The sequence below is a fragment of the Celeribacter halophilus genome, from assembly GCF_900114135.1.
Classification (GTDB): Bacteria; Pseudomonadota; Alphaproteobacteria; order Rhodobacterales; family Rhodobacteraceae; genus Celeribacter; species Celeribacter halophilus.
In genome coordinates this window covers 170,024-227,694 of record NZ_FORY01000002.1, presented here as the reverse complement: position 1 = coordinate 227,694, position 57,671 = coordinate 170,024, and the positions used below count along the sequence as shown (strand labels likewise).

Annotated in this window: 52 protein-coding genes (1 of these 52 cut by a window edge); 18 read left to right on the top strand and 34 right to left on the bottom strand. The window is 58.9% G+C overall.

Translation table 11 applies throughout. The features are described from left to right. Positions 1-18 precede the first annotated feature (18 nt). The 4 genes from BM152_RS02795 to BM152_RS02780 all read left to right on the top strand — a co-directional run bounded on the left by BM152_RS02795 (position 19) and on the right by BM152_RS02780 (position 2,322). Complete coding sequence (locus BM152_RS02795; protein WP_066606238.1) at positions 19-345, top strand: ElaB/YgaM/YqjD family protein; 327 nt, start codon at positions 19-21, stop codon at positions 343-345. An 8-nt stretch (positions 346-353) separates the two neighbouring features. Next, positions 354-713, top strand: coding sequence for a phage holin family protein (locus BM152_RS02790; RefSeq protein ID WP_066606236.1), 360 nt, complete (start codon positions 354-356; stop codon positions 711-713). 271 nt (positions 714-984) lie between these two features. Beyond that, positions 985-1,809, top strand: coding sequence for a universal stress protein (locus tag BM152_RS02785; protein WP_066606234.1), 825 nt, complete (start codon positions 985-987; stop codon positions 1,807-1,809). A gap of 309 nt (positions 1,810-2,118) precedes the next feature. Beyond that, complete coding sequence (locus BM152_RS02780) at positions 2,119-2,322, top strand: hypothetical protein (protein WP_066606232.1); 204 nt, start codon at positions 2,119-2,121, stop codon at positions 2,320-2,322. 27 nt (positions 2,323-2,349) lie between these two features. On the opposite strand, the gene aroB is transcribed toward BM152_RS02780, so the two are convergent. Together aroB and BM152_RS02770 are read right to left on the bottom strand one after the other, a co-directional pair. Continuing rightward, a complete protein-coding gene (gene aroB / locus BM152_RS02775) occupies positions 2,350-3,459 on the bottom strand; it encodes a 3-dehydroquinate synthase (protein WP_066606229.1) in 1,110 nt (369 codons plus the stop codon). Then, positions 3,456-4,052, bottom strand: coding sequence for a shikimate kinase (locus BM152_RS02770; RefSeq protein ID WP_231730557.1), 597 nt, complete (start codon positions 4,050-4,052; stop codon positions 3,456-3,458). The genes aroB and BM152_RS02770 overlap by 4 nt, the downstream gene beginning before the upstream one ends. A 184-nt stretch (positions 4,053-4,236) precedes the next feature. Here BM152_RS02770 and BM152_RS02765 point away from each other — a divergent pair, with 184 nt between their 5' ends. From BM152_RS02765 to BM152_RS02755, 3 genes are read left to right on the top strand one after another with little or no spacing between them, the layout of a single operon-like run. Further along, positions 4,237-4,425, top strand: a complete 189-nt coding sequence (locus tag BM152_RS02765; RefSeq protein ID WP_066606224.1) for a hypothetical protein — start codon at positions 4,237-4,239, stop codon at positions 4,423-4,425. Further along, the gene (locus BM152_RS02760; RefSeq protein WP_066606221.1) at positions 4,422-5,996 is read left to right on the top strand and encodes a hypothetical protein; all 1,575 of its coding nucleotides are present in this window, start codon (positions 4,422-4,424) and stop codon (positions 5,994-5,996) included. The genes BM152_RS02765 and BM152_RS02760 overlap by 4 nt, the downstream gene beginning before the upstream one ends. Beyond that, positions 5,993-6,925: a site-specific tyrosine recombinase XerD gene (locus BM152_RS02755; RefSeq protein WP_066606220.1), complete on the top strand. Its 933-nt coding sequence runs from the start codon at positions 5,993-5,995 to the stop codon at positions 6,923-6,925. The genes BM152_RS02760 and BM152_RS02755 overlap by 4 nt, the downstream gene beginning before the upstream one ends. 27 nt (positions 6,926-6,952) lie before the next feature. Here BM152_RS02755 and BM152_RS02750 read toward each other — a convergent pair whose 3' ends face one another. Continuing rightward, positions 6,953-7,762 (bottom strand): transglutaminase-like domain-containing protein, encoded by an 810-nt coding sequence (locus tag BM152_RS02750; protein WP_066606512.1) that lies wholly within the window; start codon positions 7,760-7,762, stop codon positions 6,953-6,955. Positions 7,763-7,780: 18 nt separating this feature from the next. After that, positions 7,781-7,975 carry a hypothetical protein gene (locus BM152_RS02745; protein WP_066606219.1) on the bottom strand — a complete coding sequence of 65 codons (195 nt, stop codon included), beginning with the start codon at positions 7,973-7,975 and terminating at the stop codon, positions 7,781-7,783. A gap of 309 nt (positions 7,976-8,284) precedes the next feature. Here BM152_RS02745 and BM152_RS02740 point away from each other — a divergent pair, with 309 nt between their 5' ends. Further along, positions 8,285-9,610 (top strand): HlyC/CorC family transporter, encoded by a 1,326-nt coding sequence (locus BM152_RS02740; RefSeq protein ID WP_066606218.1) that lies wholly within the window; start codon positions 8,285-8,287, stop codon positions 9,608-9,610. Beyond that, positions 9,610-10,401: a 23S rRNA (adenine(2030)-N(6))-methyltransferase RlmJ gene (locus tag BM152_RS02735; RefSeq protein WP_066606212.1), complete on the top strand. Its 792-nt coding sequence runs from the start codon at positions 9,610-9,612 to the stop codon at positions 10,399-10,401. Before BM152_RS02740 ends, BM152_RS02735 begins: the two co-directional genes overlap by 1 nt. A 19-nt stretch (positions 10,402-10,420) precedes the next feature. Here the strand turns inward: BM152_RS02735 and BM152_RS02730 are convergent, their stop codons facing one another. Further along, a complete protein-coding gene (locus tag BM152_RS02730) occupies positions 10,421-11,989 on the bottom strand; it encodes a helicase HerA-like domain-containing protein (RefSeq protein ID WP_066606206.1) in 1,569 nt (522 codons plus the stop codon). Positions 11,990-12,721: 732 nt separating this feature from the next. Between BM152_RS02730 and BM152_RS02725 the strand changes: the two genes are divergently transcribed. Beyond that, entirely contained in the window at positions 12,722-13,369 is a 648-nt protein-coding gene (locus tag BM152_RS02725) for an invasion associated locus B family protein (RefSeq protein WP_082715424.1), read from the top strand. A 96-nt stretch (positions 13,370-13,465) separates the two neighbouring features. Here BM152_RS02725 and BM152_RS02720 read toward each other — a convergent pair whose 3' ends face one another. The 4 genes from BM152_RS02720 to BM152_RS02705 form a co-directional block, all read right to left on the bottom strand. Then, positions 13,466-14,677 (bottom strand): beta-ketoacyl-[acyl-carrier-protein] synthase family protein, encoded by a 1,212-nt coding sequence (locus BM152_RS02720; RefSeq protein WP_066606199.1) that lies wholly within the window; start codon positions 14,675-14,677, stop codon positions 13,466-13,468. Then, positions 14,674-14,937, bottom strand: a complete 264-nt coding sequence (locus BM152_RS02715; RefSeq protein ID WP_066606198.1) for an acyl carrier protein — start codon at positions 14,935-14,937, stop codon at positions 14,674-14,676. The genes BM152_RS02720 and BM152_RS02715 overlap by 4 nt, the downstream gene beginning before the upstream one ends. A gap of 220 nt (positions 14,938-15,157) precedes the next feature. Continuing rightward, entirely contained in the window at positions 15,158-16,219 is a 1,062-nt protein-coding gene (gene lpxD, locus BM152_RS02710) for a UDP-3-O-(3-hydroxymyristoyl)glucosamine N-acyltransferase (protein ID WP_066606196.1), read from the bottom strand. 131 nt (positions 16,220-16,350) lie between these two features. Beyond that, entirely contained in the window at positions 16,351-17,997 is a 1,647-nt protein-coding gene (locus BM152_RS02705) for a L,D-transpeptidase family protein (RefSeq protein WP_066606193.1), read from the bottom strand. A gap of 657 nt (positions 17,998-18,654) precedes the next feature. On the opposite strand from BM152_RS02705, the gene mepK reads away from it, so the two are divergent. Further along, positions 18,655-19,224 (top strand): peptidoglycan L,D-endopeptidase MepK, encoded by a 570-nt coding sequence (gene mepK, locus BM152_RS02700; RefSeq protein WP_066606186.1) that lies wholly within the window; start codon positions 18,655-18,657, stop codon positions 19,222-19,224. Positions 19,225-19,296: 72 nt separating this feature from the next. Here mepK and BM152_RS02695 read toward each other — a convergent pair whose 3' ends face one another. The 4 genes from BM152_RS02695 to xylB all read right to left on the bottom strand — a co-directional run bounded on the left by BM152_RS02695 (position 19,297) and on the right by xylB (position 23,961). Beyond that, positions 19,297-19,485: a hypothetical protein gene (locus BM152_RS02695; RefSeq protein ID WP_066606183.1), complete on the bottom strand. Its 189-nt coding sequence runs from the start codon at positions 19,483-19,485 to the stop codon at positions 19,297-19,299. A gap of 215 nt (positions 19,486-19,700) precedes the next feature. Continuing rightward, positions 19,701-21,395 carry an adenine deaminase gene (gene ade, locus BM152_RS02690; protein WP_066606509.1) on the bottom strand — a complete coding sequence of 565 codons (1,695 nt, stop codon included), beginning with the start codon at positions 21,393-21,395 and terminating at the stop codon, positions 19,701-19,703. 9 nt (positions 21,396-21,404) lie between these two features. Further along, positions 21,405-22,385 carry an NAD(P)-dependent oxidoreductase gene (locus BM152_RS02685; protein ID WP_066606180.1) on the bottom strand — a complete coding sequence of 327 codons (981 nt, stop codon included), beginning with the start codon at positions 22,383-22,385 and terminating at the stop codon, positions 21,405-21,407. Between the two features lie 136 nt (positions 22,386-22,521). Beyond that, positions 22,522-23,961: a xylulokinase gene (gene xylB / locus BM152_RS02680; protein WP_066606177.1), complete on the bottom strand. Its 1,440-nt coding sequence runs from the start codon at positions 23,959-23,961 to the stop codon at positions 22,522-22,524. Positions 23,962-24,193: 232 nt separating this feature from the next. Here xylB and BM152_RS02675 point away from each other — a divergent pair, with 232 nt between their 5' ends. After that, the gene (locus BM152_RS02675) at positions 24,194-25,708 is read left to right on the top strand and encodes a CRTAC1 family protein (protein WP_066606175.1); all 1,515 of its coding nucleotides are present in this window, start codon (positions 24,194-24,196) and stop codon (positions 25,706-25,708) included. 37 nt (positions 25,709-25,745) lie between these two features. Here BM152_RS02675 and BM152_RS02670 read toward each other — a convergent pair whose 3' ends face one another. Together BM152_RS02670 and mgrA are read right to left on the bottom strand one after the other, a co-directional pair. Further along, positions 25,746-26,588, bottom strand: coding sequence for a TolB family protein (locus BM152_RS02670; protein ID WP_066606173.1), 843 nt, complete (start codon positions 26,586-26,588; stop codon positions 25,746-25,748). 69 nt (positions 26,589-26,657) lie between these two features. Next, the gene (gene mgrA / locus BM152_RS02665) at positions 26,658-27,698 is read right to left on the bottom strand and encodes an L-glyceraldehyde 3-phosphate reductase (RefSeq protein ID WP_066606171.1); all 1,041 of its coding nucleotides are present in this window, start codon (positions 27,696-27,698) and stop codon (positions 26,658-26,660) included. A 267-nt stretch (positions 27,699-27,965) separates the two neighbouring features. Here mgrA and BM152_RS02660 point away from each other — a divergent pair, with 267 nt between their 5' ends. Both BM152_RS02660 and BM152_RS02655 read left to right on the top strand, forming a co-directional pair. Further along, positions 27,966-28,505 carry a TRAP transporter small permease gene (locus BM152_RS02660; RefSeq protein ID WP_158527937.1) on the top strand — a complete coding sequence of 180 codons (540 nt, stop codon included), beginning with the start codon at positions 27,966-27,968 and terminating at the stop codon, positions 28,503-28,505. Continuing rightward, the gene (locus BM152_RS02655) at positions 28,502-29,824 is read left to right on the top strand and encodes a TRAP transporter large permease (RefSeq protein WP_066606166.1); all 1,323 of its coding nucleotides are present in this window, start codon (positions 28,502-28,504) and stop codon (positions 29,822-29,824) included. Before BM152_RS02660 ends, BM152_RS02655 begins: the two co-directional genes overlap by 4 nt. A gap of 60 nt (positions 29,825-29,884) precedes the next feature. Here the strand turns inward: BM152_RS02655 and BM152_RS02650 are convergent, their stop codons facing one another. The 8 genes from BM152_RS02650 to BM152_RS02615 all read right to left on the bottom strand — a co-directional run bounded on the left by BM152_RS02650 (position 29,885) and on the right by BM152_RS02615 (position 39,744). Then, positions 29,885-31,681, bottom strand: coding sequence for a SulP family inorganic anion transporter (locus BM152_RS02650; protein WP_082715420.1), 1,797 nt, complete (start codon positions 31,679-31,681; stop codon positions 29,885-29,887). A gap of 70 nt (positions 31,682-31,751) precedes the next feature. Beyond that, entirely contained in the window at positions 31,752-33,428 is a 1,677-nt protein-coding gene (locus BM152_RS02645) for a bifunctional protein tyrosine phosphatase family protein/NAD(P)/FAD-dependent oxidoreductase (RefSeq protein ID WP_066606163.1), read from the bottom strand. Between the two features lie 86 nt (positions 33,429-33,514). After that, positions 33,515-33,928, bottom strand: coding sequence for a protein tyrosine phosphatase family protein (locus tag BM152_RS02640; RefSeq protein WP_066606160.1), 414 nt, complete (start codon positions 33,926-33,928; stop codon positions 33,515-33,517). Positions 33,929-33,975: 47 nt separating this feature from the next. Beyond that, positions 33,976-34,866 (bottom strand): MBL fold metallo-hydrolase, encoded by an 891-nt coding sequence (locus BM152_RS02635; protein WP_066606157.1) that lies wholly within the window; start codon positions 34,864-34,866, stop codon positions 33,976-33,978. A 26-nt stretch (positions 34,867-34,892) separates the two neighbouring features. Continuing rightward, positions 34,893-35,336 carry a DUF6691 family protein gene (locus tag BM152_RS02630; RefSeq protein WP_066606155.1) on the bottom strand — a complete coding sequence of 148 codons (444 nt, stop codon included), beginning with the start codon at positions 35,334-35,336 and terminating at the stop codon, positions 34,893-34,895. Position 35,337: 1 nt separating this feature from the next. Beyond that, on the bottom strand, positions 35,338-35,787 hold the full coding sequence (locus BM152_RS02625; protein WP_066606152.1) for a YeeE/YedE family protein: 450 nt from the start codon (positions 35,785-35,787) through the stop codon (positions 35,338-35,340). Between the two features lie 238 nt (positions 35,788-36,025). Next, positions 36,026-37,147, bottom strand: a complete 1,122-nt coding sequence (prfB, locus tag BM152_RS02620; RefSeq protein WP_066606149.1) for a peptide chain release factor 2 — start codon at positions 37,145-37,147, stop codon at positions 36,026-36,028. Positions 37,148-37,236: 89 nt separating this feature from the next. Continuing rightward, a complete protein-coding gene (locus BM152_RS02615; protein ID WP_066606499.1) occupies positions 37,237-39,744 on the bottom strand; it encodes a penicillin-binding protein 1A in 2,508 nt (835 codons plus the stop codon). A 180-nt stretch (positions 39,745-39,924) separates the two neighbouring features. Here BM152_RS02615 and BM152_RS02610 point away from each other — a divergent pair, with 180 nt between their 5' ends. Next, the gene (locus BM152_RS02610; protein ID WP_074913932.1) at positions 39,925-40,554 is read left to right on the top strand and encodes a class I SAM-dependent DNA methyltransferase; all 630 of its coding nucleotides are present in this window, start codon (positions 39,925-39,927) and stop codon (positions 40,552-40,554) included. 182 nt (positions 40,555-40,736) lie between these two features. Further along, positions 40,737-41,402 (top strand): ZinT family metal-binding protein, encoded by a 666-nt coding sequence (locus BM152_RS02605; protein ID WP_066606144.1) that lies wholly within the window; start codon positions 40,737-40,739, stop codon positions 41,400-41,402. Positions 41,403-41,447: 45 nt separating this feature from the next. On the opposite strand, the gene BM152_RS02600 is transcribed toward BM152_RS02605, so the two are convergent. Together BM152_RS02600 and BM152_RS02595 are read right to left on the bottom strand one after the other, a co-directional pair. After that, positions 41,448-42,671 carry an N-acetylmuramoyl-L-alanine amidase gene (locus BM152_RS02600; RefSeq protein ID WP_066606142.1) on the bottom strand — a complete coding sequence of 408 codons (1,224 nt, stop codon included), beginning with the start codon at positions 42,669-42,671 and terminating at the stop codon, positions 41,448-41,450. A 173-nt stretch (positions 42,672-42,844) separates the two neighbouring features. Next, positions 42,845-43,984: a pyridoxal phosphate-dependent aminotransferase gene (locus BM152_RS02595; RefSeq protein WP_066606497.1), complete on the bottom strand. Its 1,140-nt coding sequence runs from the start codon at positions 43,982-43,984 to the stop codon at positions 42,845-42,847. A 186-nt stretch (positions 43,985-44,170) separates the two neighbouring features. On the opposite strand from BM152_RS02595, the gene BM152_RS02590 reads away from it, so the two are divergent. Then, positions 44,171-44,941, top strand: a complete 771-nt coding sequence (locus BM152_RS02590) for a DsbA family protein (protein ID WP_066606135.1) — start codon at positions 44,171-44,173, stop codon at positions 44,939-44,941. 147 nt (positions 44,942-45,088) lie between these two features. Here the strand turns inward: BM152_RS02590 and ispG are convergent, their stop codons facing one another. The 3 genes from ispG to hemA all read right to left on the bottom strand — a co-directional run bounded on the left by ispG (position 45,089) and on the right by hemA (position 48,980). Continuing rightward, the gene (gene ispG, locus BM152_RS02585; protein ID WP_066606132.1) at positions 45,089-46,216 is read right to left on the bottom strand and encodes a flavodoxin-dependent (E)-4-hydroxy-3-methylbut-2-enyl-diphosphate synthase; all 1,128 of its coding nucleotides are present in this window, start codon (positions 46,214-46,216) and stop codon (positions 45,089-45,091) included. 202 nt (positions 46,217-46,418) lie between these two features. Continuing rightward, entirely contained in the window at positions 46,419-47,624 is a 1,206-nt protein-coding gene (locus BM152_RS02580; protein ID WP_066606130.1) for a helix-turn-helix domain-containing protein, read from the bottom strand. Positions 47,625-47,750: 126 nt separating this feature from the next. Beyond that, a complete protein-coding gene (gene hemA, locus BM152_RS02575; protein WP_066606493.1) occupies positions 47,751-48,980 on the bottom strand; it encodes a 5-aminolevulinate synthase in 1,230 nt (409 codons plus the stop codon). A gap of 263 nt (positions 48,981-49,243) precedes the next feature. On the opposite strand from hemA, the gene BM152_RS02570 reads away from it, so the two are divergent. Beyond that, positions 49,244-50,641: a dipeptidase gene (locus tag BM152_RS02570; protein ID WP_066606128.1), complete on the top strand. Its 1,398-nt coding sequence runs from the start codon at positions 49,244-49,246 to the stop codon at positions 50,639-50,641. A 341-nt stretch (positions 50,642-50,982) separates the two neighbouring features. On the opposite strand, the gene BM152_RS02565 is transcribed toward BM152_RS02570, so the two are convergent. From BM152_RS02565 to BM152_RS02540, 6 genes are all read right to left on the bottom strand, one after another. Continuing rightward, on the bottom strand, positions 50,983-51,516 hold the full coding sequence (locus BM152_RS02565; RefSeq protein WP_066606126.1) for a chemotaxis protein CheD: 534 nt from the start codon (positions 51,514-51,516) through the stop codon (positions 50,983-50,985). Then, the gene (locus BM152_RS02560; RefSeq protein WP_074913931.1) at positions 51,513-52,547 is read right to left on the bottom strand and encodes a protein-glutamate methylesterase/protein-glutamine glutaminase; all 1,035 of its coding nucleotides are present in this window, start codon (positions 52,545-52,547) and stop codon (positions 51,513-51,515) included. The genes BM152_RS02565 and BM152_RS02560 overlap by 4 nt, the downstream gene beginning before the upstream one ends. 56 nt (positions 52,548-52,603) lie before the next feature. Beyond that, a complete protein-coding gene (locus BM152_RS02555) occupies positions 52,604-54,631 on the bottom strand; it encodes a methyl-accepting chemotaxis protein (protein WP_066606124.1) in 2,028 nt (675 codons plus the stop codon). A 280-nt stretch (positions 54,632-54,911) separates the two neighbouring features. Then, positions 54,912-55,397 carry a 30S ribosomal protein S9 gene (gene rpsI, locus BM152_RS02550; RefSeq protein WP_066606122.1) on the bottom strand — a complete coding sequence of 162 codons (486 nt, stop codon included), beginning with the start codon at positions 55,395-55,397 and terminating at the stop codon, positions 54,912-54,914. 2 nt (positions 55,398-55,399) lie between these two features. Continuing rightward, a complete protein-coding gene (rplM, locus tag BM152_RS02545) occupies positions 55,400-55,864 on the bottom strand; it encodes a 50S ribosomal protein L13 (protein ID WP_066606116.1) in 465 nt (154 codons plus the stop codon). A gap of 215 nt (positions 55,865-56,079) precedes the next feature. After that, positions 56,080-57,671: the 3' portion of a TonB-dependent receptor domain-containing protein gene (locus BM152_RS02540; protein ID WP_066606114.1), read on the bottom strand. Its footprint extends 478 nt past the window's final position; the window shows 1,592 of its 2,070 coding nt (coding positions 479-2,070); its start codon lies beyond the right edge, outside the window; it ends in the stop codon at positions 56,080-56,082.

Sequence of the window (57,671 nt, the reverse complement as noted above, 5' to 3'; positions counted from 1 at the left end):
CAATAAAGGAGAACCATCATGGCACGTGCTCAAACCAATGGCACCACGCAAGAGACCTCCGCCGAACTCTCGGCACAGATCGAAACCCTCAAAGCCGATGTGGCCGAGCTGACCAGCACGCTGGCGGACTACGGACGCGCCCGTAAGGATCTGCTTGAACACAGCGCCGAGGAGAGCTTCGACGCGGCCAAACAAAAAGGCGTGGAAACCGCGCAGCAGGCTCGTCAACAAGCACGCGACGCCTATGCAGGTGCCGAAAAGACGGTGCGCGCCAACCCCACCGCATCTGTCGGTATCGCGGCCGGTGTCGGCTTTCTCGCCGGCCTTCTGGCCACCCGCCGGTGAGTCGCGCCATGTTCAGCGCGATGCAATCACATCTGGCTCGGGGCGCACGTCGTGCGGCCTGGGCCACCGCCGGTGGCGGCCTGCTTGCCGTGGGCACGGCGTTTCTCACCGTCGCGGCATGGCTGGTGCTCACCGAGACTCGCGACGCGCAGTTTGCCGCTCTGGTGATCGGGCTGTTCTATGTCGGGGCCGGCCTCGTCGCTCTGGCGCTCGGAACCAAGCGCACCTCCAAGCCCCCGACCACCGCCGCTGCGCCACTCACGCCGCAAGACGGGCAACAAGATGTGTTCGAGCGCATCGCTGCGGCCTTTGGCGAAGGGTTTCAGACAGGCAAAGCCATGAAACGCGCGTCCTCGCGCGCGCCTTGAAAGGTGGCGCTCGCGCTTTTCTTTGTTACTGCCAGTGCCTTCCCCGCGTGCCATCCTACGTCCCGATCCCGAATATCGAGACATGACATAGACGACCAACACCTCCGCCAACCTCCTCCCTGAAAAAAACGCATTTTTCTGCGGCTTTTCTGCATATCACCCCTCAAAACCCCCCACCAACATTCCTATGTCGAAGGTAAGCCTGCACGGCAACGGCGATACAGCACTGGCCAGAGCGGGGGACATTAGATTTGAGCGGAGGAAATTCTTGATGAAAAAAATTCTTGTTGCCAGCGACATGACATCGCGGTCTGACCGGGCTATGGAACGCGCCGTGCAACTTGCAACCCAGCACGGGGCCAAACTGATTGTCACGCATGTGATTGACGATGATCTGCCTAGTCAGGTGGTCGCCCAGATGCGTCAGACGGCAGAAGAAACCCTTGGGGCTATTCTCTCCTTCGACCATGCGCCGAAAGACGCGGAAGTCCGCATTGAAACCGGCGAAACGGTCGAAACAATTTCCGAAACAGCCAATGAGATTGACGCAGATCTCGTTATTCTGGGTATGCACAAACCGCGCCTGTTCTGGGATATGTTCTCCGGCACCACAATGGAACGTCTGGTACGCGCGCAGAGCCGTCCGGTGCTTCTGGTCCGCGACCCTGTGACCGGCCCGTATAAATCGGTGCTTTGCGGGATCGACCTCTCGCCCTCCTGCCTTGCGGCGGGCAAAGCCGCGCTGGAGATCGTACCCGAGGCGAAGTTCGCCACATTCCATGCGGTCCATATCCCCTACCGCGGGATGCTCGCCCCCGAAGCCAGCGAGAAACAGCTCGCGCCTTTCGTCAAGGATGCCAATGCAGAGCTGGACAAATGGTGGGAAAGCTCGGCCATCCCCAAAGGCCTGCCCAAACCGACGGTCACGCCCTCCAGCGTCCAGGACGCCTTCCAAGGGGCTATGGAAGAGTCCGAAGCCGATCTCTTTGCTCTGGGCGCACACGGGCGGATGCCACTGTCCCCGACCCTCTTGGGCGGGTTCACCGAATACCAGATCCGCAACCCGCGCACTGACCTTCTGATCGTGCGCGACTGATCCGCGACCCGATCACAAGACCCGTCCTCACGCACCGGCACCGCCGGACTACGGGCGGGTCTTTTTTTTGCAAAATTCGAACGTCAGGGCGTAAAAATCGCTTTTGGCATGGATTGCGCCCCCTGTTCGGCGTAGAGGTGGGTCACGGGTTCTGGTTATTTCGCACGGGGCGCATGCTCCCTTGGCGATGTCCTGCGATCAGAGGCCGCGAACATACGTCGCCTGCCTTCTCTGATCCCACGGACACGGAAAAAGGCACGCAAGGATCACAGCGCGCTTTACCCCCGTGCCTTCTAAGGATCACATCAGATGAAAACAGTTCCCAAACCGACCACGGATGACGCGCTTATTCAGGCCTTTCTCGACAAGGGCGGCAAGGTCAAAAAGGGCGAAACCAAGCCCCAGCCCCATGACCTCGGCCTGAGCAAGAATGTCTGGGGCAACAAGCTCACCAAAGAAGAAAAAGCCGCCCGCGACGCGGTGGATGTCGAGACCGCAAAACTCAAGAAATGAGCCCGCGCGCACGTCAAAGATGCGCCATCACAGCGCGTCTTTGAGCACCTGCAGCACCGCCTCGCGCGACACATCGGCGGTCACGAAAGCCGACCCGATGCCGCGCGCCAGAATAAAGCGCAACTGGCCGTCGACGACCTTTTTGTCCTGCGCCATAAGATCGACCAGAGCCTCGGCGGATGGAAGGTCGCCCTCGATATCCGAGAGGTCGCATTTCATCCCCATCGTCTTGAGATGTGCCCGCACGCGGCTCGGCGCTTCTTGCGAACACAGGCCAAGACGGGACGACAGTTCAAACGCCAGAGCGCAACCGATCGCCACGCCTTCTCCGTGCAGCAAACGGTCGCCATAGCCGGTCGCCGCCTCCAGCGCGTGACAGAAGGTATGGCCGAGGTTGAGCAGCGCACGGTCGCCCTGCTCCGTCTCGTCCCGCTCGACAATGTCGGCCTTCATCTGCACAGACCGCCGCACCGCTTCGGCACGCAGGGCCATATCCCCTGCCGCCAGCGCGAGGCCGTTCTCTTCGAGCCATTCAAAGAACGCCTCATCACCCAGAAGCCCGTATTTCTGCACCTCTCCATACCCCGCAAGGAAATCGCGCGGGGTCAATGTGCCGAGAATGGAAATGTCGGCCAGCACCAGAGAGGGCTGATGGAACGCGCCGATCAGGTTCTTGCCCTGCGGCGCATTGATCCCCGTCTTGCCGCCCACAGAACTGTCCACCTGCGCCAGCAGCGTGGTGGGGATTTGCACGAACCGCACCCCGCGCCGCAGCACGGAAGCGGCAAATCCGGCCAGATCACCGATCACACCGCCGCCGAAGGCCACAACGATGTCCTTGCGCTCGCATTTCTCCTCCAAAAACCACTCGACCGCGCGGGTGAACTGCGGCCACGCCTTGGTGCTTTCTCCTGCCGGCAGAGCCAGAGCGACCATCTCGATCTCTTGCGCCGCCAGCCCCGCACGCAGGGTATCAAGATGCAGCCCTGCCACGGTCTCGTCGGTCAGCACGAAAACCTTTTTCTTCGTGCCCAGAAGCGGCGCGATATGTGCACCGGCCTGCGCCACCAGACCCTCGCCGATCCGCACATCATAGGCGCGATCCCCCAAAGGCACATGGACGGTTACATAGCTCATTGATCTTCCTCCAGAATACCACCGTGGGCGGACAGCGCCTCGACCACTTTTCCTGCCATTGCTTCAATCGACAGTTTGGGGGCCGCTGTGACCACGATACCGGCCTGCGCATAAAACGGTTCGCGCTCGGCCACCAACGCCTTGAGCGTCTCGTATGGGTTGTCGGTGCGCAGCAAAGGCCGCGTGTTCTTGTGTCTTACACGGCTCCACAACAGATCGAGATCGGCCTTCAGCCACACGGCCACACCTTTCTCGGCAATCATGTCACGATTGGTCTGCGACAGGAACGCCCCGCCGCCCGTGGAGAGAATCGCGCGCTCGTTCTCCAGCAGCCGCCCGATCACTTCGGTCTCGCGGCTGCGAAAGAACGCTTCGCCATGTTCGGCGAAAATCTCGGCAATGCTCCTGTCGGCGGCTTTGACAATCTCCGCATCCGAATCCAGAAACGGCACCCCAAGTCGGGCCGCCAGCGCCTTGCCCACAGCGGTTTTCCCTGCGCCCATCATACCGACCAGCGCCACGGTTTTCTTCAATCCCCGCGCGTTACGCCGCGTGCTGCCTCCGTCTTCGCCCTGTGCCATTGTCCTCGCCATCACCGGCCCATCCCGCGCATTTCCGATCCTGCCACCGCCTCATGATCCGCCTAACGATCCCGAAGCGCGGCAAAATCCTGCCTATCAAAATTTCGTTCCTTCAATGGCGTGATCTTACAAAAAATGCCATATATAAAACCAAGAAAACCGAACACAGGCGGAAAAACCGCGAAAAACCACTTGTGTGACCGGATATAAAACAGCCCGTGACGGGCGTGATTGGAGGCAGTCCACCTTGCGTAAATTCCTGTTTCGACTACTTGCCATCCTTATCCTTCTGGGCCTGATCGGCTTTGTCGGATTTGCCTATGTCGGCGACTTGTCGCCCGAGCGCACAGAGCAGACGATTCCCACGGAGATCGAACTGAAGTGATCGCAGTCAGGCTCTTCTCGCGGCGTGTTCCTGCCGTTCTCGGCACAATGTTGCTCGTGACCCAGCCGGTTTGGGCGCAGACCAATGACACTGGGGACAAGCCCCTTTCCGCCATCGACTGGCTTTCTGACACGTTGGACGCGCCGCGCCCGGCGAGCCCTCCTGCACCCAGTGACATTGCCGAGAGCGCCCTGCCCGAAAATGTGACCGTTCTGCCGCTGGATGCGCCGGACCCGGATGCGGCAGGTTTGTTGCCCAGCTCGGTCACCGGCCTGCCGCGTGCGCTCTGGGGCGGCTCCACCGCCAGCGACATTGCACGCCGTATCAGCACCATCGCGACGCGGCCCGACCTGCTACCGGCCTCGCGGCGTCTGCTCAACACGCTGGTTCTGGCCGAACTGGATCCGCCTGTGCTGTCCGATCGCGACGGGCGACTGTTTCTTGCCCGTGTGGACGCGCTTTTGACACAAGGGCTTCTGGAAGAAGCCGATGCGCTGATGGAACTGGCGGGGCTGAACTCACCGGAAATTTTCCGCCGCTCCTTTGACACCAAACTGCTTCTGGGCACAGAGGACGACGCCTGTGACCGTCTCACCCACACGCCCGGCCTGTCGCCCACCTTGCAGGCGCGTATCTTCTGCCTTGCCCGCAGCGGCGACTGGGATGCCGCCGCACTGACACTGGAGACCGGTGAAGCGCTGGGGCTTATTCGCGAGAGCCAAGGCGAGCTTCTGGCCCGTTTTCTCGACCCCGAGATTTTCGAAGGCGACCCGCCCCTGCCGCTGCCCGACAATCCGACGCCGCTGACCTTCCGCCTGATGGAGGCCATTGGTGAGCCGCTGCCCACAAGTTCGCTGCCTCTGGCCTTTGCCCAAAGCGATCTGCGGGCCAGTTCCGGCTGGAAGGCCCGCGCCACGGCGGCCGAACGTCTGGCCCGCGTCGGAGCACTGTCGCCCAACCGCTGGCTCGGCATCTGGTCCGAACATCTTCCGGCAGCCTCCGGCGGCATCTGGGACCGGATCGACGCCTTGCAGAATTTCGAGACGTCTCTAGCGACCAACGACCCCGAAGCTGTAGCCAAGACCCTGCCGCCCGTCTGGGACACAATGCGGGCGTCGGGGTTGCAGACCGTTTTTGCCGAACTCTACGCCACCCCGCTCTCCAGCCTGCCCTTGAGCGGCGAGGCTTCCGAGATCGCGTTTGAAGTGGCGCTTTTGTCGCCGGACTATGAAAAAATCGCCCTGACATGGGGACCGCCACTGACAAAGGATCAGGTGTTTTTACACGGCATCGCCACAGGTGATTTGCCGACCCAAAGACAGAGCGACGCCCAAGCCCGCGCCATCGCGCAAGGGTTTCGCGCCACAGGCATTCCGGTGCGGCTGTCCTCGCTTGTCACGGAGAAACGGCTGGGCGAAGCCATCCTGCGTGCCATCGAGTTGCTCGAAGGCGGTGCTGCGGGTGATCTGGACGAATTATCCGATGCGATCCAGTTTTTCCGCGCCATCGGCCTTGAGGCCACCGCACGGCGGGCGGCTTTGGAGCTTTTACTGCTGGAGCGGCGCGGATGAGCCGCGATCACAGCTGGATTTCGCGCTTTGCCGAGGCGCAGCTGGCAGAACTGGGCGCAGCCGAGAACACGCGCGAATCCTACGGGCGTGACCTGCTCGGATTCTCGGACTGGCTGGCGCAGCGCGGACTGGATTTCACCACGGCCTCTCGCGCCGATATCGAGGACTATCTCGTTGCCTGCGAAGCCGAAGGGCTGGCGCAGTCCACCCGCGCGCGGCGGCTCTCGTCGATCAAGCAACTCTACCGCTTTGCCTTTGAAGAGGACTGGCGCACAGACAACCCCGCAATCCAGATCAAGGGACCGGGACGCACGAAACGTCTGCCGAAGACCCTCACGGAAGACGAGGTGTCGCGGCTTCTCGATGCGGTGAAGGAGGTGGGCCGGACGCAGGCCGACCGGACGCGCAACATTTGCCTGATGGAGCTTTTATACGCCACAGGTATGCGGGTGTCGGAACTGGTCTCCCTGCCCGTCTCGGCCACGCGCGGCGATCCGAGGATGCTTTTAATCCGCGGCAAAGGCGGCAAGGAACGCATGGTGCCCCTGTCCGATCCGGCCCGCGCAGCCCTCAGGGAGTGGCTTGAGATGCGCGACGAGGTGGAGGACCTCGCCAAGCAGGAAAAGGGCACAAAGCCCTCCGCCTTTCTCTTTCCCTCGCGCGGCAAGGCCGGACATTTCACCCGCATCCGGTTTTATCAGCTCATCAAGGACATCGCCGTGAAAGCCGGTGTCAGCCCGTCGAAAGTCACCCCGCACACGCTGCGCCACGCGTTTGCGACGCATCTTCTGGCCCACGGTGCGGATTTGCGCGCGATCCAGACGCTTTTGGGCCATGCGGATCTCTCGACGACAGAGATTTACACCCATGTGCTGGACGAGAGACTGAAAGAGCTTGTGCTCACCCATCACCCGCTAGCCGGAGACTGACAGGCGGGAAAACTGCGCAACGCGGTGTCAGCTTTCCTCGTCGGTCCAGACCTCGAACCCGGCCAATTCGTTCTGTCCGAATGACTGGAGCATCGGCACATCCGCCGCATCACGGCCCCGCGCCATGAGCACCCGTCCGATCCGAGGCATATTGTTGCGCGGATCATAGACATACCACGCCCCGTCGAGCCAGACCTCCATGAAGGCCGCAAAATCACCCGGCGGATAGGGCGGCGCCATGCCGATATCGCCCAGATAGCCGGTGCAATAGCGGGCCGGAATATTCATGCAGCGGCAAAAGGCGATGGCCAGATGCGTGTAGTCGCGGCAGACGCCGACGCCTTCGCGGTATGCTTCGGAGGCCGAGCGCGTGGAGCGGGCCTGCATGTAATCGAAAGTGATGTGGTTATGCACGAAATCGCAGATCGCCTGCACCCGTGCTGCCCCCGGAGGTGTGTGCTCGAACAGGCGCCATGCTTCGTTGGACAGAATATCCGTATCGCAATAGCGCGAGCCCAGCAGGAAGGGCATGGTCTCGTCGGGCAAGAACTGCACCGGCGTTTGGCCAAGCGACAGCGGCGGCTGGACATCCGGCAGGCCATCGTCGCGAATGACCGCCTGTGTGCCAATACTGAACGCCCCCTGCGGGGCGACAAAGCGCGTGCACCAGTTTCCGAAACCGTCCCGATAGGCGGTCAAGGGCACCGGCGGGGTCGTAACCAGATGATCCGGATACTCCAGATCGCTGGCTCGTGAGAAATGCACATTGAGAAGCGCAATCATCGGGGTTGGCTGGGGGAGGTTAAGGTCGAACCGACAGCCAAGACGTATCCGCATCATGGGTCTCCTGTGGTATTATTTGCGTTTGGGATCAAAGCGCGTCCACTGTTTGCGGCGCTCGGCCCCTTCTGGCGCGAAAGACGTGTCGAAAATCGACTGGCGCTTCGGCGCTTCCTTGGATTTCGGCGGCACGGCGCGTTTTTCCGCGCCCTTGCTGGCGTCAGACTTGTCGCCGGATGTGGTCGGATTGGCGGGTTTAGAGGTGGTCATGGAAACTGTCCTTTGAAAAAGCGAAAGAGAAACGAGGCCGGATCAACAGGCTTGAGCACACAGACGGGCGGCTCAAGGGCGGGAGGTCACGGGCAGCAAGCGACACAGAAAGAAAACGATACAGAAAGTCCGGCACGTTATCCGGGCTCCCAAAGGGACCAAAACGACGCGTATCCCGCACGGCCATCGGCCAAGGGGCGCATCAAGGAACGGTGCATGGTGCAATCATAGTCCGACATGACGGAAATAGCGAGGACAGAATATGATCCACCTCTTGCACAGAAGGCCCCGCGTGCCCATAACCAACCCATGACAGAGACCACGCTTTTAGACGCCGCATTCTGGATCACCGCCGCAGCTATTGTGGCGCTTTTGCTCATGTCCGGATTCTTTTCCGGCTCGGAGACCGCGCTGACGGCGGCCTCGCGCGGAAAACTGCGCGCGCAGGCCGACAAGGGCGACAAGGGCGCCGAACGCGCGCTGGAGATCACCGACGACAGTGAACGCCTGATCGGCTCGGTGCTTTTGGGCAACAACCTTGTGAATATTCTGGCCACTTCTCTGGCGACAGCGATGTTCACCAAGCTGTTCGGCCAGAACGGCGTGGCGCTTGCGACCCTGATCATGACCGTTCTGGTGCTGATCTTTGCCGAGGTGCTGCCCAAGACCTACGCCATCACCAACCCCGAAACCGCCGCCTCGCGCGTTGCCGGACCGATCTCCCTGATTGTCAAAATCTTCGCCCCTGTGGTGGGATTCGTGCGCCTTCTGGTGCGCGGCATTTTGCGTCTGTTTGGCGTTCAGACCGACCCCGAAGCCGACATTCTGGCCGTGCGCGACGAGATTGCGGGGGCCATTGCTCTGGGCCATGTTGAAGGTGTGGTGGAAAAGGAAGACCGCGACCGTTTGCTTGGCGCACTGGATCTGGGTGAGCGCACGGTTGAGGAGATCATGCTCCACCGCTCGAAAATCGAGATGGTCGATGCCGATCTTCCCGCCGCAGAAATTCTCGAACGCTCGCTCAAAAGCCCGCACACGCGCCTACCGCTTTACCGCGGGGATCAGGAAAACATCGTTGGCGTTTTGCACTCCAAAGACCTGCTGCGCGGGATGCATGCCCAGCGTATCGCCCATGAAAGCGAAGACCCGCATATGACGGTGGATTTTCACGATTTCGACGTGATGGCCGTGGCGATGGAACCGTATTTCGTGCCGGAGACCACGACGCTCGACGACCAGATGCGGCAATTCCTGAAACGCCACACGCATTTTGCGCTGGTGGTGGATGAATACGGCTCTTTGCAAGGCCTGATCACGCTGGAAGACATTCTCGAAGAAATCGTGGGCGAGATCACCGACGAGTTCGACCAGTCCGAAGACGTGCCGAAACAATCGGGCGAACCCGGCGAATGGGAAGTTGATGGCGGCATGACGATCCGCGACTTCAACCGCTGGACCGAATGCAACCTCTCCGACGAGGAAGCCAACACAATCGCTGGTCTGGTGATCCACGAAGCCCAGACCATCCCCAATGCCGGACAGGTGTTCTCCTTCCACGGCTACCGGTTCGAGGTGGTTGAACGCATCGAGAACCGCATCACGAAACTCAAAATCCGCCCTCTAGGAGACATGTAATGCTGTCCTATCAACACGGCTTTCACGCCGGTAATCTGGCGGATGTCCAAAAACATGCGCTTTTGGCCACGATGCTCGATTACCTGACACGCAAGGACAAACCCCTGTCCTATATCGAGACCCATGCAGGCCGCGCACTCTACGATCTGGCCGGCTCACAGGCCCAAAAAACCGGCGAAGCGGCCCAAGGCATCGAAAAGGTGGCCGACTGGTTCAAACCGTCCCACCCCTATGCCCGCGCCCGCAAGGCCATTGCCGAGACCCATACGCGCAACATCTACCCCGGCTCTCCGGCCATTGCGCAGGCGCTGTTGCGCGACACGGACCAACTGCATCTGGCGGAATTGCATCCGACCGAATTTGCCGAGCTCAAGGCCAACACCGCCGCCTCTCCGAGCTTTGCCGGTCTGCATATCAAGCAACAAGACGGCATCCAATTCGCGCAGTCCATCTGCCCGCCGGAGCCGAAACGCGGGCTTATGCTGATTGATCCTTCCTACGAGATCAAAAGCGATTTCGAGACACTGCCCAGCACGATCTACAAGCTGCACCGCAAATGGAACGTGGGCATCATCGCGCTCTGGTATCCGATCCTGAAAAACGGCACACATCTGCCGCTGGTCGAGGGCATGAAATACGCCAATTTCCCCGGCTGCCTGCACACAGAGGTGCGGTTCAAACCGGCGCAAAAGGGCCACGGGATGCATGGCTCGGGTATGTTCATCATCAACGCCCCTTACGGGTTGGCAGAAGAGGCGGCGCGGCTGACCGGATTGTTCAACCGCCTGTAAGGGTCACCTCCCGAGCGGATCAGCGGGCTTTGAATAGCCCGCCCAGAATCCCGCGCACAATCTTGCGCCCCGTGGTGCCGGTCAGTTCCTTCATCACCATTTTGGTGACTTCGGAGCCAAAGGATTTCTCGCTCGACTTGCGCGATGATGTCTTGGTGGCCTTGCGACTGTAATTTGTGCCGTCATAGCGTCGGGCCTTGGAAAACTCGCGGGCCAAGGCCTCGCGCCCTTTGACCTCGCCCTCGGCCTCTTCTTTCGCCTCAAGCTCCTCCGCCGCTTTGGCCGCAGCCTCCGCGCGCGCATTGAGCATCTCGAAGGCGCTTTCGCGGTCCAGAACCGTCTCGTATTTTCCGGCCACCGGCGAGGCGGACAAGACCCCTGCCCGCTCTGCCGCTGTGATCGGTCCAAGCTGCGAGGACGGCGGGCGGATCAAGGTGCGTTCCGAAATCCCCGGCACGCCCTTGGCCTGCAGAAACGAGGTCACCGCCTCGCCCGTGCCCACCTCTTTGATCGCGGTTTCCACCTCGAACCGCGGGTTCGGACGATAGGTCTCCGCCGCACGGGACAGCGCCTTTTGATCGCGCGCCGTAAAGGCCCGCAGCGCATGTTGCACACGGTTGCCCAACTGGCCGAGAATGTCTTCGGGAATGTCATCCGGATTTTGCGTGACGAAATAGACGCCGACGCCTTTGGAACGGATCAGACGGGCCACCTGCTCGACCTTGTCGACCAGAGCCTTGGGCGCGTCATCGAACAGCAGGTGGGCTTCGTCAAAGAAGAACACCAACTTCGGCTTGTCGGGATTGCCGATCTCCGGCAGTTCCTCGAACAATTCGGACAAGAGCCACAAAAGGAAGGTCGCATAAAGCCCCGGCGAGGACATGAGCGTGTCGGCGGCCAGTATATTGATCCGCCCCCGCCCGTCCTCATCGGTGCGAATGATGTCGTTCAGATCCAGCGCAGGTTCTCCGAACAGCTTGGCCCCGCCCTGATTTTCCAGCACCAGAAGATCGCGCTGGATCGCCCCGATGGAGGATTTCGCGATATTGCCATAGCGCAGGGTCAGCTCATCCGCATTTTCCCCGCACCAGACCAACAAGGCCTGAAGGTCTTTCAGGTCCAGCAAAGGCAAGCCCTGTTCATCCGCCACACGGAAGGCGACGTTGATCACCCCCTCTTGCGCCTCGGTCAGCCCAAGAAGCCGCGAAATCAGCAAGGGGCCCATCTCCGCCACCGTGGTGCGGATCGGGTGGCCCTGTTCTCCGAACAGATCCCAGAAGGTGACTGGAAAGGCTTCGTAGCTGTAACGGTCCGCAAATCCGATGGTTCCGGCACGCGACATAAAGGCGTCATGCAGCTTGCCCTCGGCGCTACCGGACTTGGCTAGCCCCGACAGATCACCTTTGACGTCCGAGAGGAATACAGGCACACCAGCCTTGGAAAAGCTCTCCGCCAGAATTTGCAAGGTCACGGTTTTCCCCGTGCCCGTCGCCCCCGCGATCAGCCCGTGGCGGTTACCGTATTTCAGCAAAAGCTCCTGCGCCTCGCCATAGCCTTCGCCGCCGCCACCCACGAAAATGCGATCCATCTGACCTCTTCCTCTGTCATCTTACCGGCGCGTCTTGTGATTCCCCGCCAAAAGGCCAGAAAATTCAAACGCGTATGTCCCTACAATACAAATTTAACCACTTCGTGCCAGTCTATAGACATCCGGACCACCTCTTCGGTGCGGATTGACTTCCTCCCTGTCAGACTGGCCGCCCGGGGTATTGTCTCCGGTGCGGTTCTTTTTCGCTACTCCTGTGTTTGGATACCATCGACCGTTCGCAATCCGCTCGCCTCGCAAGCGCGTGAACAGGCGTCGCAGCCGAGAGGGACTGCTTAAAGAAGAGGCAAAACCCGCTCTTTTGATCATATAGCCCTGTCCCAGACCTTAATTTTTCGTTGACGGTCGAAAAATCCTGTCATAGCGTTATTTCTATAAGTCGGCCAAGTCCGACGGGGAGAGATATATAGAAATCATATGATTTCAAAAGATCGTTACGATCCATGAAAGCCTCGGTCATGCCGGGGCTTTTGTTGTTGGACTTTGTGTCTCAAATAAAGCCACGCGCAAAGCCGCCAGAAACCGCGCAGCGGATCCACGCGATACATCAACGCAAACCATCACCGAGAAACGGGCACAGACGGGGCAAGACCAGACAGGCGAAGCCTTGCCATGCCGCCCCTGCTTCACGAAAATATTCTCCATGCCCCCCTGACAGACCTCCGGCCCCATGTTAGAGCAAAGGGTGAATTTTCAACAACGCATGGACGGATGATGTTTTCCATCTCTCACAAGATCACCTCCCTCACCTCCGCCACCCTCTTGGCTCTCAGCGTCGCAATGCCCTCTATGGCACAGGATGCAGGGCTCTCAACCGGGACGCCAATCGAAACGAACACTGTCGGACGCGCCTACACGCTTGAGACTCATGGCGATTGGGAAGTGCGTTGTATCAACGCCCCTGAAGGTCAGGTCGATCCGTGCAGCCTCTACCAGCTGCTGAAAGACGAGGACGGCACCGAAGTGGCCGAAGTCGCTCTGTTCCATGTCGGCAGCGAAGAGGTGGAAGCTGCGGCAACCTTCACCACGCCGCTGGAAACCCTTCTGACCGCGCAGCTTGCGCTGTTTGTCGACGGGGAAAACGGTCGCCGCTACCCGTTCCAGTTCTGCAATCGCGTCGGATGCTATGTGCGCGCGGGTCTGACCTCGGATGATGTCGCCTTGCTGAAAAAAGGCGCCGAAGGTCTTGTCGGCATCGTGCCTGTGGGCCGCACCGAGGAGCCTGTCCGTCTCAAACTGTCGCTCACCGGCTTTACGGCGGGGTATACGAAAGTGACCGAGCTCAATGAAGCCGCGAAAAACGGCGAAGGCCCCTCTGCGCCGGACGAGATCGAAAACACAGAAGAGGCACCTGCGGAGTAACCCCTCCGGCAGAAGCCTGAAAACAGAGAACGCCGCGCGGGAGAAATCCGGCGCGGCGTTTTTCATGAGCTTATCACAAAGATCAGGCGGCTGTGCTCAGGAGGCTTTCTTCAGCGCCAGAACCGCATTCAACCCGCCAAAGGCAAAGGCGTTGGACAGGGCCACCTCGACCTGCGCCTCGCGCGCCACATTGGGCACCACGTCGAGCGCACATTCAGGATCGGGTTCTTCGTAATTGATCGTCGGCGCGATGATCCCGTCCCGCAGCGCCATGATACAGGCCAGTAACTCGACTGCACCGGTGCCGCCAATCAAATGGCCGTGCATGGATTTCGTCGAGGAGATCATGATGTTGTCGGCATGTGCGCCCAAAGCATCCGCCACAGCGGCACATTCGGTTTTGTCATTGGCCGCCGTGCCCGTGCCATGCGCATTGATATAGCCGACAGCGGAGGCATCCACCTGCGCATCATTCAAAGCGCCGGAGATCGCCCGCGCTGCGCCCTGTTTGGAAGGCATCACGATGTCGGAGGCATCAGACGTCATGGCAAAACCGATCACCTCAGCCAGAATTTCCGCGCCGCGTTTCTTGGCGTGCTCGTATTCCTCGAAGACGAACACCGCCGCGCCCTCGCCCTGCACCATGCCGTTGCGGTTCATGGAGAAGGGACGGCAGGCGTCTTTCGACATCACGCGCAGACCTTCCCAAGCCTTGACCCCGCCAAAGCAGAGCATCGACTCGGAGCCGCCTGTGACCATCGCCGTGGACATGCCGCAGCGGATCATGTTGAATGCCTGCCCCATCGCATGGTTCGACGACGCACAGGCCGTCGCCACGGTGAAGGACGGGCCTTTCAGGTTGTAGGCCATAGAGACATGGGAACAGGCCGCGTTGTTCATGAGCTTCGGCACCACAAAGGGATGCACGCGGTTCTTGCCCTCTTCATAAACCACACGGTAGTTGTCATCCTGCGTGGTCAGACCGCCGCCGGACGTGCCAAGGATCACACCGGAGCGGGTCGCCAGATCGCCGATAAACTCCAGACCGGATTGCCGGATCGCCTCTTCAGCCGCGACCAAAGTGAACTGCGTGAACCGATCGTAAAGCGCCATTTGCTGACGGTTGAACCGCCCCTCGGCATTCCAACCGTGAATCTGCCCGCCGATCTTGATCGCCAAACGGTCCACATCACGAAATTCGAGATCGGACACGCCGTTTTTACCCTCGGCCATCGCGGCCAGAGTGGTGGGGACATCAAGCCCGAGCGCATTGACCGTGCCAGCGCCGGTGATCACGACACGCTTCATGATTTCTGATCTGCGATCAAGGCTTCGACCGCTTTGACAATGGCCGAGACAGAGGAAATGTCGAATTCCGACTGCTCCGGCTCGTTGGCATTGAACGGCACGGAAATATCGAAGGTTTCTTCAATAGCGAAAATACTTTCGACCAATCCGAGACTGTCGATCCCCAGCGCTTCGAGAGATTGATCCATCGACACATCGGACGGGTCCAGAACGGCCTGCTCCGCGATGATCTCGATGATTTTCTCTTTCACATCCGACATATGATCCCCTCCGATAAAGGTTTGTTGAGTGCCTTTAACCTTTCACGATGAACTTGGGCACAAGTTGTTTGTGAAAGGCTCCCTGCATCAATACGTTATACCGTGCTTCCCGAAGTTCTGTGGTTTAAGGTGTTCGAGAAACGCTTTAGTCCGAATTTTCCGCCTTTGGAACAGGTTTTTGTGACAGTTCCTTATGATGTGACGCGACGATGCAGTGCACTCACGCTTTCCCTTTGAGTTTAGAGAGCATACGCGGCAAACGACGCAGCGCCTTATACATCTCCACATGGGTTTGCATCGCCACCGCAGGATAGCCCATCATCGCCTTGCCCTTGGGCACATTGGACAAAACGCCCGTGCCCGCGCCGATGATGGCTCCCTGCCCGATGGTCAGGTTGTCCGCCGCGCCCGCTTGCCCGCCCATGACACAGAAATCACCGATCACCGTGGAGCCGGCAATCCCGACCTGCCCGCAAAGCAGACAGTGGTTGCCGACCACGACGTTGTGGCCAATGTGAACCTGATTATCGAGCTTCGTGCCGTTGCCGATGCGGGTGGCGCGAATGGTGCCTTGATCAATGGTGACATTGGCCCCAAGCTCGACATCATCCCCGATCACAACCGACCCGATCGAGGCAATCCGCATCCATGCCTGCCCTGCGGCCTCAACCGTTTCTCCAAGGCTTTCGCGGGCTTCTTCCACCGCAGATTTCTCCTGCGTGACAAAGGAAAATCCATCCGCGCCAATCACACCACCGGGTTGCGCGATGAGCCGGTCGCCGATTGTGGCTCTGGCCCCGATCTTGACGCCGGAATGGATCAAGGCATCGTCGCCAATCGTCACCCCCGCCCCGATAGACACCTGCGGCGCAATCCGTGCGTTCCGCCCGATCCTGGCCCCCTTGCCGATCACCACCAGCGGACCGATGGCCGCGCCCTCTGCGATCTCTGCCGTCTCATGGATCACCGCCGTTGGATGGATCCCCGGCTCAAGCCCAAGCCCGTGATCGAAACTGGCCGTCACGCCAGCCATAGCCAGACGTGCGCGTTTGACAAGGATGGCCGCCTTGAGGCCCAATGACTGCCAATCCGCCCCATCCCAAAGCACAGCCGCCTGCGCCTCGCCCTTTGCAATCAACTCGGCAAAGCGCGGGTCCATCGCCAGCGCCAGATCCGTCGCCCCCGCATCTTGCGGCTCGGAGGCCCCATGCACGACAATACCGCCATCTCCGGCGAAAGGCGCGTTCAGGGCGGTGGCAAGCTCTGCAATGGTGATGGGCATAGGGTCTCTCCGGTTGAATTGCCGAAGACATAAGCACTTTCTCGAGCTTTGAAAAGGAAGGGCGTCCAAGGATTTCCCCTGAACGCCCTCATGTTTCAGCACTGTTGCAATCTCTTGATCAGAGCGCGCCGTTATCCGCCGACAGAGCGCAGTTGCACGCCTTTGTTTTGCAGCGCAGCCCAGATTTTCGCATCCCGCCCATAGATATCACGACGATATTCCATGCCGCCTTTCGGCTTGCTCACAGCGGTGCGGTAGATCAGGTGCACCGGCACATGCTTTTCGAGAGGCACCACGGATTCGACACCCGATTTCAGCTTGGCCTGAAAGAAGCCTTCCGGATCGGAGGTTTGCTTGGCCAAAAGCGCATAGGCGAAATCGAAGGGCTGTTGTAGGCGGATACAGCCATGCGAGAAGGCGCGCACTTCGCGGCCGAACAGGCTCTTCGACGGGGTGTCATGTAGGTAGATGTTGTATTTGTTCGGGAACATGAACTTCACCAGCCCGAGCGCATTGCGGTTCGACGGCGGCTGTTTCAGATTGAACGGGAAGCTGCGGGACGTGTATTGCGAGAAATCCACATTGGCGCGGTTCACCGTCCGGCCCCGACTGTCCACAAGGCGCAAATGGCCTGCGGCATTCGGGTTTTTCTGCATCATCGGCAGATATTCCTTAACCGCAATCGAGCGCGGCACATTCCACGTCGGATTGATAACCAGATGCTCCATCTCGTCGGAGAACTCAGGGCTACGGCGGTCGCCAACATTCTGCCCGATCACCGAACGCGTCTCGAAGGTCACACGCCCGTCGTCGATAATCTTCGCGGAGAAATCCGTCAGATTGACCCAGACGTGGCGTTCACCCAAAGGCATATTGATCCAGCGCTCACGCTCAAGCGCCACGAGGATCGAAGCAAGGCGTTTTTCCGGACCGACATTGACCTCGTCCAGCGTGGCTTTGCCCGCCACACCGTCCGCCGTCAAACCGTGGTCCATCTGGAATTGCTGCACCGCCTTTTGCATCTTGGCATCATAAGTGGTCGCCGCAGAGCGCGGCAGGTAGCCCATAGCCATCAGACGATTGCGCAGGATGACGACTCCATTGCCGCTGTCACCGGGTTCATATTTCGAACCGGGCACGGTCTGGCCCCAGCCGCCCTTGCCCAGAACCTGTTCCAGATTGGCTTTTTCCTTGAGCAGACGCGCATATTCCGGCGAGCTGGGTTCCAGCTTGCGCAGGTAGGCCTGCGGATTGGATTTGGTGAAATTCGTCAGAACCGCAAGACCATCGCGGTAAGGCACCTGACGCACCAGACCGGAATCGATGCGGGACGGGACCAGTTGGCCGGTCTGGATGTCTCGGGCGTAGTCGAGGAAAAGCTGTGCCATCGCCACTTCGGCGCGGCCCAGATCACGGTCGGATTTGATCGCGCGCAGATTGGCGACGAGAAGCGAGGTGTCATAGGGCGCAAGCCCCTTGGCCGGCGCGGCATTCACCGCCCGCAGCAGCGCCTGACGCCGCGCCTTGGCCCGTGCGGAATTGTCCGTGAAAACCGGTTTATAGCCGTTGGCGCGGTAGAATTCGGAGAGCACCTTTGAAGATGATGCAGCCTCGGCCACCGATTGCATAAAGGCGCTGACCTGTTGCGCCTGCACCGGCGCAGGGGCCAGAACAAGCGGTGCGCCAGTCAGGGCGAGCGACATGGCCAGAAGCCCCGCCTTCAGCGATTTGTGAGCAAAGCGTGGCTGCGACAGCCGGGAAACCGGAAAAAACAACATATGTATCCTCGAAAGATGTTCAGCAGTCAGTTGGCCCAGAATTACATCAATTCCGCGCAGTGCGGCAGAGCAAAGTATAGAGCGCCGCGCCCCTGTGCCAAAAGAACAACAGGTCATGCGAAAGGGAAAGCAGCCGGATTTTTCCCCTTAAATCCGGTGTTTCCCATGCCTCTTCGAGAAACGACGCGCTCCATTTCTGACGGTCAGTCTCGCCCCCATTCTGCCCGCGCCTCCTAGTGGACCGACGCGGGATATGGCCTGAGATTAAGGATTTATAAAGGAATTTGCGCAAAAACCCGCCGATTTAACCCATTCTTAAGAGAAGTGACCAAACCGGCGCTTGGCCGGAGAATCGCAATGTGCCATAAACACCGCAGAACCACAGCAATGTGGCTCTCATACAGGAGTTTCGACGCCGGATTACGCTCGACGGGCACAAAACCGGCACACGATCTAACAAAATTGTGATTGCGCAGCACCGCTATGTTTCGCAGCACAAGGCCGAAAAAAGAGGCAAAAATGCCTTCAGCAGGTCAAAATCGTGTCGAAAATTCTGGCTAATGTGGTCGGCGTAAACGGTATATAAACCGTAAGCTGACACAAGAAAGACATACCGCGTGAGGCGGGAACAGGTAAGCGACGGGACGCTTTGATAGAATGACGAATAAAGCAAGTGGCGTGATCACACGCCGTGGACTTCTTCGCGGATTTGCAGCAACAGCCATCAGCGCAACTCCAGTATACGCCAATGCAGCAGGCTTCCTGCGCGGCGCAGGTGACGTTCGTCGGCTCAACATGTATTCGGGCCGCACGGGTGAGAGCATCGACACGATTTACTGGATCGAAGGCGAATATATCCCCGAGGCGCTCAAGGAAATCACCTATTTCTTCCGCGACTGGCGCAACTCCAAGGTCAAAGCTGTGGATGCGCGCACCGTAGACATTATGACAGCGGCGCACCGGCTGATGGAAACCGACGAGCCCTATATGCTCCTGTCCGGTTACCGCTCCCCCGAAACCAACGCCATGCTGCGTGCCCGCTCGCGCGGTGTTGCCAAGAACTCTCTTCACATGAAAGCCCAAGCGGCCGACCTGCGTCTCAAATCCCGTTCCGTGACGCAAATGGCCTCTGCGGCGAAAGCCTGTTCTGCCGGAGGTGTGGGCACCTACCGCGGCTCCAACTTCGTCCATATGGATTGCGGCGTGGTTCGTAGCTGGAACGGCTAAGCCGAATACTTATTCCCGATACAAAAAGCCGCCTCTGGGGCGGCTTTTATCATGGCATAGGTCTATCAAACCTCACGCGCCCATAAATTCCGGCACATCAACGGGTTTGAGGTCATCAGGGCTCTCCCCGTCCTGAATTTCCTGACAAGCCACCGGATAGTGATCATCCGTCGTGCATTGCGACACAGGATAACGCTCCACGCTTTCACAGGCGGCAAGGCTCAAAGTGATCAGCGCCATGGGCAGGATCAGTTTCTTCATCTCGTCTCTCCTTTACAAACACCCCGTCTGAACGGTCCGGATTATGACCATGCGGGGCGGATTTACTCTTTGATCTCGATGCAACATGTGGTCACTTTGACAGTTTCGTCAATATGGGAAACATGCAAAACTAAACCAATCAGTTCACTTTTTCTTTCAAGCAAGAACACCCCCTGTTTCCAGAGGGTGCTATCAGACTTCAAAGAGAGGAGATGTCAGGCGATAATTTCGAACTTGGTCACATCTACCATGCCGCGATCCGTGATCTTGAGCGCGGGAATCACTGGCAGCGCCAGAAAGGCCAGTTGCAAAAACGGCTCTTCCAGAGTGACCCCCAAAGAGGCTGCGGCCTTGCGCAATTCGATCAGGTGATCGCGCACCACTTCGAAAGGCTCAAGGCTCATCAATCCCGCTACAGGCAACGCCAGTTCGGCCAGAACCTCACCATCTCGCACCACGACAAACCCGCCCTCGATCTCCGAGAGCCGATTGGCGGCCAGCGCCATGTCCCCATAATCGACGCCGACACAGGCGATATTGTGGTGGTCATGGCAAACCGTGGAGGCAATCGCCCCCGCCTTCAGCCCGAAGCCTTTGACAAAACCGCTGGCGATATTGCCGTTCTTGCCGTGCCGCTCGATCACCGTGATGCGCGTCAGATCGCGGGAAGGATCCGGCGCCTTGTCACCATCAACAATCGGCACGGTTTCATGCAGATGCTCGGTGATGATCTTGCCCTCAAGAATACCGATCACATCGGTCTCTTCACGGTTGGCACTGGCACGGAAATCCTCCGACACCACCTTTGGTGCCTTGACAGAGCCACGCCCAACGGGGGCCACATGCCCACGGGCGTCAAAGGCTTCGTCTGTCACCTCAACACCGCCCGCAAAGACTATGGAAGCATTGCACTTTTCCAGACTATCAAGCACCACAATATCGGCACGTTTACCCGGTGCGATCATGCCGCGATCCTTGAGGCCAAACGCTTCCGCCGCCGATAGGGTTGCCGCGCGATACACCGCCAGAGCCGGACTGCCCAACGCGATCAACTCACGGATCACATAATCCAGATGGCCATATTCCCCGATATCCAGCGGATTGCGATCGTCGGTGCACAGACACATGTAAGGTGCGGTCAAATGGGTGAGCAGAGGTTGCAGAGCATGCATATCCTTGGACACAGACCCTTCGCGGATCAGCACCCGCATCCCTTTGCGCAGCTTCTCACGCGCCTCATCGGCGGTGGTGGCCTCATGTTCTGTGCGAATACCCGCCGCGATATAGGCGTTGAGATCAGTCCCTGACAGCTGCGGGCAATGGCCGTCGATATGGGCATCCTCGAACAGCCGGACTTTCTTCATCGCCTCCGCGTCGCGGTGGATCACGCCGGGGTAATTCATGAACTCGGCCAGCCCGATGCCGGAGGGATGCCCCATCACCTCGGCAATGTCTTTGGCCAGTAGCTCCGCCCCCGCCGTCTCCATATGAGTCGAGGGCACACAGGAGGACAGCTGCACACGGATCGACATGAGCGTGTGTTCGGAGGCGGCCTGAAAATAGCGGATCCCCGGCAAGCCGATGACATTGGCGATCTCATGCGGGTCACAAATCGCCGTGGTCACACCGCGTGGCAACACGCAGCGGTCAAATTCGAAAGGCGTGACCAGAGAGCTTTCGATATGGAGATGCGTGTCGATGAAACCGGGCACGATCACCTGCCCCGTCACATCAATTTCGCGCTTGCCGTGATAACTCTCATAGACGCCCGCGATCCGGTCGCCCACAATCGCGACATCGCCCGCAATCAATTCCCCGGTCATCAGATCAAAGATCAAGCCGTTCTTCAGCACGATATCAGCGGGTTCCTCGCCACGCGCCACCGCAATCCGCCGTTCCAAGTCACCCATCTCCATCTCCTATACCCTGACCGCCGGAACGCGCTCCAAATCCTCGGGCAGACCAAGTGCTGCCCGCTCCGCATCCCTGCGGCTCACCAGCCAGACAACGCGCCCACCGGCCTCATATTTCGACATGATCGCCTTGCGCTGATCCGACAAAAGCCAGTCTTCCGTGCCATAGCTCTGCCCCACGATCACCCGCTCGGCATCGCGGCGGGCCAGTTCCAGCATGGGCGCAAATTCCGGCTCGGCGCAAATCACCAGATCGGCCTCCTGCATCCGCTGCACCGCACGCAAGGTCATCAGGTCGGGCTCGACGCTGCCAACAGGCAAAAGCGCCACAGAACCCTGCCCCGTGTCCTCCGGCGCACCACCGGCAGCCATCGCAGCCTTGATCTTTTCCGCCGCCTCGCGCTCGGCTCCGCGGGCAAAGGACTGGCGTGGACTGCCTTGATAGACCCAGCGCCAGAAGGCCCGCCGTTTCTCACGCGGCATCTCTTCGGCCACGGTATCACGCAAGCGCCCGCCCAAGGCCACAAGCTCGCCCAGACGCGGCTCCAGCAGGCTTTCCATTCGTGTCTTGATCTGACGGGCAAGCACAGGCGCCGCCCCTTCCGTGCCAATGGCCACCACGAGCGGGTCACGGTCCACGATAGAGGGCGTGTTGGCCTCGCACAAATCGGGCCGGTCCACCACATTGACCAAGGCCCCTGCGGCACGCACCACCTCAGCCAGCTCCGCATCCCGCACCTCGTCTTCGGTGCAGACAAACACCAGCGCGGCATTGGCAAAAAGCGACTCGTCGATCTCTCCCGCGTGATGCTCGGCGCGACCTTCGGCCACCAGAGCGGCCAGTTCCACGTCAAGCTCCGGCGCGACAAGCACGATCCTCGCTTCGGTCTTCAGCATCAAACGCGCCTTTTGCGCCGCTGTTTCGCCGCCGCCGAGAATCACAACATCGCGCCCGCTCATACGCAGGAACATGGGAAAGAATTTCATCGCGCGGCCTCTTTTGTCTTTTCCCCAGAGTCACCGATTGGCGCGCGAATGACAAGCCCGACACCACGCACCTGTCAAAACACCGTTGCAGATCACTGCCGCGCTGTCAGCCCACTGTGAAACCCTTTAAAATCGCTCACCGCAAGGTTTTGATCGCGCTTTGCGCCGCTTTGAACCGCGCGAACCCGTCCTCAAAGGCCGAGGTCAATGCGGTGTTCGGCGCAATAGTGGTTTTGATCTCGGGGGCGGAGGCGATCTCTGCCCCGCCGCCTGTCGCCGCCATCATGCCAAGACGTGCCGCACCAAAAGCACCGCCGAAATCTCCCGCAACGGGAAGGTCCACAGGCACGCCCAAAGCCGTTGCAATCACTTCGCACCAATACTGCGACCGGCTACCGCCACCCACAGCCAAGAGTCGTTCAATTTTGGTGCCCGTGGCTGCCAAAGCCTGAGCACAATCCTTGATCGCAAAACTCACACCTTCAAGCACCGCGCGCGTGCCCGCCGCCGTATCTGTGGCATGTTCCAATCCCGTGAAAGCCCCACGAATACCCGCATCGTTCAAAGGGGTGCGCTCCCCGCCCAGATAGGGCAGAAATTGCGTTTTGCCCGGCGCCTCAACGGCGCCAAGCGCCGAGGTCAGTTGCGCCGCCTCCTGCCCGACAAAGCGCCCATACCAGTTGAGCGCATCTGTCGCTGCAAGGATCACCCCCATCTGATGCCAAGTCTCCGGCAAGGCGTGACAAAACGTATGCACCGCCGTCTCCGCATCGGGGTGATAGCCGTCATTAGCCGCAAACAGCACGCCGGAGGTGCCAAGGCTCACAAAGGCCTGACCGGCTTTGACCACACCAACCCCGATGGCCGAGGCCGCATTGTCACCGCCGCCCCCCGCAACGACACAGGAGGCCGGAAGCCCCCATTTCGAGGCCAGATCAGGGCGCAACTGGCCGGAGACTTCGGAACCTTCCACCAGACGCGGCATGAAGCTGCGATCCATATCGGTCGCCGCCAAAAGCGCATCGGACCAATCGCGTTTGCCCGTGTCGAACCAAGCGGTGCCAGCGCTGTCGGACATATCACCCACATAGTCACCCGTCAGAAACAGACGCAGATAATCCTTTGGCAACAGAACCTTGGAGGTCTTTTTGAAGATCTCGGGTTCATTGTTTTTCATCCAAAGAAGTTTCGGCGCGGTAAATCCCGGAAAGACGATATTGCCGGTGATCTCGCGGAATTTCGGGTCGGCATCAAGCCCCGCTGCCTCCGCATGAGAGCGGGTGTCATTCCACAGGATACAGGGGCGGAGCACCTTGTCCGAAGCATCCAGAAGCGTCGCGCCATGCATCTGGCCGGACAGACCGATGCCTGCCACGCCGGACAGGTCCGCTTGCGCCCCGAGGGCGGCCAGAACCGCCTCACATGCATCCAGCCAGCTTTGCGGGTCCTGTTCCGACCAGCCATCCTGCGGGCGTTCATTCGTCAGCGCGGCATTCGCCTCCGCCACAACCTTCTGATCCGCGTCGATCAAAATGGCTTTGAGACCGGAAGTCCCGAGATCAAGTCCGATATACATGTGAATTCCATTTGTTATGGGCACGACAGTTATGCGCCCGACCTGAAGTTCAGATCAATAGGCTTGCGGAGGCTATTCCCCATGATGATCATACAAACCGCAGGCGGGCCTTTATGACGGCCCTGCATTGACCCTTCTCTCCGGTGACCGCTTGCGCTACGACCTGCTCTATGCTGAGGTTGTGCGCAGCGAAGGCCTTGGCGTTTGATTTTGAGACGGAGATTTTTGTGGGATGCCCCACCGATTACTGGTTTTTGCCTTTGGCCTGATAACAGCCACTCCCTTGCCACTTCTGGCCCAAACCATACCGCAGTTCCAGAACCGGTCAGACGCCCTGCCTCCCCATGTCTATGGCGGCGGATGGGAGCATTTTGTGGGCGGCGGTCTGGCCGTCTTCGATTGCAACAGCGACGGGATGCCCGAGATTTTCGCAGCTGGCGGAGAAAACCCCGCGCAGTTGATGCTGAACCGCTCGTTTCAAGGCGAGGCCCTGCGTTTCGAAGCGGGCGAGATCATGGAGATCACCGGCGTCACTGGGACTTACCCGCTCGACATTGACAGCGATGGCGTGACCGATCTGGCAGTGCTGCGGGTCGGCGAAAACCTGTTACTGCGTGGACTGGGTGATTGCGCTTTTGAACGCGCCAATGAGGCATGGGGTTTTGACGGCGGCAACCGCTGGACCACAGCCTTTGCCGCAGGTTGGGAAGGTGATGCCGACCGTCCGACACTGTTTTTCGGCAATTACGTCAATCGCGACGATCCTGACGGGCCGTTCTGCAATGCCAACGAGCTGCACCGGCCTGTGGAGAGTGGCTATGCGAAGACCCTGCTGGAGCCGGGGTTCTGCACGCTCTCGGCGCTGATCTCCAAAGGCGCGCGCGGCAAGCAAAGCCTGCGACTCTCCAATGACCGATACTCCTACATAAAAGACGGCTACGAGCAGCTTTATGATCTGCAAGACAACCGCTTTCTCGGGGCGCAGGACGGCTGGGAACCGCTGTCGATCTGGGGCAAGGGGATCGCGGAGCGGGATGTGAATGGCGATGCCGTGCCGGATGTGATTCTGACCTCGATGGGCGATCAGCTTTTGCGACTGGGCCATGAGGACGGAAGCTACAGCCCCGCGCCCTACGAAACCGGCACCTATGCTCACCGTCCGCATCTGGGGGATGACGGTCGGCCTTCGACGGGCTGGGCGGCGGATTGGGGGGATGTAGACAATGACACGCGCGTGGACCTGTTCATCGCCAAGGGCAATGTCGAACAAATGCCGGGAAGTGCGGCGCATGATCCGAACAATCTCCTGCAACAAAAATCCGATGGCACGTTCCGCGAGGTCTCGATTGCCGCCGGTGTGGCCTCTATGGCGAAATCCCGTGGCGGACATCTGGTGGACCTGAATGGTGATGGCAAGCTTGATCTGGTGGTGATGAACCGTGAAAGCGGGATGGAACTCTACGAGAATGTCACGCGCAATGTCGGGCAATATCTGGCCGTCACCCTACGCCAGTCGGGCCTCAATCCGCGGGCCGTGGGCGCCACGGTCGAACTGCTCACCAACCGCGGCTTGCAACGTCAGGAGATCACCGTGGGCGGTAGCCATGCCTCGGGCAAATCGGTTCCGTTGCACTTCGGTCTGGCCAATGCCGAAACCGCGCAGATCAGGGTGGTCTGGCCTGATGGCGAGGAAAGCGACTGGGTCAAGCTGACCTCATTCAACCGCTGGGTCGAGCTGGCGCGGTAAATCCCTTTTCTCGACTGGAAGACCGGACTGCACCGTATCAGGACGCATATTCGACATAGGCGAATGCCTGCCCGTCCGGCGACCATGACGGCACATTGAGCGTGCCCTGCCCGCCCGTGAGTGTCACCAAGGTGCGCGTCGAACCGGTCGTCGCCTCCCAGAGCCGCAAGGCCACATGCATCCCCGCAGGATGGCCCACAGTGCCCTCGGGATAGGCAAGATAAACCACTTTCTCCCCCTCCGCCACTAAAGGCGCGGGATGTGGAAACCAGTTCACCAAAGCATCCTCTGTCATCCGTTCCAGACCGGACCCGTCGAGACGCACCCGCCAGAGTTCCGAGGCCCCTGTCCGGTCCGAGTTGAACCAGACCCATTCACCATCGACGGAGAAATCCGGCCCGTCGTAGTGATGCGCCCCCTCGATCACACAGGTCTCCTGCGTGCCATCCGAGAGCGCTGTGTAGATGCCGAAAAGCCCTTCGCGCACCGCCGTGTAGCAAATCATCCGCCCGTCCGGCGAAGCCCCGTGAAACCACGCGGGCGTCTTGCCCACGATCTCCACGGGATCATCCTCTGTGGCCAAGGATTGCCGCCAGATACGCGCGCCGTGACCATAAGAATGATCGCTGAAATACAGCACCTCTCCATCGGGAGACACCCCGTGGTCATTGTTCAGATTGATGCAAAGTCCAGTGTCGATTTCCAACAGTTCCGGCTGCTCCAGATCAACCCAGAACAGGCTACCCCCGCCATTGACGATCAGCGCAGAGCCATCGGGCATCCAATTGGGCGCGGCGATCTCCATATCCGTTTCAAGGACGGGAAACTCCGCCCCTTCCTCGAAATCGTAAATCATCAAACGCGAGACCCAACCCGACATGGCATTCCTCCCGAAACCTGTTTCCGACAAGCCTATACCGTGCCGCGCCCCGCGCCAATGGCTGAAACCTCAACCTTCTCCGTGGCCTTCGGAAGACTGCGCCCAGAGGTTGATGTTGTCCACCTCGACCGCAGCATCAATGGCGGCAAGTTCTTCGGCTGTGAACGCAAGGTTCCCGATGGCGCCGACACAATCCACAACCTGCGATGGTTTCGACGCTCCGATCAGTGCAGAGGTGATCCCGCCATTGCGCAACACCCATGCAATCGCCATTTGCGCAAGGTTCTGCCCGCGCGCGGCGGCGATGTCATTGAGCCTGTTGAGCGAGGCAATTGCACGGTCGGACAGAACATGCGGATCAAGAGATTTCCCCTGTGTCGCCCGCGACCCTTCAGGAATGCCCTTGAGATATTTACCCGTCAGCATGCCTTGCGCCAAGGGCGTGAAAGCGATCGACCCGACGCCCAACTCTTGCAACGTCTCCTTGAGCCCATCGCGCTCCACCCAACGGTTGAGCATGTTATAGCTGGGCTGGTGGATCAGACAGGGCGTGCCCAGTTCCTCAAGAATGGCCACCGCCTCGCGCGTGCGCTCGGCATTGTAGGACGAAATCCCGACATAAAGCGCCTTGCCCTGCCGCACGATACTGTCCAGCGCACCCATGGTCTCTTCCAGAGGCGTCTCCGGGTCAAAACGGTGCGAATAGAAAATATCGACATAATCAACGCCCAGACGTTTCAGAGACTGGTCACAAGAGGCCATGACATATTTGCGCGATCCCCATTCACCATACGGTCCCGGCCACATGTCATAGCCCGCCTTGGACGAGATAATCATCTCGTCACGATAGCCCCTGAAATCCGTTTTCAAAATCTCGCCAAACGCAGTCTCCGCACTGCCCGGAGGCGGACCGTAGTTGTTGGCCAGATCGAAATGCGTGATACCCAGATCAAAAGCCGTGTGGAGAATCTCCCGCTTGGTCTGATGCGGCGTATCATGGCCGAAATTGTGCCACAGCCCCAAGGAAATCGCGGGCAGTTTCATACCGGATTTGCCGCATCTGCGGTAAACCATTGTGTCGTAACGGGTCTCTGCGGGTATATAGCTCATGAGGTCCTCCCTTTCACAGCTTGCATGCGTGAACACGCCTCCAAGAATTGAAGCCGCGCAGCCTCTTCGTCAATCTCGGAAAACCGCGCAATGGGGGTGCTGAAAGTGCGGCCCCCATGGCCACCGGCACATTTCACCTTGCCCTCACATTTCGCGCTCCTGTTTCCTTTGTGCCCCAAATACTCAAATCCGCTTTCAGCGCCGGTAAACTCCGCCGGATTTTTCTTTGACCTTCGCCCTTGCTCCGCTAAACCCCCTCGTCATGAGGTGGCCAAAGAAACCTGCGAGGTGCGGATGTATCACAACCTGTCAAAAGCCGTTCGCGGGCTCGCAAGGCTCACTGCGCTGACCGGCGGGTTGGGCCTTTTTGCAGTGATCATTCTGACCTGCCTCTCCGTCTCGGGACGTGCGCTGGACGGATTGGGTTTCGGCCCTGTGCCCGGCGACATTGAACTGGTGGAATTGGGCATCGGCTTTGCCGTTTTCACCAGCCTGCCCTACGCCCAATACATGCGCGCACATGCCCGCGTTGATCTGTTCAAACCTGTTTTCGGCGGCACGGTGAACCGGTGGCTCGATCTGGCCGGAGATCTGTTGATGCTGGGGTTCACCGCCCTTCTGGCATGGCGGCTCTGGTTTGGCATGATAGACAAGGCCGCCTATGGCGAAACCACCTTTATCCTGCAAATCCCGCTGCTCTGGGGTTATGCCACCGCGATGATTGCCATGTGCGTGGCGGTACTCGTGGCACTGTTTTGTGTGTTGCGCGCGACAAGAGTAGTCCTCCAATCGGGAGACACAGCATGAGCCGCTTTGAAATCGGGCTTTGGTCCTTTCCGGTCCTGCTTTTGCTGATCTTTCTGCGCGTGCCGATCGGCGTGGCTATGGGGATTGTCGGTTTTGGCGGGGCCTATCTTTTGAACGGCAACGCGATCATGATGCTCAGCCAGCTCAAGCATCTGACCTATGGCGATTTCTCCTCCTACAGTTTCTCGATTATCCCGCTGTTTTTGCTGATGGGCCATTTCGCCACTTTGGGCGGCATGTCGGCGGCGCTGTTCAAAGCCGCAGAGACATGGATCGGTCACCGCAAAGGCGGGGTTGCTATGGCTGCGGTGGGAGCCTGCGCGGGGTTTGGTGCGATTTGCGGCTCGTCACTGGCCACGGCGGCCACGATGGGCAAGACCGCCCTGCCGGAACTCAAACGCTACGGCTACTCGGGACGCCTCGCCACGGGCGCACTGGCGGCGGGCGGCACTTTGGGCATCTTGATCCCGCCCTCGGTGATCCTTGTGATCTACGCCATGCTGGCAGAGGAAAACATCGCCAAGCTCTTTGTCGCGGCCTTTGTTCCCGGCCTTCTCGCGGCCCTTGGCTATATGCTTTGCATCTCGATCTATGTGCGCCTGCACCCCGAGAGTTGCGGCGGGCGCGACAGGGCCGCGTGGTCCGAACGCCTCACTGCACTCGTCAAGGTCTGGCCGGTTCTCGCCATTTTCACTGCCGTTGTCGGCGGCATTTACCTTGGCATATTCACCCCCACCGAAGCCGCCGCATTGGGCGCGGCGGGCACAGGCGTGGTGGCACTGGTGACAGGCGGGCTGACGTGGCGCAGAGCAGGTGAGGCGATTCTGGACACGGCGGCATCGACGGGCATGATTTTCATCATCCTGATCGGAGCGAAAATCTTCAACAACTTCCTCGCCCTCTCCGGTCTGCCGATGGCGGCGGCGGGCTGGGCCGAAGGGCTGACCCTCTCGCCGTGGCTGATCCTGCTCGCCGTGCTTTTGATGTATCTGGCCTTTGGCTGCGTCATGGACAGCCTGTCGATGATCTTTCTCACCATCCCGATCCTCTACCCGATCATGGCGGGGCTGGATTTTGGCCTGTCACCCGACGAGTTTGGCTTGTGGTTCGGGATCATCGTGCTGATCGTCGTGGAGGTCGGACTTATCACACCACCTGTCGGGATGAACCTCTTTATCATCAACGCATTGGACACGGATGTGCCGATCTCGGAAACCTTAAAAGGCACCTTGCCCTTTGTTCTGACCGACCTGATCCGTGTGGCATTTCTCGTGGCTTTTCCGGTGCTAACGCTGGGGCTTGTGCGGGTCATCTTCTGAAAAAAGCGCCCTTCCGTTTCCAGAAGGACGCGTTTCAAATTCACCAATCTCAAACCACGTTTATGCGGCCTCCTCCGGTGATGTGGGCGGATTTTCGGGCGGTGTCGTGTGGCCCTCATCGGTCACATCCCCCAGCGCCTTCATCGCGGCGAACTGGTGCAAGAACACCTGTCCCGACAGATCATGCAGAAAATGCGATTTTTGCAAACGGTCCATCACCGGACCTTTGACCTCCGAGAGATGCAGCAGAATACCGTTATCCGCCAGCCTCCGGTTGATCTCTTCGAGCGCCTCAAGCGCCGATGTGTCGATCTCGTTCACCGCAGGGCACATCAGCACCACGTGTTTGATCGCCTGATCCTCGGCTACGCGATCAAGGATGTAATCCTCCAGAAACCGTGCATTGGCAAAATAGAGGCTCTCGTCGACACGGATCGTCACAAGCTCCGGTGTCGTGCGTACCTCATGGCGCAGGACGTTGCGGAAATGCTGTGTCCCCGGCACGAGGCCCACCTCGGCGATATGGGGCTTGGAGGTCTTGTAGAGATGCAGGGCGATGGAGAGGATCACCCCAGCCGAAACCCCCACCTCGACGCCCGAGAGCAGCGTCAGAATGATGGTGGCAAGAACGGCGGTGAAATCGGCCTTGGAGTAGTCCCATGTGGTTTTGAGGATTTTGAAATCCACCAGAGAGAGCACAGCCACGATGATCGTCGCGGCCAGTGTGGCCTTGGGCAGGAAGTAGATCAGAGGCGTCAGGAACAGTGCGGCAATGCCAAGCCCCAGCGCTGTGAACGCCCCCGCAGCGGGGGTTTCGGCGCCCGCGTCGAAATTCACGACAGAGCGTGAAAAACCGCCCGTGACGGGGAAACCACCGGTGAAAGCCGCCCCGATATTGGCCGCGCCCAGACCGATCAATTCCTGATCCGGATTGACCCGCTGGCGTTTCTTGGCCGCCAGTGTTTGCGCAACGGAGATGGATTCCACAAAGCCGATGATGGAGATCAAAAGCGCGGGCACGAAAAGCTGCTGCATCAGCGCCAGCGAACTGACCGGCCATGTGAATGGCGGCAGGCTTTGTGGCACCGCGCCGACGATCTTCACCCCTTGGCCGTCGAGGTGGAACACCCCTGTCACCAGCGTGGTCACAACCACCGCAGCCACAGGCCCCGCCTTGGTCACAACATCCGCCAGACGTGGCCCCAAACCGGCTTTTTTCAGAAGCGGTTTCAATCCCTTACGCACCCAGAACAGAAACGCTGTGGCCGAGACACCGATCACCAAAGTGATCCAGTTTATCTGGCCCAGATGCACCCACAGGCTCTCGATCAGATGCACGAGCGTATGCCCGCCCGCATCAATGCCGAGAATATGTTTGAGCTGGCTTGCCGCGATCAGAATACCCGAGGCGGTTATGAAGCCCGCGATCACCGGATGCGATAGGAAATTCGCCAGAAACCCGAGCCGGAACAGCCCCAGCGCCATGAGCATCGCCCCTGACAGAAAGGCCAGCGTGAGCGCGGCGGTGGCATAGCCTGCCGTGCCCTGGTCGGCCACCTGCCCCACCGCTGCGGCGGTCATCAGAGAGACCACGGCCACCGGACCGACGGCCAGCGCGCGAGACGTGCCGAAGACTGTGTAGAGCATGATCGGCACGATAGAGGCATAGAGCCCCGCCTCCGGAGGCAGCCCCGCCAAAAGCGCATAGGCCAGAGATTGCGGGATCAGCATGATCGTCACGATGATCGCCGCGATCCCGTCATTGGCGAAGGCTTGGCGATTGTATTTCGACCCCCAATCGAGAATGGGGAGATAGCGTTTCAAGAGACGCGGATTGAACGACACATTCAACGACACAGGCCTCGGTCCTTTCTATGAAGTCAGGCAATGGGGCAGCGCACTTGCTCAGCGCCGCCGCCACACCCCTTTATTTGGCAGAGACTTTTTCGGGTTTTGCCATCCATTCCTTGCCGCGAAGCATGGCTTTCCAATAGATCGGCGGCAGGATTTGTTCCTTCAAAATCCATGCCTTACGCGTCGGCTTGGTGCCATCCAGAAGCCATTTCGGGAACGAGGGCAACAGCACACCGCCATAGCCGAACTCGGCCAGAACGATCTTGCCTTTTTCCACCGTCAGCGGACAGGAGCCATAGCCGTTATAGCCCGCCTGCGGTCCCTTGCCTTCGATGTCGGCAATGAGGTTTTCGGCCACAATCGGCGCCTGCATCCTTGCGGCGGCGGCGGTCTTGGCGTTGGGCGCGTTCATCACATCGCCCAGCGACCAGATATTGTCGAAGCTTTTGTGGCGTAGAGTGATCTGGTCTACGTCGACCCAGCCCTGTTCATCGGCCAGAGGCGAGACCTTGATAAAGTCCGGCGCGCTTTGCGGCGGCACCACATGGATCATGTCAAAATCGAGTATGACTTCTGTCGGCTCTTCGTCGGGAATCGATATGGCAAAAGTGGCTTTCTTCGCCGGTCCGTCGATGGCTTTCAGATTGTAGAAAAAATTCAGATGCGCGCCGTAGCGCTCCACATAGCTTTCCAGCGCGGGCACATAATCCTTGACGCCAAAGAGCACCCCGCCCGCGTTCATGAACTGGATATCGACCTGGTCGAGAACCCCGCGCGTCTCCCATTCATTGGCCGAGAGATACATCGCCTTTTGCGGCGCACCGGCGCATTTGATCGGCATGGGTGGCTGGGTGAAGATGGCCCTGCCCCCCTTCAACCCCTTGACCAGTTCCCAAGTGTAAGGCGCCAGATCATAGCGGTAGTTCGAGGTCACGCCATTCTTGCCCAGCGTCTCCACCAAACCGTCAATCTTGTCCCAATCGAGCTTCAGCCCCGGACAGACGATCAACCGGTCGTATTTCACCACGCGGCAACCATCGAGGATCACCGCGTTGTTCTGCGGCTCGAAAGCCGCCACGGCAGATTTGAGCCAATGCACCCCGCGCGGGATCAGCGATCCCATAGTTTTGGCTGTAGTCGAAGGCTCGAACACACCCGCGCCAACCATGGTCCAGCCGGGCTGGTAATAGTGAATATCCGCCGGATCAATGATCGCAATGTCGAGATCGGCCTTGCGCGCCTTGAGCGAGGCCGCCACGGCTACACCCGCCGCGCCGCCGCCAATGATCACCACCTCATGCTTGGCATCTTCGACGCTGTCTGTGGGGGTCACACCGCCATTGGCGATCCGGCGCGCCACGCCGGTCATGTCATAGCCCGCCGCCTTGGTCGCGGCGAGAATATCGACCACGGATTTGTCCTTGGCCATCGCCAGAGACCAAAGCGTTGTGGTGCGCGTGCCTGTGCGGCAATAGCCGAACACCGGCCCCGGCAATTCGGTCAGCGCCGTGCGAAAGGCATCTGCCGTCTCTTCGGTCACCATACCGGGGGTCACGGGAAGATAGAGAAATTCAAGCCCCGCAGCCTGTGCGGCCTTGGCGATCTCCTCATGGGTCGGCTGGTCGGGCGCTTCGCCGTCGGGGCGGTTGCACACCACCGCGCGAAAGCCGCGACGCTTGAGCTTTTCCATGTCGTCGAGCTGGACCTGCCCCGACACAGACAGGCCGTCCGTGATCTTTTTGATATCCATACGCGCGTCTCCTTTATGAGGGACGCTTTGCCGTTTGGCAGTCGTCCCGAAATCATAACCGGCGGCGACGCACGAATGGAAATGCGTTAGCCTGCCAGATAGGGCTTGAGCCCTTGCATGTCATAACCGGCACCTGCCGCCTGCGAGATGATCTCGTCGGCGTCCATCCGGCCGGCTTGTGCCAGCGCCCACACCGTCGTCGAACGGGTGCCGGAGCGGCAATAGGCGTAGAACGGCCCGTCTTCCTCGCTCAGGACGCGGGCCGTTTCCGCGATCAGCTCTTCGGGGAATTGACCGGGAGTGACCGGCAGGTAGACAAAGCCCAGCCCTGCCTCCTTGGCCGCTTTCTCCATGGCTTCCGAGCCCAAATCCCCCTCAACCTCCATGTCCGGACGGTTGCAGATCACTGTCTTGAAGCCCTTTTCCTTGAGGATCGTGACCTCTTCGGGGGTGATCTGGCTGCTGACGGTGATCTGGTCGTTGATCTTGTTGAAGTCCATGTCTGTCTCCTGTGCGTGGGTGTGGCCCCACGCGTCAGAAGACGCGATTAAAGGCCGTTCACCGGAACTTTCAGAAAAGTCTTACCGTCTTCATCCGCAGGCGGCAATTCTCCGGCACGCATATTCACCTGCAAAGAGGGAATAATCAGACGCGGCATGGCCAGTTGCGCATCACGTTCCTCGCGGAATTTGACGAATTCCTCTTTGGTGCGTCCGCCGCCCACATGGATATTATGCTCTTTTTCAGCACCCACAGTGGTTTCCCATTGGATGTCACGTCCGTTGGGGCCGTAGTCGTGGCACATGAACAGGCGCATCTCGTCGGGCAGCGCCAGCACTTTCTGGATCGAATCATAGAGCGTGGCCGCATCCCCGCCCGGGAAATCGGCCCGCGCCGAACCGCCATCAGGCATGAACAACGTGTCACCGGTGAAGGTCGCATCCCCCATCGTATGCACCATACAGGCCGGTGTGTGACCCGGTGTATGCATGGCGAAACAGGTCATCTCGCCCACGGCATAGGTGTCGCCATCCTTGAACAGGCGGTCGAATTGCGAACCGTCCCGCTGGAATTCCGTGCCTTCGTTAAAGACCTTGCCGAATGTGTCCTGCACGATGACGATATTCTCGCCAATGCCGATCTTGCCGCCGAGCTTGTCCTGAATATAGGGGGCGGCGGAGAGGTGGTCGGCGTGGACATGGGTCTCGATCAGCCATTCGAGCTTGAGCCCCTCGTCCTCGATATATTTGATGATCTTATCGGCGGAGTCATAGGTGATCCGGCCAGCGGCATAGTCGATATCCATGACGCTATCGACCACCGCACAGGCGTTGGAGGACGGGTCTTTGACCACATATGAAATCGTCCATGTCGCCGGATCGAAAAAGGCTTTCACATCGGGTTTGACCGACATATCGACAGGGTAGTTCGAAGCCATGATTAGTTCTCCTCTCTAGGCGGGGCTCAGCCCGCAGGGCGCGCCGCGCGGGCCGCCGTCAGTTTCATCAGGAATTTGGCCAGCAGGATGCCCGCAACAAGCGCGGCAAAGAACAGCCAGACCGAGGCGTTGAACGCGCCGAGTGCGGGAAGTGCGCCACCCGGACAAAAGCCCGCGATGCCCCAGCCGACGCCGAACACCAGAGAGCCGCCCACCAGCTTGGCATCAATCACCCGCGAGCTTGGCACGATGAATTTCGGCGCGAAGACGGGGCTCTCGAAGCGTTTGAACAGCACGCGGTAGCCGATAAAGCTCACCACCACGGCGCCGCCCATCACGAAGATCAGGGACGGGTCCCAGATGCCGAAGAAATCGAAGAAATTCAGGACTTTTGCCGGATTGGCCATGCCGGACATGGAAATGCCGAGGCCGAAGATCAGGCCGGTCACATAAGTCAGGATCAGTTTCATCTTACACCCCTGCAATCACATGGCGGATGACATAGACGGTCACCGCGGTCGAGACCATGAACGACAGTGTGGCAACGATCGAACGCGGCGACAGGCGAGCCATGCCGCAGACCCCGTGGCCGGAGGTGCAGCCGGAGCCATAGGTCACGCCAAGTCCGACGATCACCCCGCCGACCACAAGTGCCAGATTGGACACGGGCACGTCGATTGCGGGCATGGAGCCGGTGAACAGCGCATAGACCAGGGGGCCGGAGACCATCCCCGCGAGCAGCACCGCCCGCCACGCCCAGTCGGAGGAGTTGGCAGGGCTGATAAAGCCCGACAGGATGCCGGTCGCGCCAAAGATGCGCCCTTTGAGCGCCATTAGAAGCACGGCAGCCGTGCCGATCAGAACCCCGCCGAACAACGAGGCAAAGGGGGTAAATTCCGTCGGGGTGATTTCGGTGATCATAGCCGGTTCCCTTTCATCGTCATGACGAGGGACCGCTGGAGGGTCATCTTCATCTTGTGCGTTTCCTTCTTGCGCGTTTTCCGCTTGGGACCATTCATATGCGACGGCACGGGGGCCTGTCGGTGAGTTTGTCACATTGCGGCGCGCGACACGCGGGAAAGCTCTCACAACACCGTAACAGAGACATGAAAAAGGCCCCGCAACGGGGGCCTCTCATCGTCCGGAGATGTCGGAAGCGTTATTCGCCTTGCGCATCCGCGCGCGACTTGCCGGAGACATTCATCGCCAGCGTCGCCGCCATGAACTTGTCAAGATCTCCGTCCAGCACGCCCTGCGTGTCCGAGGTCTCGTAATTGGTGCGCAGGTCTTTGACCATCTGGTAGGGCTGCATCACATAGGAGCGGATCTGGTTGCCCCACCCTGCCGAGCCTTTGCTCTCATGGGCTTCGTTGATCGCCGCGTTGCGCTTGTCGAGTTCCAACTGGTAGAGCCGCGATTTCAGGGCCTTCATGGCGATGTCGCGGTTCTGGTGCTGGGATTTCTCGGAGGAGGTCACAACGATCCCTGTCGGGTGGTGGGTAATCCGCACCGCCGAGTCCGTGGTGTTGACGTGCTGACCGCCCGCCCCCGAAGAGCGATAGGTGTCGATACGGATATCGGCGGGGTTGATATCGATGTCGATATTGTCATCCACCACCGGATAGACCCAGACGGAAGCAAAAGAAGTCTCGCGCGTGCCCTTGCCGAAGGGCGAAATCCGCACCAGACGGTGCACGCCGCTTTCGGACTTCAGCCAGCCATAGGCATTGTGGCCGGAAATCTTGTAGGCCACGGATTTGATGCCCGCTTCCGATCCGGCTTCCTCGGATTGCAGCTCGACCGTGTAGCCCTTTTTCTCCGCCCAACGCACATACATGCGCTGAAGCATCGAGGCCCAGTCACAAGCCTCCGTGCCGCCCGCGCCCGCGTTGATTTCGAGGAAGGTGTCATTGGCATCCGCCTCCCCGTCGAGAAGCGCTTCAAGCTCTTTCTCGGCGGCGGTTTCGGCCAGCGATTTCAGGCTTTCTTCCGCTTCGGTGACAACCTCCTGGTCGTCCTCCATCTCGCCCATCTCGATGAGTTCGATGTTGTCCTTCATCTCCGTCTCGATGGAGGTCGCGGATTTCATCGCATCCATCAGCATCTGACGGTCGCGCATGAGCTTTTGCGCCCGTTCGGGATCGTCCCAAAGCGTCGGATCCTCGATCATCGCGTTGTATTCTTCCAACCGATGCGGCGCGGTTTCCCAATCCAGACGCTGCTTCAAAAGCGCCACGGATTTTTCGATCTTGGCCACGATATTCTGGATTTCAGCACGCACGAGTGAGTCACCTTGTCTTAGATTTCGCTGACAAATACGCGTCTCAAAGCCGGGACACAAGGCCCGGCCCGAGATCAAACGCGCGGTTGTCAGTAAAGCCCGCCGGAAGACAGCGAGTTGATCGAGGCTTTTTCCGGCACTTTAATCGTCCGCCCGCCCGAGGTCTGCACCTCGCGCTCGCCTGTGCCGGAGGCTTCACCCTCGAACAAAGGCAGGTCGGAGCCCATTGCAAAACCACCATCATACATCAGGCCGAAGATCGGCTCTTCGCCATCGCGGAAATATTCCGCCACAACATTCGGCCCCGAAGCACTGTCATTGAGACGCGCACCGGTATAGCGGTCAATCTTGATGAAATGCCCGCCTGGCGGCACTTTGAATTTGCCGCCGCCATATTTCTTCACAGCGTCCTGCATGAATTCATTAAACACAGGTCCGCAATAGCCGCCGCCCGATGCCCCGCGCATGGCGCGCGGCGTGTCGTAGCCGATGTAACAGCCCGCCACGATATTCGAGGTAAAGCCCATGAACCATGCGTCCTTGCCATCATTGGTGGTCCCTGTCTTGCCCGCCACGGGCACCGGCAGATTGACCTTGCCCGCCGCTGTGCCGCGCTGCACCACGCCCTGCATCATGGAGGTGAGCTGATAGGCAGTGATGGCGTTGATCATGCGTTCGCGGTTCGAGACGATTTTAGGCGCTACCCCCGGATCGAGCGAGGCCACCTCACATTCCTCACAGATCCGCTGGTCGTGGCGGTAGATGGTCCGTCCGAAACGGTCCTGCACGCGGTCCACCAGTGTCGGCTCCACCCGCTCGCCGCCATTGGCGAACATGGCATAGGCCGAGACCATCTTGAACACGGTGGTTTCCTCTGCCCCCAAAGACGAGGCGAGATACTGACCCATGTGGTCATAGACGCCGAAGCGTTCCGCATAGCGCGCCACAGTGTCCATGCCGACCTCTTGGGCCAGACGGATGGTCATCAGGTTCCGCGATTGCTCGATCCCTGTGCGCAAGGGCGTCGGACCGTAGAAACGGCGCGAAGCGTTCTTGGGACGCCAGACCCCTTGCGGCGTGTTGATCTCGATGGGCGCATCCACAATGATCGTCGCGGGGGTAAAGCCACTGTCGAGAGCGGCGGCATAGACAAAGGGTTTGAAGCTGGAACCCGGCTGGCGGGTGGCCTGTGTCGCGCGGTTGAAGACCGAGTTCTGGTAGGAGAACCCGCCCTGCATGGCAATCACGCGGCCTGTGTTGACATCCATCGCCATGAACGCGCCCTGCACTTCCGGCACCTGACGCAGCGTCCAGCGGATGAGATCGCCCTCGCCATTGTCGCCTGTGGTCATGCGGCGGAGATGCACCACGTCGCCACGGGAGAAATTGTCGCGGAAACTGCCGCGCATCCATTTGATGTCCTCGCGCGGCACGGAGACCTCGCCCACGCCATCCTCGACCATCACGGTGATGGCGCTGTCGCCGATCTCGTTGACCGCGCCGACATACCATTTTCCGTCCAGCGTCACGTCCCGCGCCACGCGCACCTGCGCCAGAGCGGTTTCCCATGTGCCGTCATCCAGAGCGGCCACGTCGATGGTCTTGCCCGTGCCGCGCCAGATGCCCAGCCCGCGGTCAAGTTGCTCCAGACGCCGTTGCAGCGCATGGGCCGCCTTGGTCTGCATCTCAGGATCAATCGTCGCACGGATCGACAGACCACCTTCGAAGAATTCTTCCTCACCGAAGTTTTTCGACAGTTGGCGGCGGATTTCGTCGGTGAAATAGTCCCGCGTCGGCAGGCTTTCACGATAGGACGGGTAATCGCCGGTTTGCACGGTCTTGATCGGCTTTTCGCGCGCGGTCTCGTATTCCGCCTGTGTCAGATAGCCGTTCTCATACATCTCGCGCAGCACGAAGTTCCGGCGCGTCAACGCCCCGTCGTAATTCTTCGCGGGGTTGTAGGAATAAGGCGCCTTCGGGTGGATCGCGAGGAAGGCCGCCTCTTCGGGAGCCAGTTCCGAGAGGGATTTGTTGAAATAGCTCTGTGCCGCCGCTGTCACCCCGAAAGAGCGCACACCGAGGTCGATCTCGTTGAGATAGAGGCCCAGAATCTCGTCTTTGGTCAGGGACTGTTCCAGACGGGTGGCGAGGATCAGTTCCTTGATCTTGCGCTCGGCGGAGCGTTCGGAAGACAGAAGGAAGTTCTTCATCACCTGTTGCGTGATGGTCGAGGCCCCGCGCAGGGGGCCACCTTGGGCCGCATCCAGTGCCGCCGCTACCATGCCGCGCAGGTCATAGCCCTTGTGGTTGTAGAAATTCTTGTCCTCGGCGGAGATGAACGCATGTTTCACCAGATCTGGAATTTCCTCGGGCGGGGTGTAGAGACGCCGTTCGCGGGCAAATTCGTCGATGATTTTGCCTTCGCCGGAATAGATTCGCGAGATCGTCGGCGGCTGGTATTGCGCCAGCGCCTCGTGGTTAGGCAGGTCGCGGCCATACATCCAGAAGATGCCCCCGATGACCAGCGCCATAAGAAACAGCCCCGTGGTGATCCACGAAAAAATCGTCCCTAAGAATGAAAAGATAAATCTGAGCACTGACGAGCCTTTCCCACACCCAACTTCCGCGCTGACTCGCCTTTGAGCCGCACAGTCTTGGCCTTCCTTATACAGGCCTGCGCCCATGGTCAAAACATCCGCGTCCGGATCACGCGCAAATGTGAGCAGAAACACGCCACCTGTGAACAGTTTCCCTTGTGAGCACGCGCCTGCGCGCCTATGTGGCAGACTATGAAAGCCGAAGATATTATCAGCACCTACGATAAAGAAGCGCAGACCTTTCAGAAGTTGCGCAACAAGACCCTGTTCGAGCGCCCCTGGCTCGACCGGTTTCTGGCCCATGCGCCGCGCAATGCGGGGGCTGTGAGGGTGCTGGATCTGGGCTGCGGCACGGGTCAGCCGATTGCGCAATACCTGCTCGACCGGCGCTGTGTTGTCACCGGTGTCGACGGGGCCGCCAATATGGTGGCACTGTTCGAACAAAACCTGCCCAAAGCGCGTGCGATCCATGCGGATATGCGCGGGCTTGATCTGGGCGAGACCTTTGATGCGGTGCTGGCTTGGGACAGTTTCTTTCACCTCAGCCCCGAAGACCAAATCCCGATGTTCGAGGTCTTTGCCCGCCATCTCGCCACCGGCGGCGTGGTGATGTTCACCACCGGCACGGACGATGGCGAGGCCTTGGGGCAAGTGGGCGACAGCGTGGTCTATCACGTGTCCCTGTCACCGGATCGCTATCGGGAGCTTCTGGCCGCACAGGGGCTTGAGGTCATTCGACATATCATCGAAGACCCTGATTGCGCCGATCACACCGTCTGGCTCGCACGCAAGCAAACCTCCGCCACATAAGCGCTACGACAGACACCCTGCCCGACACCAGCGACCCGAAGCATGGCCTTTCGAACTATGTTTTCGGCTTGTCAAAGCGCAGGGCTTTTCTTATCACAGGGTCGTTATGTTATATCATAACCAAACTCACCACAGCCGCCAGTCATGGCCAGCCAGACGCAAACACAACACAGGACCACACGATGTTGAAAACTTCCCTCACAGTTGCAACGGCTCTCGTCGCAACCCTGAGCTTCGCAACACATGCGCAGGCAGACCACCAACATGATCACGACCATGATGCCCACAGTCACGAACAGGCCCATAGTCATGATGACCAGATCTACAAAGGCTATTTCGAAGACAGCCAGATCAAGAACCGCCCCCTCTCCGATTGGGAAGGTGACTGGCAGTCGGTCTACCCGCTTCTGATCGAGGGCAAACTGGCCCCCGTTATGGAGAAGAAGGCGGAAACAGACGATAAAACAGCCGAGGAATATACCGCCTACTACACCACGGGCTATGCAACAGATGTGGACCGGATCGAGATCAAAGGCGACATGGTAACCTTCCACCGCAAGGAGGGGTCCTTCACGGGACAATATGAAGATGACGGCTATGAAGTCCTGACCTATTCCAAGGGCAATCGCGGCGTCCGCTATATCTTTGAAAAAGTGTCAGGCGATGATGAAGCCCCCGGCTACATCCAGTTCAGCGACCACCGCATCTTCCCCTCGAAAGCCGATCACTACCATCTCTATTGGGGAGGGGATCGTGCGGCTGTCCTCGAAGAGCTGACCAACTGGCCCACTTACTACCCCGCCGAACTGAGCGCCGATGACATCGTCTCGGAAATGCTGGCGCATTAACGCATAAAACGTCTCGACAGCCGAGGGCGGCGCAGGTCGTCGCCCTCACTTGCGCAGTTTGCCCTGCATCACCCGCTCTTGCTCTTCCCAGTCCAGAAGCGCATCGCGGATGGCCCAAGCGGCTTTCATCCGCCAAGCCGGATCCACCAGTTTCGCGCGGTCCTTGGCCGAGGACAGGAAGCCCAGTTCGATGAGGACAGAGGGCATATCCGGCGCTTTGAGCACCGAGAAACCGGCCTCAAGACGCGGGCGTTTGTGCATCCCCACGCTTTCCTCCAGATATGTCACCAGCGTATCCGCCAGACGATCCGTGCGTGGCGTTGTTTCGGTGCGTGCCATATCCATGAGCACGGAAGCAATCACGTCGTCCTGCCCTGTCAGGTCCACCCCAGCCAGCAAATCCGCACGATCATGCCGCTCCGCCAGCTTTTGCGAAGCCGCATCGGAAGACCGCGCGGCCAAGGTGTAGATCGTCGCCCCTTCGGCACGGCCTTCGGCAATCGCATCGGCATGGATCGAGATGAACACATCGCCTCCGGCCTCGCGCGCCAGTGTCAAACGGGTCTCCAGCGGAACGAAGACATCTTCGGTCCGTGTGACCGTCACATCGAAACCGCCTGCGCGGTTCAGAACGTCCTGCAATTCCCGCGCAAAGGTCAAGGTCAGCGTCTTTTCCTGCACCCCGTCACGTTCGGCCCCCGGATCAATCCCGCCATGGCCCGGATCGAGCACAACGCGCAACGGCCCCTCACCAATTTTGCGCGGTGGCAGTGGTTTCTGACCTTCTTGTGTCGTGCGGCGGACCAGTCGGGCATCGGGCGGTGTCCCTGCTGTCAGCGCGAACTCGTCGGAAGCGGTCGGGTCAAGGTTGAGGGTCAGAACCGCACCACTGTCGTCGCGGGACATCTCGGCATGGACCAAGGCATAGGGCTGCGCAAGATCAAGCACCATGCGCGACCAGCCGGGGGTGAACCCGCCGACCCGTAGCCCCGTGATCCCGCGCGAGGTGTTAAATGCCTCTGTGTCAAAACCCGTCCAGTCCACCTCCGCAAAATCCACCACCATGCGGCGCGGATCGTCGAGGGTGAAGATGCGAAACGGCACAGGCTGGCTCAGGCGGAGCATCATCTCGATACTGTCGCCCTGATCCACCAGAGCGGAGGCGGAACTGTCCGCACGCGCCAAGGCGGTCATGCCCTGTGCAGAAACCGAAACAACAGTGGACAGCAGCAGGCAAATGCCCAGAAAAACAGTTTTCAAAAACGACATGGAACCCTCGTGAAACGTGTCAGCCGCACCCTAGCGCGGCCTGCGCGGTTTGCCTATCCGTTGGCCGCAGATTTGCAGCCACGCATGGCCCGTCTGACCGGAATGTGATCGCATCGCGCCCCGCCCGTATCGCCTCCGGTGCGAGGCAGCACATATGAACCGATCAGGCAGGATTAGCGGTTTGCCATGAAGGCCGCGAGACGCTTGAGACCTTCGCGAATATCCTCGGTGCTGCGGGCATAGGAAAACCGCAAGGTCTGCGCCCCGCGTTTCGGGTCGAAATCCAGACCCGGCGTGACCGCGACTCCGGCCTTGTCGAGAATCTCGGCGCAAAAGGCCTTGCTGTCCTCTGTATGGTCGGACACATCGGCATAGATGTAAAAGGCCCCATCCGGCGGTGCGATCTTGTCAAAGCCGATTTTCGGCAGGTCTTCGAGCATCAAGCGCCGGTTTTCCGCATAGACATCCACCATCTGCTGACAGTCCTGCCGCGACTCCAAGGCGCCCAAGGCGGCCACTTGCGAGGCGTGTGGCGGGCAGAGGAAGAAGTTTTGAGCGATGCGTTCGATCACCCGTACATGATCTTCCGGCACCACCATCCAGCCGATCCGCCAGCCCGTCATGGAGAAGAATTTCGAGAAGGAATTGATGACATAGACATCATCCGAAAGCTCAAGCGCGGTGACGGCGCGGCCTTCATACTGGATGCCGTGGTAAATCTCGTCGGAAATGAACGCGATACCCTTGTCATGGCAGGCCTTGATCAACGCGCCCATATCCTCATGACCGAGCATTGTGCCGGAGGGATTGCCCGGACTGGCTACGATCAAACCGTCGAGCCCGTCGGGGATTTCATCCGGCACGGGTTGCAACCGGTTTTCCATTTTCGTGGGGATGCCTACGGGGGTGATGTCGAGGCCGCTCAAAATCTGGCGATAGGACGGATAGCCCGGCTCGCCCATCCCGACCTTTGCACCAGCATCGAACAAGGCGGTAAAGGCGAGGATAAATGCGCCTGAAGACCCCGGCGTGATCACCACGCGGTTCCAGTCGAGATCGACCCCATACCAGTCTTTATAAAGCGCGGCGATGCCCTTGCGCAGTTCCGGCAGACCCAAAGCCACCGTGTAGCCCAGCGGCCCCTCCTCCATCTCGGACACCAGACGCGCGCGGGCCTTGGACGGTGCGCCTGTGGAGGGCTGGCCTACTTCCATATGAATGATATGACGCCCCGCCTCCTCGGCCACGCGGGCCGCCTCCATCACATCCATGACGATAAAGGGATCAACGACAGAACGGCGGGAGGTTTTCATGCGCTTGGCTCCAATGAAATAGTCGGACCAACGCATGCCAGCCGCGCGCGGAAAATGCAATGCGCAGCCACCTTTGCGATGCTGCTCAACAGCTGTGCTGCGGCCTTGCGTCACGCAACTGTTGGGTGGACCCGCGTGCAGGATGTGGTAGATGCCTATGAACAGGTTTGAAACGGAGAAACACCCATGCCTTTTGCCAAAGCCTTCGCGCGCCTCGGTGCCGCGGCCCTCTTGACCGCCTCCACCGCGATCGCGGCGAGCGCTTTTGACATCACCGACATGACCGATGCCGAGCGCGAGGCGTTTCGCGCCGAAGTCCGTGCTTACATCATGGAAAATCCCGAGATGATCATGGAAGAGGCCTATGAGGTCTACCAGCAGCGCCAGTCCGAAGCGCAGGTCGCCAATGATGCCGATCTGATCGCCAAATCTGCCGATGTGATTTACGACGACGAAAACGATGCCGTTTACGGCAACCCCGACGGTGACATCGTTCTGGTCGAATTCTCCGACTACCGCTGCGGCTATTGCAAGAAAGCCTATCCGGACGTGCAGGCGCTTTTGGAAAAAGATGGCAACATCAAGCTGATCGTCAAGGAGTTTCCGATTCTGGGCGAGGCGTCCATTCTGGCCGGACGTTTCGCGGTAGCCACCAAACTGGTCGCGGGCAACGAGGCCTATCTCAAACTCCATGACGAGCTGATGCAGGCGCGCGGCGATGTTTCCGAAGGTTCCTTGCGCCGTCTGGCCAACGGGCTGGAAATCGACGCCGATGCGGTGATTGCGCAGATGGAGAGCGACGAGGTCACTGCGATCCTTGCCCGCAACTACCAGCTGGCGCAGGACCTGCAAATCTCCGGCACCCCCGCCTTTGTTCTGGGCGACCAGATGCTGCGCGGCTATCTGCCGTATGATGCGATGGTGGAGATCGTAGCCGAGGTGCGCAAGAACCGGTAACTGCACGGAACAATTTCTGTGCCAAATTCTGTGCTTAATTGAGAAACCCCGCCGATCCGGCGGGGTTTTTAAGTATTTAGTGCACAAAGGAAACGCGAGCGGATGCGCAAGACGGGCGCGATTGGCCGCCTTATGAGGAGCGAACCGTTATTCGGCCGCATCCTGAGCGCGGGCGGTTTCCAGTTCTTCGGCCTTTTTCTCGACCTGTTCGACAATATGCTCAATCATACCGTCATTTGACATTTTATGGTCCTGTTTGCCGCCCAAATAGACCATACCGTGACCTGCGCCGCCGCCGGTCCAACCGACATCGGTCATCAGCGCCTCGCCCGGCCCGTTCACCACACAGCCGATGATCGACAGGCTCATGGGCGTCTTGATATGTTCGAGGCGTTTTTCCAGCTCTTCCACGGTCTTGATCACGTCAAACCCCTGACGTGCACAGGACGGGCAGGAGATGATATTCACGCCGCGATGGCGCAGGCCGAGGGATTTGAGAATCTCATAGCCGACCTTGACCTCTTCGACCGGATCGGCGGAGAGGGAAACGCGCAGCGTGTCGCCAATGCCCATCCACAAAAGCTGCCCCAGACCGATGGCGGATTTGATTGTGCCCGACATCAACCCGCCCGCCTCGGTGATCCCGAGGTGAATCGGCGCGTCGGTGGCTTCGGCAAGCTGTTGGTAGGCGGCGGAGGCCATGAAAACATCGGAGGCTTTCACCGAGATTTTGAAATTGTGGAAGTCGTTGTCTTCGAGGATCTTGATGTGATCCATGCCGCTCTCGACCATCGCGTCGGGGCATGGCTCGCCGTATTTCTCCAGAAGGTGACGTTCGAGAGAGCCCGCATTCACGCCGATCCGGATGGAACAGTTGTGATCGCGCGCCGCCTGAATCACCTCTTTGACGCGTTTTTCATTGCCGATATTGCCGGGGTTGATCCGCAGGCAGGCCGCTCCCGCCTCTGCCGCCTCGATGCCGCGCATATAGTGGAAATGGATGTCGGCCACGATGGGCACAGGGCTTTCGCGGCAGATTTCCTTGAGCGCGACAGAGCTTTCCTTGTCCGGCACAGAGACCCGCACGATATCGGCACCGGCCTCGGCGGAACGGATGATCTGGTCCAGCGTGGCTTTGACGTCATGGGTGAGCGTATTGGTCATGGTCTGGACCGTGATCGGCGCATCGCCCCCAACCGGCACATCGCCCACCCAGATCTTGCGGCTTTCGCGACGGTCGATATTGCGCCAAGGGCGGATCGGGTTGTGGGACATGGGAGCCTCTTCGAGAGTGCGCGTTTCAGTCTGCCCCTAGATAGGCCGCAGAGCGCGCGGGGGCAAGCGCCTGCTCCGTAGATGTGTCACACAGAGGGCAAGTTTGACGACACAGAAGCATAGTGAAGCGCGCCCTCCCCAGCGTGAGGCGGTGGTTGGCACGGGCGCTTGCGCGAGCAAAGGTTTCGCGGGATGGCTGGTGTTATTCTGTGGTGTTCAAGGCCACGCGGAACATCTGCGCGACCGTGTCATTCTCTGCAAGATCGACAGCCGCGAAACTCTCCGACACATCGGCAACAGAAAGTGCGACGTTTTTCACCACGGAGCCGGAAGACCCGACCGGACCGTAAGCCTGACCGTTGACCGCGAAATAGACGCCACCACCATTGCCGGTGCGCAACACAGGCGGCTGTTCCATCGCAGGCACGACATAGCGTTCGCCGGCATTGAGAATTTTCTCGAAAATGACAGAGCCATCAGCGGCTTGCACCCGCACCCAAGAGGGCAGCACGGCGACAAGGGTCAATTCCGGCGCGCCTTCGGCGGTGACCTGAACCGGTGTGTCCTCGCCTTCAGACAGCGCGGCCTCGGCGATCAGGTTGGACATGTCGTTGAGAATGTCTTCACGCTCGGCGGCCAGCGTTTCACCGGCCAGAGCACCAACCGTGCGCGGGTCAAGCGTGGCAATCGGCCCGTCACGCGGCACCAGAACCGGCACATCAAGCGCCTGCGGGCGATAGAGCCGGTCAAGCGCCTCAGCCGAAGGTGTGGCAAGCGAAAGGCTTTCGTCCATACCGGCCACCGTGGTGCTTTCCCCGCCAAGCGGGGCCACTTCGGAGATAACGCCAGGGGTCTGATCAACGGGGGCCAGCTTGACCTTTTGCACTTCCTGCAACACGGCCCAGCCGCCATAGCCTATCACGCCCAACAGCGCCATAAGCACAGCAGTCGAGCCAAGCGCACCGGGTTCGATCCGCGCCATAAACCCTTGCCCGCGCGGGACAAAAGAGGCGTTCGGATCGGCGAAAGGATCTTTGACAGGGGCCTGTTTTGCCACCTTGGCAGGCCGTTTGGTCGAGGCCTGCGGCGACATTCCGTGGGCCACGGAAAACCCGCTTTCCTGACAGAAACGCGAAAAGGCCCAGTCCGGATCAAGATTGAGATAGCGCGCATAGGAGCGCACATAACCGGCAATGAAACCTTGGGTTTCGAACACGGACGGATCGGCATTCTCGATCGCGGCAATATAGGTCGCCTTGATCTTGAGTTCCCGCTGAACATCCAAAAGAGACTTGCCGATGGTCGCACGTTCCCCGCGCATGACATCCCCGAGCTTCAGCTCGAAGTCGTCAAACCCGCGAGGTTGTTCCTGTTCCTCGACAGGTGGCTTGCTCCACCGCCTGATCATGCCTGTGCGCCTCAACTTGTCCCTATCCCCATGATGCCTTTGAACCTATCGTTTGCAACGATTCGTCCAAGCACCTTGATCAACAGTTATCACAAGCTCAAACAGGGCGCACAGGGCTTATGCGATTCATCCCGCCATTTCGGCACGATTCAGCGCACAATGACTCCAAAGCGCGTCGAGCGCCTTGATCAGATGATCCATCTCGTTGGGACCATGCACAGGCGACGGGGTAAAGCGCAGACGCTCCGTGCCGCGCGGAACGGTCGGATAGTTCACCGGCTGCACATAAATCCCGTAGTTTTCGAGCATCATGTCGGACATGAGTTTCGTGTGCTTCGGATCGCCCACGATCAACGGCACGATATGCGAACCGTTATCCGTGATCGGCAGGCCGAGCCCTTTGAGCCGCAGCTTGAGAATATTCGCCTGTGTCTGATGTGCTTCGCGCAATTTCACACCGCCCTCGCCTTTCAGGAAGGCAATCGAGGCCGCCGCCCCTGCCGCCACAGCCGGCGGGATCGAGGTGGTGAAGATAAAGCCAGGCGCGTAAGAGCGCACAGCGTCACACATTTTCTCACTCGCCGCGATATAACCGCCGAACACGCCGAAGGCTTTGCCCAGTGTGCCGTTAATGATGTCGAGACGGTCCATCAGCCCGTCGCGCTCGGCCACGCCGCCGCCACGCGGACCATACATGCCCACGGCATGCACCTCGTCGAGATATGTCAGCGCGTTGAATTCATCGGCCAGATCGCAAATTTCCTTGATCGGCCCGAAATCGCCATCCATCGAATAGACCGACTCAAATGCGATCAGCTTCGGCGCAGCCGGATCATCGGCGGCCAGAAGTTCGCGCAGGTGGTCGAGATCATTGTGACGGAAAATCCGTTTCGCCCCGCCATTGCGGCGAATGCCCTCAATCATGGAAGCGTGGTTCAATTCATCGGAATAGATAATGAGGCCCGGAAACAGTGTCGGCAGCGTCGAAAGCGTCGCATCATTGGCAATATAAGCCGAAGAAAAGACCAGCGCAGACTCTTTGCCGTGAAGATCGGCCAGCTCGGCCTCAAGACGTTTGTGATATACCGTGGTGCCGGAAATGTTGCGCGTGCCGCCGGAACCCGCACCCGTTGCATCCACCGCTTCCTTCATGGCGTCAATCACAACCGGATTCTGCCCCATGCCGAGATAGTCGTTGCCACACCAGACAGTGACCGGCTGCTCGGACCCATCGGGACGCTTCCACGTGGCGTGCGGATACTGGCCACGTTTGCGTTCGATGTCGATGAAGGTCCGGTAGCGTCCCTCGTTATGCAAACGTTGGAGGGCTTCCTCAAGCTTCGCCGTATAGTCCACTTCTTTTCCTTTCGCGCGTCGCGGGTCTGCCTGTTTTAGCGGCATCTTGCGAAAATTGCGACTCACATTCACATTCCGCAAGGTATTATTCCAACAAGACCCTTTTCAGGCATGTGCAGCCCTTGAAACTGCACCTTCCTTTTAGAACGACTAAAAACCCTTTCTACATGATCTATGTCAAGCGGCCCTGCCCCTCTGGACACCAGATATGATCGGCGTAAGCTGCGGCAAATTATCCCGAGCAAGACCAAAGGTTTCCTATAATGAACACACGTCTCGATCCGGTGCTGTCGCGCATCGACTCCAGCCTTGAGGCTTCCCTCGAACGGTTGATGGACCTTTTGCGCATCCCGTCGATCTCCACCGACCCTGCCAACAAGGCCGATTGCCTCAAAGCCGCCGAATGGCTGGTCGCCGATCTCAAATCTCTGGGGGCCGAAGTCGAGCTTTGCCCGACGCCCGGTCATCCGATGGTTTACGGCAAGATCGGCCCCAAGACCGCCAATGACGCGCCGCACCTGTTGTTCTACGGGCATTATGATGTGCAGCCGGTCGATCCGCTTGACCTCTGGGATCATGATCCTTTCGCACCCTTCATCGAAGACCGCGAGTCCGGCAAGGTGATCCGCGGGCGTGGTGCCTCCGATGACAAGGGCCAGCTCATGACCTTTGTCGAAGCCTGTCGCGCATGGATTGCCGAACACGGCGAGATGCCCTGCACCATCACCTTCTTTTTCGAAGGCGAGGAAGAAAGCGGCTCCCCCTCGCTCATCCCCTTCATGGAAGCCAACAAGGACAAGCTCAAAGCCGATCTGGCGCTCATTTGCGACACATCCATGGTGGCGCCCGGCGTGCCCTCGATTTGTTCGCAGCTGCGCGGGATGCTCAAGGACGAGTTCACCCTGACCGGCCCGACCATGGACCTGCACTCCGGCCATTACGGTGGTCCGGCGCTCAACCCGCTGCGCGAAATCTCCAAAATCATTGCGAGTTTTCATGATGATGAAGGCCGCGTGACCGTCAAGGATTTCTATGACGGCGTCGAAGAGGTGCCCGCCGACATTCTGGAACAGTGGAAGGGCTGCGGCTTTGACGAAAAGGATTACCTGTCCTCCGTCGGCATGTCCGAGGCCCACGGCGAGCGTGCCTATTCCACGCTGGAGCAGCAATGGGCCCGCCCGACGCTGGAGATCAACGGGTTGTGGGGCGGCTATCAGGGACCGGGCACGAAAACCGTGATCCCCTCGGAAGCGCATTGCAAAATCACCTGCCGTCTCGTTGGCAAACAGGACCCCGATGCCATCCGCAAAAACTTCCGCGCTCATGTGGAAAGCCGTCTGCCCACAGATGCCAAGGTCACATGGAACCAAGACCTCGACGGTTCTCCCGCCGCAGTGATGAACACCAGCCGTCCGGAATTCGAAGCCGCACGTCAGGCGCTCACCGAGGAATGGGATCGAGAAGCCGTGTTTGCGGGCATGGGTGGATCCATCCCGATTGCGGGGTTCTTCACCTCCATTCTGGGTCTCGACTCGATGCTCGTGGGCTTTGCCGAAGACGACGACCGCATCCATTCGCCGAATGAAAAATACGGACTGAAGAACTTCCACAAAGGTATCCGCTCCTGGGCGCGTATTCTTGACGCGGTGTCGAAAATCTAACCAAGCGCCTTCGGAGGTCTCCGACCTTCTCGGACATCAAACGCCGTGTTTGAAGTAGGTTTTGATTTCCGGAGATTGTTTGGGGATATTGGTCTCCTCTCGAAAAAGTTGAAGTGCTTTGGACATTTACACAGCCCCGCCGGTCACGCTGGAGGGGCTGTGGCTTTCAAGCCCCTGCCCCTCCCGTGTTCGAGAAGATCGCAACATGGGCTCATTCCCGTAACACCGTAACTGGTCCGGCCATTGGCGCGGGCGTGCACTCCGCGCTCCAACAGAGCCGGTCCCATTGTAATGGCGCAGCGCATCGCAAGCCGTGATCTTGAGGTGGCGTATTTTCAACATCAGAAAAGCTCCAGATCGCTGGAAATCTCCGGCACAGGCCGTTTTTCGACAATGTGCGTGTCCTCAACCAACTTTTGACGAGCCTTCCCCTGAGCCGGAAAGAATTCCACGCGGCGGGCCTGCACGCCTCCGAGGCTTTGACCATCACAGGGCATCCCCTCCCTCTCGAGATAGGAGAGGACGAAACGTCCGTTCTGGTTGCCCACATTGGTCAGACCTTTGTACATCTCCGCTCCGCCAAACACCTTGGCCCGCAAACGCCCCCGCAGAGCACCGGAACGGATCAACGCATTAATCAGAAGCTCCATCGCATTGGCCCCGAAAGAACTGACATCGCTGCGTGACGGAGGACCCTCGGGCAGCAGAAAATGGTTCATGCCGCCAATTCTGGCCACAGGATCCCACAAACAGGTCGCCACACAAGAGCCCAGAACCGTTGTGATCACGGCATCTTCCGCGTCCGCAATCGCGTATTCCCCTTGCGCGATATAGGTGCGAAGGTCGCATGGCTGTTTTTGCAAAATCGCCGTCATATCACCTGTGCTTTCACCGGAGTTTCACATAGGTGCAGCAGCGTTTCGCCGAACTTGTCCAGATCGGCCCAAGCCTCGACCCCACCCATTTCACCAGCCACGCGCGGCATACCGTAAACCACGCATGTTTCCTTGCTTTGACCCAGAGTTTTCGCCCCCGCATCACGAAGTGCCTTCATCCCTGCGGCACCGTCAGCGCCCATACCGGTCAGGATCCCCGCAACCATCCTCGGAGCATGTTTCACAGCGGATAAAAACATGGAATCCACCGACGGGCGATGTCCGGACACAGGCGGTCCTTTATATAAATTCACCCGCAGATCTGTTCTCCCCGAAATATTAAGGTGATAATCGCCCCCGGGTGCAATCATCACCTGTCCCTGACGCAAGGGCATACCATCGCGAGCCAAGCTGACATGCGGCTGCACCAAAGGGTCGAGGCGGGCGGCAAAACTCACCAGAAATGGTGCAGGCATATGTTGCGTGATGAGCGTCGGCGGACAGTCAGCTGGGAAAGTTTTCAAAATCCGTTCGATTGCATCCACAGCCCCAGTTGAGCCGCCAATCAAGCAAATTCGCCTGTAGTTTCTATTCGACCGCGACACGGAAATTTCCCCTGCCCTGCGCGGATCATTGACCCGCGCACGGGCGGCCGCCGCAACGGTATCTGCCAGCTTTGAAAAACTATCAAGCCCGCCGCCCAGCTTCGGCTTTTCAACGCAATCGACAGCACCAATAGACATGGCTTCAATGGCGACATCACTGCCACGCCGCGTCAAGGTCGACACCATGACAACCGGCATCGGGCGATGTCGCATAAGACGCTGCAGAAACTCCAAGCCACTCATACTGGGCATCTCGACATCAAGTGTCATTACGTCAGGCCGATACAAGTTGACTGCATCACGCGCCTCACGCGCCGTCCCCGCCTCGCCTACGATCTCAAGTCTCTGGTCGGCCTCAAGAATAGAGCGAATGAGACGCCGCATCGTGGCCGAGTCATCCACAATCAAAACACGTATTGGTTTCACATCAGCCTCCCCTTTGTTCGGGTCGTTTCCAACTCATGTTTTCCCTGCAAAGCGTTCTAGAAATCTTCCCAATCATCTTCCAAAACAACAGCCATAGTCTCCGGTGCATTCACTGCTTTTCTTGCAGAACCAATCGTCTCTAACGTCCCCGAATTTTCGTAAGACGGTTGACCGACAGGCATCTGCGACGGTTGGGACGGGTTCTCCGGCAGATGATGGAGCGTTCCTTTTTCATCCATTTTTCCGGCATTCACCGCAGATGCTTTGTGATCTGCGGCAATCGAAAACCGCGACGTGGTCTGGGTCAGGTTCTCGGCTTCTTTGGTCAAAGCATGGCTCGCCGCCGTGGTTTCTTCAAACATCGCGGCATTCTGCTGTGTGACCTGATCCAGTTGGTTCACCGCCGTGTTGATTTCGGCAAGCCCCGAAGATTGTTCGCGCGAGGAAACTGCGATTTCGGATACGTTGTTGGAAATCTCCGAGACAGACCTCACAATGCCGCTCAATGCCTCACCGGTTTCGCCAACCAAGCTCACACCACGTTTCACAAGATCCCCCGACTTGGAGATCAAGTCGTTGATTTCTCGCGCTGCATCGGAAGATCTTTGTGCAAGAGCACGCACCTCGGATGCGACCACAGCAAAGCCGCGACCAGCCTCCCCTGCGCGCGCAGCCTCAACGCCTGCATTCAAGGCCAGCAGGTTGGTCTGGAATGCAATGTCATCGATGACCGAGGTGATCTTGGAAATCTGATTTGACGAGGTTTCGATTTCACTCATAGCCTCGACTGCCTGCTGGACCACCTTGCCGGAGGCTTCCGCATTTGTCTTTGCCGTATCCACCATCACAGAGGCCTGATTCGCACCATCGGCGGCCGAACGGACAGATGAGGTCAGTTGGTCCAAAGCTGTCGCTGTCTGCTCAAGCGTTGCTGCTTGCTGCTCCGTGCGGCGCGACAGGTCATCAGCTGCATTCGATATTTCCGAAGCCTCGGAACGGATCATGTCGGCATTTTCAACCACATTGCGCATCGCATCGTGAAGGTTGTCGACTGCGTGATTGAAATCTTTGCGCAGGGTTTCATATTCACCGAAAAACGCTTCGACGATACGGAATCTCAAATCACCGCCGGCCAGTTTTTTGAGACCGATGCGCAGGTCCTCAACCACCCGGTCCTGCTCGGCTTTCATGCGCTCCCGATCGGCGTCCGCAGCCCGCAAGACCGCCTGACTTTCCGTCACATCCATGCCCAGAAAAATGATGCGAGACGTTCGTCCGGAGCCGTCCAGAAGCGGGCTGAATATGCCCTCCACAAGGGGGGGCATCTCCTCATCAGAATTGAGAAATTTGAAACGCCCGCGAATACTCTCGCCTTGCGTTACACGGGCCCAAACGTCTTTGTGACCGCCATCCTCTTGTGTCTCCAAATCGAAAATATGCTCATACCGCTTCCCAAGAAGATCGTTAGCTTCCAGCCCCAACAATTGCGCGAAAGTGCCGTTCACAGTCCGCAATTGCCCATCAGGGCTGAACTCTGCCCTCACTTGATGGCTATCCAGAACAGAAAGCACAGTCTTGTTGCTGCGGCTTTCTGTGATATCAGCCATTTCCAGAACATGACCAACGCGCGCACCGTCATCCTTGGTTACCGCATTGATTTTGAGTGCAAAATGTAGCTCACCCACCTTGGCTTCTGTCTCATAGGGCAGCTGCTCCGTCCCGGATTGGAGGGCCTGTGCAACCTCCATATTCTGAAATATGTCAGACAGATTTTTTCCGCGTATATCTTCCGCATCAGAAAGACCAAAATGTTGGCGAAAAGCATCCTCGCTTTGCTTCAGCAAAACCTGCGCCGCAGGGTTCACTACCGAAATCTTCAATGTATCATCAAGCAATATCAAAGCTGCGGGAGACGCCTCAAAAGAGGCGGTTTTGAGCAGCTTGTCGTGCAGCGCCTCCTCGGGAGCCCCCGGGTCAATCCCGCCAGTATCGTCACGCGCGACCGTAGCATCATGCCCTCTGCCCGCCGCATGGTCCGTGACAGATGATTTTGACATCAACTTGATATTACGAAAAAACTTCATCTCTCTCTCCTGGCCTTCCGATCAGATTGAAGCCGCATCTGACGGTCAGACGGCTGATCAGTGTGTGAGCATAGCCCGCTTCACACTGTTTCATGCCGTAAAGGAGTGAAGATTCATTTAAGCCCGATGCATTTTACGGGCGTCTTCTTTCATGAAGGGAGGGCTTTGGCGAAGGTATTGGACACCTGCGTCTCGAAAGACCGAAGCAAGCCACACACGCCAAACGAAAAACGCCCGCTTGAAGCAGCGGGCGTTTGTCTTTGTTTCTGATGTCCAGCGATTAACGCTTGGAGAACTGGAAGGAACGGCGAGCTTTGCGCTTACCGAATTTCTTACGTTCCACAACACGCGAGTCACGGGTCAGGAAGCCGGCGGCTTTCAGAGCAGCGCGCAGTTCCGGGTTGTAAAGCTGCAGGGCTTTGGAGATGCCGTGTTTTACAGCACCGGCCTGACCAGAGAGACCGCCACCTTTGACAGTCGCAACAACGTCAAATTCACCTTCAACACCAGCAACCTGTGCCGGCTGTTTCACGATGAGTTGCAGCACCGGACGTGCGAAGTAGACGTCCATGTCCTTGCCGTTGACGGTGACCTTGCCGGAGCCCGGCTTGATCCAGACGCGGGCAACAGCGTCTTTACGCTTGCCGGTTGCGTAGGAACGGCCCAGTTCGTCACGAACGGGTTCACGGGGCGCAGCCACTTCAGCGACGGCTTCGCCACCGGCGACGGCGTTCAGCTCGTCGAGGGATTTGATTTCATCAGCCATAATTATGCGCTCCGGGTGTTTTTCTTGTTCATGGATTTGACATCCAGAACTTCGGGATTCTGAGCTTCGTGCGGGTGCTCGGCGCCCGCATAAACGCGCAGGTTGGTCATTTGCTGGCGGGACAGTTTGCCGCCCGGCAGCATACGCTGCACGGCTTTGGTCACGACGCGCTCGGGGAATTTGCCCTCGAGAAGTTCGCCCATGGAACGGGACTTGATGCCGCCCGGGTGGCCGGTGTGCCAGTAGAAGCGCTCGTCGGTGCGTTTCTTGCCGGTGAGTTGCACTTTGTCGGCGTTGATCACGATGACATTGTCACCCATGTCCATGGACGGGGTGAAGGTGGCTTTGTGTTTGCCACGCAGACGCATGGCGACGATCGAAGCGAGACGGCCAAGCACGACACCTTCGGCGTCGATGATGATCCATTTCTTGTCGATGTCCGCCGGAGTTGCGGAAAAGGTTTTCATAGGTTCAGCCCTTATGGGAATTGAATTCGATTAAGCGTGTTCTAAGCATTTCCCGCGCCACGTCAAGCGCGTCAATGTTATATAAATTGTTATATTTCAATGGCTTAAAAAATAGGTATCATTTTACCCCACAAAATACGCATAAAACACACTCAATTTTGGAAAAGCCTGCCCCGAAAGGGACAGGCTCGCCTTATGGTCTTATGTGAAAAGGATCAGAAACGGTAGGTCATACCCAGTTCAACCGTTCGGCCCCGCCCGCCGATCCCGTCACCAAAGAGGCTTTCGCCCGACGTGGCGAGACCCGTGCCTGCCTCACGATAGAATTTATCGAACACATTCTCGACGCTGGCGTAAAGCTCCAACCCTTCACTCACCTGCCACGAACCATAGAGGTCGAACAATGTGTAAGACGCGAGGTCCACCGTGGTTCCGCTATAATCCGTAAAGGAGGTAAATGTCGCCACAGAACTTTCGCCAACATACCGCACACGTCCGCCGACACGGGCATCGCCATTGAGTAGCTTCATGCCCAGATCAAGCGTCGCATAGTCATCCGGCAACTGGCCATATGTGTCCATACCAACACCGGCGTTGTTGCTGATCGGCTGCTCCGTATCCGCAAGCGTCAGAGAGAGCGATCCGAAGAAGCGCTCTGTATCAAACCCTGCGGACAACTCGATCCCCTTCATGGTCACATTGCCATCGGTGTTGATAAAGCGGACGTTGCCATCACTGTCTTCTTCGTAGTTGATGAAGTTCTCAATATCGGACTGGAACAACGTCGCCCCCGCCCAGAGACCTTCACGCCCGAAATTCACTCCAAGCTCGAATGTATCGGCGGTTTCCGCCTCAAGGTCGGGATTGGTGAGAACAGAAGAACTGGATGTCGCGTGCGATCCACCACTGTAGAACATCTCCGTAACGGTCGGCGCGCGCATGGTTTCGGCATATGAGCCATAGACAGACCACGCATCGTTCAGATGGTAGCGCGCAACGAGGTTGCCATTCAGCTTGCCATCGTCACGCGTGACATCCTCACCGTCGATCGTGCTGTCCAACTGGTAATAATCATAGCGCACACCGCCACCGAAATCCCAATCGCCAATCGCATAGGCGGCATTGAAAAACACGCCTGATTTGGACAGTTTACCCGCCGCGTTTGCGCCGGAGGTGCTTTCCTCGGTGTCGAAATCATTCGACGTGTAAGCAACACCATAGTCGAGAAGAAGATCACCTGCCGCAATCGCCAGCTTGCTGCGGTTGCTCAGATTTGCCCCAAAGGTTTCATCTGTGCCGTTGCGTCCGAGATAGCTGCCCGAGGTTTTGCCTTCGCCCGTCGGGAAATTGAAGCTCATATCTTGCCAGTAGACTTTCGCCTTCATATCAATCAGCGGATCACCCGGATTGTATGCCATATCCGCGATCACGCTCTTGCGTTCCACATCCCAGATGTAGCCGGAAGAATCTGTCGGATAGAACGTGTTCTGGTAATCCTGTGCCGTCAGATTGAACTCAAGATCGGCAGAGGGACGATACCGCATCTTCGCCAGAATGGTGCGCGGTTCATCTTTATAATATTCGCTGGTCTCTGTCCCTGCCCCGTCCTCAAACGGACCGTGATTGTAACCGCTCACCGCCGCAAGACCGCCCCATGTGCCATCTTTGCTCTGAACGGCTCCGGCCAATGTCGCAGAAACGTCATTGCCATTGGTGCCGAAACTCAGCCGCGCCATGCCACCCGTGGTTTCTCCGGCATCAACCAGATCATCAATCCCGATGGTCCGAAAATTGGCCGCTCCGGCCA

Bases quoted from the DNA above. Each gene is read 5' to 3' on its own strand.
- BM152_RS02645 (WP_066606163.1), bottom strand. From the start codon at position 33,428: ATGGATATCAAAAAGATCACGGACGGCCTGTCTGTGTCGGGGCAGGTC.
- ispG (WP_066606132.1), bottom strand. From the start codon at position 46,216: ATGTCCCACAACCCGATCCGCCCTTGGCGCAATATCGACCGTCGCGAA.
- BM152_RS02605 (WP_066606144.1), top strand. From the start codon at position 40,737: ATGTTGAAAACTTCCCTCACAGTTGCAACGGCTCTCGTCGCAACCCTG.
- BM152_RS02730 (WP_066606206.1), bottom strand. From the start codon at position 11,989: ATGGATCGCATTTTCGTGGGTGGCGGCGGCGAAGGCTATGGCGAGGCG.
- BM152_RS02715 (WP_066606198.1), bottom strand. From the start codon at position 14,937: ATGTCGGATGTGAAAGAGAAAATCATCGAGATCATCGCGGAGCAGGCC.
- BM152_RS02720 (WP_066606199.1), bottom strand. From the start codon at position 14,677: ATGAAGCGTGTCGTGATCACCGGCGCTGGCACGGTCAATGCGCTCGGG.
- BM152_RS02555 (WP_066606124.1), bottom strand. From the start codon at position 54,631: ATGAAGTTTTTTCGTAATATCAAGTTGATGTCAAAATCATCTGTCACG.
- BM152_RS02610 (WP_074913932.1), top strand. From the start codon at position 39,925: ATGTGGCAGACTATGAAAGCCGAAGATATTATCAGCACCTACGATAAA.
- BM152_RS02725 (WP_082715424.1), top strand. From the start codon at position 12,722: ATGTTTTCCATCTCTCACAAGATCACCTCCCTCACCTCCGCCACCCTC.
- lpxD (WP_066606196.1), bottom strand. From the start codon at position 16,219: ATGCCCATCACCATTGCAGAGCTTGCCACCGCCCTGAACGCGCCTTTC.
- BM152_RS02640 (WP_066606160.1), bottom strand. From the start codon at position 33,928: ATGGACTTCAACAAGATCAACGACCAGATCACCGTCAGCAGCCAGATC.
- BM152_RS02685 (WP_066606180.1), bottom strand. From the start codon at position 22,385: ATGAAATTCTTTCCCATGTTCCTGCGTATGAGCGGGCGCGATGTTGTG.
- BM152_RS02655 (WP_066606166.1), top strand. From the start codon at position 28,502: ATGAGCCGCTTTGAAATCGGGCTTTGGTCCTTTCCGGTCCTGCTTTTG.
- BM152_RS02735 (WP_066606212.1), top strand. From the start codon at position 9,610: ATGCTGTCCTATCAACACGGCTTTCACGCCGGTAATCTGGCGGATGTC.
- rpsI (WP_066606122.1), bottom strand. From the start codon at position 55,397: ATGGCTGATGAAATCAAATCCCTCGACGAGCTGAACGCCGTCGCCGGT.
- BM152_RS02590 (WP_066606135.1), top strand. From the start codon at position 44,171: ATGCCTTTTGCCAAAGCCTTCGCGCGCCTCGGTGCCGCGGCCCTCTTG.
- xylB (WP_066606177.1), bottom strand. From the start codon at position 23,961: ATGTATATCGGACTTGATCTCGGGACTTCCGGTCTCAAAGCCATTTTG.
- BM152_RS02695 (WP_066606183.1), bottom strand. From the start codon at position 19,485: ATGAAGAAACTGATCCTGCCCATGGCGCTGATCACTTTGAGCCTTGCC.
- BM152_RS02745 (WP_066606219.1), bottom strand. From the start codon at position 7,975: ATGACCACCTCTAAACCCGCCAATCCGACCACATCCGGCGACAAGTCT.
- rplM (WP_066606116.1), bottom strand. From the start codon at position 55,864: ATGAAAACCTTTTCCGCAACTCCGGCGGACATCGACAAGAAATGGATC.
- aroB (WP_066606229.1), bottom strand. From the start codon at position 3,459: ATGAGCTATGTAACCGTCCATGTGCCTTTGGGGGATCGCGCCTATGAT.
- BM152_RS02625 (WP_066606152.1), bottom strand. From the start codon at position 35,787: ATGATCACCGAAATCACCCCGACGGAATTTACCCCCTTTGCCTCGTTG.
- mgrA (WP_066606171.1), bottom strand. From the start codon at position 27,698: ATGAGCTATATACCCGCAGAGACCCGTTACGACACAATGGTTTACCGC.
- BM152_RS02580 (WP_066606130.1), bottom strand. From the start codon at position 47,624: ATGATCAGGCGGTGGAGCAAGCCACCTGTCGAGGAACAGGAACAACCT.
- BM152_RS02755 (WP_066606220.1), top strand. From the start codon at position 5,993: ATGAGCCGCGATCACAGCTGGATTTCGCGCTTTGCCGAGGCGCAGCTG.
- BM152_RS02785 (WP_066606234.1), top strand. From the start codon at position 985: ATGAAAAAAATTCTTGTTGCCAGCGACATGACATCGCGGTCTGACCGG.
- BM152_RS02705 (WP_066606193.1), bottom strand. From the start codon at position 17,997: ATGTTGTTTTTTCCGGTTTCCCGGCTGTCGCAGCCACGCTTTGCTCAC.
- BM152_RS02595 (WP_066606497.1), bottom strand. From the start codon at position 43,984: ATGAAAACCTCCCGCCGTTCTGTCGTTGATCCCTTTATCGTCATGGAT.
- BM152_RS02750 (WP_066606512.1), bottom strand. From the start codon at position 7,762: ATGCGGATACGTCTTGGCTGTCGGTTCGACCTTAACCTCCCCCAGCCA.
- BM152_RS02630 (WP_066606155.1), bottom strand. From the start codon at position 35,336: ATGAAACTGATCCTGACTTATGTGACCGGCCTGATCTTCGGCCTCGGC.
- BM152_RS02670 (WP_066606173.1), bottom strand. From the start codon at position 26,588: ATGTCGGGTTGGGTCTCGCGTTTGATGATTTACGATTTCGAGGAAGGG.
- BM152_RS02795 (WP_066606238.1), top strand. From the start codon at position 19: ATGGCACGTGCTCAAACCAATGGCACCACGCAAGAGACCTCCGCCGAA.
- BM152_RS02570 (WP_066606128.1), top strand. From the start codon at position 49,244: ATGAACACACGTCTCGATCCGGTGCTGTCGCGCATCGACTCCAGCCTT.
- ade (WP_066606509.1), bottom strand. From the start codon at position 21,395: ATGGGTGACTTGGAACGGCGGATTGCGGTGGCGCGTGGCGAGGAACCC.
- BM152_RS02635 (WP_066606157.1), bottom strand. From the start codon at position 34,866: ATGGCTTCGAACTACCCTGTCGATATGTCGGTCAAACCCGATGTGAAA.
- mepK (WP_066606186.1), top strand. From the start codon at position 18,655: ATGACGAATAAAGCAAGTGGCGTGATCACACGCCGTGGACTTCTTCGC.
- BM152_RS02600 (WP_066606142.1), bottom strand. From the start codon at position 42,671: ATGTCGTTTTTGAAAACTGTTTTTCTGGGCATTTGCCTGCTGCTGTCC.
- BM152_RS02675 (WP_066606175.1), top strand. From the start codon at position 24,194: ATGCCCCACCGATTACTGGTTTTTGCCTTTGGCCTGATAACAGCCACT.
- BM152_RS02565 (WP_066606126.1), bottom strand. From the start codon at position 51,516: ATGACGGCGATTTTGCAAAAACAGCCATGCGACCTTCGCACCTATATC.
- BM152_RS02790 (WP_066606236.1), top strand. From the start codon at position 354: ATGTTCAGCGCGATGCAATCACATCTGGCTCGGGGCGCACGTCGTGCG.
- BM152_RS02740 (WP_066606218.1), top strand. From the start codon at position 8,285: ATGACAGAGACCACGCTTTTAGACGCCGCATTCTGGATCACCGCCGCA.
- BM152_RS02780 (WP_066606232.1), top strand. From the start codon at position 2,119: ATGAAAACAGTTCCCAAACCGACCACGGATGACGCGCTTATTCAGGCC.
- BM152_RS02770 (WP_231730557.1), bottom strand. From the start codon at position 4,052: ATGGCGAGGACAATGGCACAGGGCGAAGACGGAGGCAGCACGCGGCGT.